Genomic DNA, 44,710 nt, shown 5'->3' on the forward strand with positions numbered 1-44,710 from the left:
GCGTTGCCGAGTAATTGGGGTGGCAAATACCGTCGACCGCCCAGCCAGTAACCGATGACGCTACCGCTTATGTAACTGGTTTTTGCTGCCTTTGAGGTCGTGATCGGAAGCATTGCCACGACTATGAACACCGAGGCGAGCCCACGATTTCTTCAACACCGTCTAGTACCCGAGTTGGATCGCAACGACGAGACCATCGGTGCAACGACAGCGGTGGAAAACGTGGCGGACTGGGTTGGGTGAAAGCCGCTGAGCAGATGATGGCACCGAATGCGTAAAGAACATTCGAAAGAGCAAATCAAAAAAACTCGGAAACCCCCATCGGGCTGTGCCGCTTCCCCGTCGTCATGATCGTGTCCAGCTTCTTGCGAAAACGTGGACCGCTAGACCCCCCTCACACAGACCGGATCAGCCAGTTGGTGGCCGACAGGGTTGCTGGGGGAAAAAGGGTGCGCACACCGGTTCGAAGTATGGCGGGGGATCAGGTCCGTCCCAGAAATTGCTCACCGGGCCATCACTCATCGCAACATTGCCTCGCCCGTAGGGGGTCCGCCAATAGGTGTGGCAGACGCTGTTGTCCCAAACCACATGAGTCGCCGGAATCGATACATTGACACCCGGGACCAAGGCAGCGGGCTCCCCCGGCAAACGGTTGCCCTCGGCACCACTGAAATGGGCCTAAGGACTGAGGGTCTGCCTGGGCGGTGCCGCCATGCGTGACACTTTTTCGGGGCGGACCCATGTGGCTCCAGCACCTGGGGGTCGGTGATCAGGTCGCTGCGATACACGATCGATCGTCTGAAACATCCGGTAATCGATATCTCCGGCCGCAAAGACCTCGCCCACCCGCGGGAGGCGTTCGCGCATCGCGCGGGCACAGCGCAACCGGCTACCCGCCAGTGCTTGGCTGACCGCAACGCCGCGGCCACCTCGGCGCCCACCGCGGCCTCGGTGTCAATCGCCCAATCTTCGGTCTACGAGCACAAAGACAGCCGGTGGGCGAACAACTGCCCGATCGCGACCAACTGCTCAGCGGCCGCCCGGTTCTCGGCCCGCGCACCCGCACAGATCCGATCCACCCACCCCGCCACCTGCTGAGTCGGCCGCGACGCCCAACATGAATCGAACATGCGACGATCATGCCATCGCCCTCCGACATAAATTCCTGACAGCCGCGCGCCGCTCACGAAGAGCAGTGTCGCCCCGGCTGGCTAGGCTCAATGGGCTGGTCCGACCTTGCCGGCCGGTTGCGTCGCCGAGCTACGCTGGCGCCCACCGGGGGGTCCGGCGCGGAGGAGGTGGGTCACAGTGGGCACGCAGAATCTGGGAAAGGATCGTCTGCTGGACGCCGCGGCCCTGCGCGACTGGGCGCACACCGCCGTCAGCGACCTGATCACTCACATCGACGAGATCAACCGCCTCAACGTCTTTCCGGTCGCCGATTCCGACACGGGCGCCAACATGCTGTTCACCATGCGTTCGGCCCTGGCCGAGGCGAATGCGGGGGCCGGAGCGGAGGGCGGCCCCCGCGCCGGGTGTGCCGCCCGGGCCGCGGCCGCCCTGTCGGCCGGTTCGCTCAACGGCGCCCGCGGCAATTCCGGCGTGATCCTGTCCCAGATCCTGCGCGGCATCGCCGACGTTACCGCGACCGCGGCCGCCGACCGCGGTGGTGAACTGTCCGATATCGACGTCTCCCTCCTCGGGGCCGCGCTGCGGCGCGGCGTCGAGCTGGTCATCACCTCGATGGGCGGCGAGGAGATCCCGGGGACGATCATCTCGGTTCTGCGAGCCGCCGCCGGTGCCGTCGAGGAGTGCGCCAACGGCGAGGAGGGGCTGGTCCAGGCGACCATCGCCGCCGGCGACGCCGCCGTCGTCGCGCTGGAAAAGACCACAGAGCAGCTGGACGTCCTCGCCGACGCCGGCGCGGTGGACGCCGGCGGACGGGGCCTGCTGGTCCTGCTGGACGCGCTGCGCTCGACGGTCACCGGTCAGGCGCCCGCCCGCACCGTGTACGAGCTGTCGCCGCGCGCGGAGACGGCCGACCAGAAAGACGGAGCCGCCGAACGCCGGGCACCGCAGTTCGAGGTGATGTACCTGCTGCACGGCTGCGATGCCCAAGCGGCGGACACACTGCGCGAGCGGCTCGGCGAGTTGGGCGAATCGGTGGCAATCGCCGCGGCGCCGCAGGCGACCCGGGGCTACTCGGTACATGTACACACCGACGACGCGGGTGCCGCCGTCGAAGCGGGACTGGCGGCCGGGCGCCTCAGCCGGATCGTGATCTCCGCCCTGAGCTCCGGCGCCACCGGGCTGCCGGCGGGCGGCTGGACGCGGGAACGGGCGGTGCTGGCCGTCGTCGACGGCGCCGGTGCCGCCGAGCTGTTCGCCGCTGAGGGCGCCTGCGTGCTGCAACCCGATGCGGACGCCGGCGATCCGGCCACCGACATCAGCGCCCACCAGCTGGTGCGGGCCGTGGTGGATACCGGCGCCGCGCAGGTCATGGTGCTGCCCAACGGCTACGTGCCCGCCGAGGAGCTGGTGGCCGGGTGCACCGCGGCCAATGGCTGGGGTATCGACGTGGTACCGATACCGACGGGATCGATGGTGCAGGGGCTGGCCGCGCTGGCCGTGCACGAGCCGGACCGGCAGGCCGTCGACGACGGCTACACCATGGCCCGCGCCGCCGGCGCCGCGCGGCACGGATCGGTGCGCATCGCGACCGAGAGCGCGTTGACCTGGGCCGGCCGCTGTCAGCCCGGTGACGGCCTGGGCATCGCGGGCGACGAGGTCCTGATCGTGGCCGCCGACGCGGCCGCTGCGGCGATCGGCCTGCTCGATTTGCTGCTGGCCTCGGGCGGCGATCTGGTCACGGTGCTGATAGGCGCCGGCCTGGAAGAAGATGAGGCGGACGCTAATGCCACCGCGGTGGGCGACATCCTGGAAGACCACGTGCACGACAACCATCCGGGAACCGAGCTGATGATCTACCGCACCGGCCATCGCGGTGACGCGCTGCTGATCGGGGTCGAGTAGCCATGGCCGCACTCACCGATCGGCTGGACTACGTCCTGGGCGCGAACTCCGCCGATCAGCTCGACGAGGTGTTCGGCATGCGGACGGTCGACGACCTGCTGCGCCACTATCCCCGCAGCTACACCGAAGGCGCTTCGGTACGCAGTGCCGAAGAAGGCGGGGCCGAGAAGCCGGAAGCCGGTCAACACATCACCATCGTCGACACCATCACTTCTGCGGCGACGATCCCGACGAGGAGAGATCCGAAGAAGAAGATCTTCCGCATCACCGTCGGCTCCGGGCGCAGCGCAGTGACCGCCACGTTCTTCAACGCGCGCTACATCAGCAAGGACCTCACCAAGGGCACGCGGGTGATGCTGTCCGGAGAGGTCGGGTTCTATAAGAACGCCATGCAGCTGACGCACCCGGCGTTTCTCATCCTCGACTCGCCGGATGGAAAGCAGCGCGGCACCAGATCGCTGAAAAACATCGCGGTCGCCTCGCAGGCGACCAGGGGCGAGCTTGCAATCGAGGATTTCGAGCGCCGCTTCTTTCCGATCTATCCGGCCAGTACCAAAGTGCAGAGCTGGGACATCTTCGCCTGCGTGCGCCAGGTGCTCGATGTCCTCGATCCGGTGGAAGATCCGTTGCCGGCGGAACTGCGCGCCGCGCATGACCTGATCTCCGAAGACGAAGCGCTGCGCGCCATCCATCTCGCCGAGGACGAGCAGCTGCGCCGGCGTGCCCGCGAGCGGTTGACGTTCGACGAAGCCGTCGGCCTGCAGTGGGCGCTGTCGATGCGACGGCACGGCGAGCTGTCCGAGTCGGGGCCCCCGGCACCGCCGCGGCCGGACGGCCTGGCGGCAGAGCTGTTGCGGCGCTTGCCGTTCGAGCTGACCGCGGGCCAGCGCGAGGTGCTCGACGTACTGAGCGACGGACTCGCGGCGACCCGCCCCTTGAACCGGCTGTTGCAGGGTGAGGTCGGGTCGGGCAAGACGATCGTCGCGGTGCTGGCGATGCTGCAGATGGTCGATGCGGGCTACCAATGCGCGCTGCTGGCGCCCACGGAAGTGCTTGCCGCGCAACATGTGCGGTCGATCTCCGATGTTCTGGGCCCGATGGCCCTGGGAGGCCAGCTGGGCGGGACCGACAACGCCGCACGAGTGGCGCTGCTCAGCGGCTCGATGACGACTGGGCAGAAGAAATACCTGCGGGCCGAGATCGCCGCCGGCCAGGTTGACATCGTCATCGGCACCCACGCGCTGTTGCAGGATGCGGTGGAATTCCACAATCTGGGCATGGTGGTCGTCGACGAGCAACACCGGTTCGGTGTGGAGCAGCGAGATCGATTGCGCGCCAAGGCCCCTGCGGGCATCACCCCGCACCTGCTGGTGATGACGGCCACACCGATACCGCGCACGGTGGCGCTCACGGTCTACGGCGACCTGGAAACCTTTACGCTGCGCGAACTTCCGCGCGGACGCCAGCCGATAACCAGCAGGACGATTTTCATCAGGGACAAGCCCGCGTGGCTCGACCGGGCCTGGCAGCGCATCATCGAGGAGGCCGCCGCCGGACGGCAGGCGTATGTGGTTGCGCCCCGGATCGACGAGAGCGAAGAACCCGAGAAAGACGGCTCGAAACCTTCTGAAACCGCCGAAGGGCTCTACGCCCGACTGCGTTCCGGCGAGCTGGCCAACCTGCGGCTGGGCCTCATGCACGGGCGGTTGTCTGCCGATGAGAAGGACGCTGTCATGGCGGGTTTTCGCGCGGGCGAGATCGATGTGCTGGTGTGCACCACCGTCATTGAGGTCGGCGTCGACGTCCCCAACGCCACGGTGATGCTGGTGATGGATGCCGACCGGTTCGGCATCAGCCAGCTGCATCAGCTGCGCGGCCGCATCGGTCGCGGCGAGCATCCGAGCCTGTGCCTGCTGGCCAGCTGGGTGGGGCCGGACTCAGCGGCCGGCCGCAGACTGTCCGCGGTCGCCGAGACGATGGACGGGTTCGCGCTAGCCGACCTGGACCTCAAGGAGCGTCGCGAAGGAGATGTGTTGGGCCGCAACCAGTCCGGCAAGGCGATCACGTTGCGGCTGCTGTCGCTGGCCGACCATCTGGTGTACATCGAAGCCGCCCGGGATTTCTGCACGCGTGCCTACCAGGACGCCCGCCCGCACCCCGGATTGGCCGCGCTGGCAGGACGATTCACCAACTCTGACCGCATCGAATACTTGGACAAATCATGAACCGGAAAGTACTGCTGTGGTTGTCGGCGGTCGCGGTGATCGCGTTGCTGGTCGCTTATCAGACGTTGGGATCGTCGGCGGCCAGGCACGCCGGCGAGGTCGCCGCGCGCGCCGACGTCCCGACGGTTGCACCCGGTACCGATATGCTCGCCGGAATCGCTGTGGTGCCGATGCGGACGCACCGTTACGACTACCACAGGTCGGCGTTCGGCGAAGCCTGGACCGACGACAACGACGCCCCGCTCGGGCACAACGGGTGTGATACCCGCGACGACATCCTCAACCGCGATCTCGTCGACAAGACGTATGTGTCGATCAAGCGGTGCCCGGATGCCGTGGCCACCGGTACCCTGCACGACCCGTACACCAACGCCACCATCGCTTTCCAGCGCGGCGCCAAGGTCGGCGAAGCGGTACAGATCGACCATCTCGTCCCGCTTGCCTACGCCTGGGACATGGGGGCCTCCGGTTGGCCGGACCCCGAGCGGGTGCGCTTCGCCAACGATCCGGCCAACCTGCTGGCCGTCGACGGCCAGGCCAATCAGGACAAGGGCGATCTGCCGCCGGGGCAGTGGATGCCACCGAACAAGGCGTTCGCGTGCCAGTACGCGATGCAGTTCATCACGGTGTTGCGCGGCTACGCGTTGCCGGTGGACCAGGATTCGTCGAACGTACTGCGCCAGGCCGCAGGCACCTGCCCGACGGGGTAAACGATCAGCGGCCTATGAGCCCTATGAGCCTGAGTAGGTCAGCGGGTCCGGCCGCACCCGGGTGCCGTCGTTGAGCGCGTTGATCGCATCCATGTGCTCGGCGGCCAACTCGAAATCGAAGACGTCCAAGTTGCTGGCAATGTGCTCGGCTTTGGCCGAACGGAAGACGACGGCATTACCCAGTTGCAGGTTCCACCGCAGCAGTATCTGCGCGGGCGTCTTGCCGTATTCGCCGGCGACGGAGGTCACCGTCGGGTTGTCCATGAGCCTGCCTAGGGCCAGCGGGGTGTAGGACTGCGTGACGACGTTGTGCTGGGCGTTCGCTTTGCGCATCGCGTCCTGGTTGAGCAGCGGGTGCAGTTCGATCTGGTTGACCGCCGGCGTGACGAAGGTGAGGTCGATGCACATCTCGAGATGCTCGTCGGTGAAGTTGGCCACGCCGATCGAACGGGCATGCTCGTCGCCGCGCGATTGGATCAGGCCGCCCCAGGCATCCACGTACTTGCCCACCGATGGAGCCGGCCAGTGCACCAGATACAGGTCGACGTAGTCGAGGCCGAGTCGTTCCAGGCTGGCCGTGCACGCCCCCGGGGCAGTGGCGAAACCCTGGTCCGCGGTGGCCAGCTTGGTGGTGACGAACAGCTCGGCGCGGGGGATGCCGGAGGCCGCGATCGCCCGTCCCACGGCGGCTTCGTTGCCGTAGGCCGCGGCGGTGTCGATCAGCCGGCAGCCGATTTCCAGTGCGGCCGACACCGCGCGTTCGGCCTCGTCGTCGGACAATTCCCCGACACCGACGCCAAGCACCGGCATGGTGTTCTCGTCATTGAGAGCTATTGATGGAATGTTGGCGCCCGACTCGCCGGTCACTATGGTTCACCTGCCTGGAAAGGTTCGTGGAACTTGGGAATCACGATAGTACCGAGTTGAACATGCCAGGTGACGAACACCCGGGCGGGTGTTGGCCGCATTTTTCGCGCGCAGCCGGCGGGCACTGGTCGGTATTCCGCAACCTGGTCACCACGTAGAGTTGGTCGCGGGCGGCCGGAAGCGGCGCGCGGGGGAGTTTTTTCGAGGGAGCAGCGCATGACCAAGAGTCCGCCAGGCGGGCCGGCTCTCGCTCTTGGCGCCAAGGGCGCGCCCACCAGGTTGACGAGTCGCTTACAGGGCGTGGTCACCGCCGTCGGCGTCAAGGTCATTCCGTGGGTACCGCCCGGCGCCGCGCGGGTGCTGTCGGGCGGACGTTCGGTGATCATCGACGGCAATACGCTCGATCCCGCGCTGCAGCTGATGCTGTCGGGTCTGCATGTCGTCGGCATCGACGGTCTGGTCATCGACGACGACGTGGCCCTGTCGCGTGCCCAGCTGCGCGAGATGCTCGTGGGCATGCCGGGGCCGCAGGTTCACGTCACCGTCAACGACATCGCGCTGCCCGGGTCGGCCGGTCAAATCCCGGCGCGCCACTACCGTCCGGCCAGCGGCGAGGCGGCGGACCTGCTGGTCTTCTACCACGGCGGCGGCTGGACGCTCGGCGACCTGGACACCTATGACGCGCTATGCCGGTTGACGTGCCGCGACGCCGGCATCCACGTGTTGTCGATCGACTACCGGCTGGCTCCCGAGCATCCGGCCCCCGCCGCGATCGAGGATGCCTATGCGGCCTTCGCGTGGGCGTACGAACACGGCGCCGAACTCGGCGCGACCCCCGGACGGGTCGCGGTCGGCGGGGACAGCGCGGGCGGCAACCTGGCGGCAGTGGTGTGCCAGATGGCCCGCGACGCGGGTGGCCCTGCCCCGATCCTGCAGTGGCTGCTCTACCCGCGGACCGACTTCAGTGCGCAGACCCGGTCCCTGGGCCTGTTCGCCCGCGGGTTTTTGCTGACCAAACGGGACATGGACTTTTTCGAGTCGCAATACCTGAGGGCGTCCGGTCTGGACAAGACGGATCCTCGGCTGTCGCCGGCGCTGGCCGAATCGCTATCCGGGCTGGCTCCGGCGCTCATCGCGGTCGCGGGTTTCGACCCGTTACGCGACGAAGGCGAGAGCTACGCCGCGGCGCTGCGGGACGCCGGGACTGCGGTGGACCTGCGTGCCATGGGTTCGCTGACACATGGCTTCGCCAATCTGTTTCCGCTCGGGGGCGGCAGTGCCACCGCGACCACCGAGCTGATTTCGGCTTTGCGGGCTCACCTCAGCCGGGCCTGAGCTCGCGCTGAATTGCCCGGCTCTCCCCCGCAAGCGGGAGGTGCCCCCACCTCGGGCCGCTCGCGGCCCGCATCGTCGCCGGGCGCCGCCGGTACTCTAGAGGCGCCTTGCCCAGATAAATCCCGATCGCGGTCGGGATCAGCCGAGATACGTGAGGATCAGCGAACCTGTGGCCGACAAACCCAAACGCCCCCCGCGAATCGACCTTAAGTCCGCCGGCCGCAATTCCAGCCGACTCGTCCCGATCGCCGCCACCGCGGTGGTCGTGATTTTCGCGGTCGCCCTCGTCTTCTACATCGTGACCTCGAATCACAAGAAACCGGCTGCCGTCAGCACTGGCGCGGGCGACGCGGTGCGGGTGACGTCGGGCCAACTGATTACCCAGCCCGGCACCAGCAACCCCAAGGCCGTGGTGTCCTTCTACGAGGACTTTCTGTGTCCGGCATGCGGCAGCTTCGAGCGGACGTACGGGCCGACGGTGTCCAAGCTCATCGACACCGGTGCCATCGCGGCCGATTACTCCATGGTGTCCATTCTCGACAGCCCGCAGAACCAGAACTATTCCTCGCGGGCGGGGGCGGCGTCGCTGTGCGTCGCCGACGAATCCATCGATGCGTACCGCCGCTTCCATACGGCGTTGTACAGCAAGGGCATTCAGCCCGACGAGCGCGGCTCCAGCTTCCCCGGCAACGCGAAGTTGATCGAACTCGCGCGCGAAGCCGGCGTGGTGGGCAAGGTCCCCGACTGCATCAACAGCGGGAAGTACCTCGCGAAGGTCACCGGTGCGGCCGCGGCCGACAAAATCAACGCGACCCCGACGATCAAGATCAACGGCAACGACTACGAGCCGACGACACCGGACGCCCTGGTCGCGGCCGTCAAACAGATCGTGGGCGACATCCCGGGCATTGATAACCCTGTCACTCCCGCGGCCTCATGAGCTTGACACCGGCCCCCGACTCCGAAGTGCGGGTACCGGTGCTCAGCGCATGGTGGGTGTTGATCGCGGGCGTGGTCGGCTTGGTCGCCTCGGCGACTCTGACGGTGGAAAAGATCGAACTGCTGCTCAACCCCCACTACGTGCCGACGTGCAATATCAACCCGATCGTTTCGTGCGGTTCGGTGATGGTCACGCCGCAGGCATCGGTGCTGGGCTTTCCCAACCCGCTGCTCGGCCTGGTGGGCTTCACCGTGGTCGTGGTCACCGGTGTGCTGGTGGTAGCGAAAGTGTCATTGCCCCAATGGTATTGGATCGGTTTGACCTGCGGCACCCTGACCGGTGCGGGGTTCGTGCACTGGCTGATCTTCCAGAGTCTGTACCGCATCGGGGCGCTGTGCCCCTACTGCATGGTGGTCTGGGCGGTCACCATCCCGCTGCTCGTGGTGTCGGTGTCCATCGTGTTCCGCCCGGTGTTGGACCGTGGGGACAGCGCGCTGGCACGGATGCTCTACCAATGGCGGTGGTCGATCGTCACACTATGGTTCACCGCGGTGCTTCTGATGATCTTGGTGAGATTCTGGGATTATTGGTCGACGCTCTTGTGAGCCATTGGTGTTAGGAGGCTGCCCGTGATCTCCAAAGTGCTGGTTGCCAATCGCGGTGAGATTGCGATACGCGCCTTCCGCGCCGCCTATGAACTCGGCATCGGAACCGTCGCCATCTACGCCTACGAGGACCGCAATTCGCAGCATCGGCTCAAGGCCGACGAGTCCTATCAGATCGGCGAGGTCGGTCACCCGGTGCGGGCCTACCTGTCCGTGGACGACATTGTGGACACCGCCAGCCGGGCGGGCGCCGACGCCGTCTACCCCGGCTACGGGTTCTTGTCGGAGAACCCGGACCTGGCCGCCGCGTGCGCGGCCGCGGGCATCACGTTCGTCGGCCCCGGCGCCGAAGTGCTTGAGCTGACCGGAAATAAGGCCCGCGCGATCGCCGCCGCCCGCGAAGCCGGGCTGCCGGTGTTGACGTCGTCGGTGCCGTCGGCCTCGGTCGACGAGTTGGTATCGGCCGCCGAGAGTATGCGGTTTCCGTTGTTCGTCAAGGCCGTTGCCGGTGGCGGGGGCCGTGGCATGCGCCGCGTCAACGACGCCGCCGCCCTGCCCGAAGCGATCGAAGCCGCCAGCCGCGAAGCCGAGTCGGCGTTCGGCGACCCCACGGTCTACCTCGAACAGGCGGTGCTGCGGCCACGCCACATCGAGGTGCAGATCCTGGCCGACGCGAAAGGCAACGTGGTCCACCTCTACGAGCGCGACTGCAGCGTGCAACGCCGCCACCAGAAGGTCATCGAACTGGCACCCGCGCCTGCGCTGGCCCCCGAGCTGCGCGACCAGATCTGCGCCGACGCGGTCGCTTTCGCCCGGCACATCGGCTACAGCTGCGCGGGCACCGTCGAATTCCTGCTCGACGAGAACGGCCAGTACGTCTTCATCGAGATGAACCCGCGGATTCAGGTGGAGCACACCGTAACCGAGGAAATCACCGATGTCGATCTGGTCTCCAGCCAGCTGCGTATCGCCTCGGGGCGGACGCTGGACGAGCTGGGCCTGCGGCAAGCGGCGATCCGGCCGCACGGCGCAGCCCTGCAATGTCGAATCACCACCGAGGATCCGGCCAACAACTTCCGGCCCGACACCGGGCGGATCAGCGCCTACCGCACCCCGGGCGGCGCCGGCATCCGGCTGGACGGCAGCACCAACCTCGGCGCGGAGATCGGCGCGCACTTCGACTCGATGCTCGTCAAGCTGACCTGCCGGGGCCGTGACTTCCCGACGGCGGTGGCCAGGGCGCGCCGCGGCATCGCGGAGTTCCGAATCCGTGGGGTGTCGACGAATATCCCGTTCCTGCAAGCTGTTCTGGACGATCCGGACTTCCAGGCCGGCCGCATCACCACGTCGTTCATCGACGAGCGCCCGCAGCTGCTGACCGCGCGCGCCTCGGCCGACCGCGGCACCAAGATCCTCAACTATCTGGCCGATGTCACGGTCAACAACCCGCACGGCACGCACCCGTCAACGGTGTACCCCCACGACAAGCTGCCCGAGATCGATCTGGACGTCGCGCCGGTGGCCGGGTCCAAGCAACGGCTGGTCGAGTTGGGGCCGGAGGGTTTCGCGCGCTGGCTTCGGCAGTCGCCGGCGGTGGGCGTCACCGATACCACGTTTCGCGACGCCCATCAGTCGCTGCTGGCCACCCGGGTGCGCACCAGCGGATTGGCTGGCGTGGCACCATATCTGGCCCGCACGGTGCCACAGCTGCTGTCCGTGGAGTGCTGGGGCGGCGCGACGTACGACGTGGCGTTGCGTTTCCTCAAGGAGGATCCCTGGGAGCGGCTGGCCACGCTGCGTGAGGCGATGCCCAACATCTGCCTGCAGATGCTGTTGCGGGGCCGCAACACTGTCGGCTATACGCCGTATCCGGAGCTGGTCACATCCGCATTCATCGACGAGGCCACCGCGACCGGCATCGACATCTTCCGAATCTTCGACGCACTCAACAACCTCGAGTCGATGCGCCCGGCCATCGACGCCGTACGCGAAACGGGTGCAGCGATAGCCGAAGTCGCGATGTGCTACACCGGCGACCTGTCCGACCCGGGTGAGCACCTGTACACGCTGGACTACTACCTGAAGCTGGCCGAGCAGATCGTGGATGCCGGCGCACACGTGCTGGCCATCAAGGATATGGCCGGTCTGCTGCGGCCCCAGGCCGCGACGCGACTGGTCGGCGCGCTGCGCAGCCGCTTCGATTTGCCCGTGCACGTCCACACCCACGACACACCGGGCGGCCAGTTGGCCAGCTACGTGGCCGCCTGGCAGGCCGGGGCCGACGCCGTCGACGGTGCCGCCGCGCCGATGGCGGGAACCACCAGCCAGCCCGCGCTGAGCTCGATCGTCGCCGCCGCCGCCCACACTGAGTACGACACCGGGCTTTCGCTGTCGGCGGTGTGCGAACTCGAACCCTATTGGGAGGCAATGCGAAAAGTGTATCGGCCCTTCGAATCTGGGCTACCCGGGCCGACGGGTCGGGTCTATCACCACGAGATTCCGGGTGGGCAATTGTCCAATCTGCGCCAGCAGGCGATCGCGCTGGGGCTGGGCGATAGATTCGAGGAGGTCGAAGAGGCCTACGCCGGCGCCGACCGGGTGCTGGGCAGGCTGATCAAAGTCACCCCGTCGTCGAAGGTGGTCGGCGATCTGGCGCTCGCGCTGGTCGGCGCGGGGGTGAGCGCAGACGAATTCGCTTCCGATCCAGCGCGATTCGACATCCCGGAATCGGTGCTGGGGTTCCTGCTTGGTGAGCTGGGCGACCCGGCCGGCGGATGGCCCGAACCCCTGCGCACCGCGGCGCTGGCCGGTCGCGGACCGGCCAGGCCCACCCAGCAACTGACGCCCGACGACGAGGCCCTGCTGTCGCTGGCCGGGCCCAAGCGCCAGGCCACCCTGAATCGGCTGCTATTCCCAGCTCCGACAAAGGAATTCGAAGAGCATCGGGAAACCTACGGCGACACCTCGCAATTGTCGGCCAATCAGTTCTTCTACGGACTGCGGCAGGGCGAAGAACACCGGGTGCAACTCGAGCGCGGGGTCGAGCTGCTGATCGGGCTGGAGGCCATCTCCGAACCCGACGAGCGTGGCATGCGAACGGTGATGTGCATTATGAACGGCCAGCTGCGGCCGGTGCTGTTGCGTGACCGCAGCATCGCCAGCGAGGTCCCGGCGGCGGAGAAGGCCGACCGCGGCAACCCCGGACACATCGCCGCGCCGTTCGCCGGAGTCGTCACCGTGGGAGTCTCCGTCGGCGACCAGGTGAGCGCGGGCGAGACCATCGCCACCATCGAGGCAATGAAGATGGAAGCGCCGATCACCGCCCCCAAAGACGGTGCGGTGGAGCGGGTCGCGGTGTCGGACACCGTACAGGTCGAGGGCGGAGACCTGCTGGTGGTACTCAGCTGACCGCGCCGGCGACGATGCAGAGCGAAGCGATGAGGAGGAGCGGCGCAGGTGACCAGGATCATCGGCGGCGTCGCCGGCGGCCGGCGCATCGCGGTCCCGGCGCGGGGGACCAGACCCACCACCGATCGGGTGCGCGAGTCGCTCTTCAACATCGTGACCGCGCGACGCGACCTGACCGGCTTGGCGGTGCTAGACCTCTACGCGGGCTCGGGCGCTCTGGGACTGGAGGCGCTGTCCCGAGGGGCCGCATCTGTGCTGTTCGTCGAGTCCGACCAGCGCAGCGCGGCCATCATCGCCCGCAACATCGAATCGCTGGGTCTGGCCGGGGCAACGCTGCGCCGGGGCGCGGTGGCGGCCGTCCTGGCCGCCCGGTCGCCGTCTGCGGTGGATCTGGTGTTGGCGGACCCGCCCTACGACATCGAGAACGGTGAGATCGAGTCCATGCTGGCCGCTTTGACGGGTTGCGGGTGGACGCACGAAGGAACCGTCGCGGTGGTGGAGCGTGCGGCAGCCGGCGCGGCGCTGACCTGGCCGGTTGGCTGGGAGCCGTGGCAGCTGCGCGTGTACGGCGACACCCGTCTGGAGCTTGCCGAACGGGCCTGAACTGCCGGTGTAGCCTCGTCACCCATGAGCGGCGCGGTATGCCCGGGATCATTTGACCCGGTGACATTGGGCCACGTCGACGTCTTCGAACGCGCCGCGGCGCAGTTCGACGAGGTGGTGGTCGCGATCCTGGTCAACCCCGCCAAGAAGGGCATGTTCGACCTCGACGAGCGGATCGCGATGATCGAGGAGTCGACGGCACACCTGCCTAACCTGCGGGTCGAGGCCGGACAAGGCCTGGTGGTCGACTTCGTCAGAGCCCGCGGCATGACCGCCATCGTGAAGGGCCTGCGCACCGGCACCGACTTCGAATACGAACTGCAGATGGCGCAGATGAACAAGCACATCGCCGGCGTCGACACCTTCTTTGTCGCGACGACGTCGAAGTATTCGTTCGTGTCGTCGTCGCTGGCCAAAGAGGTCGCGATGCTGGGCGGTGACGTGTCGGAGCTACTGCCCGAGCCGGTGAATCGCCGTTTGCGCGAGAAGCTTTCCGGCGGCGGCGTTTGAGACGGAACAATGGCGGCGACGATTGAATACCCGCTAGCCACGGTCGGCAGGTTCACGCAAGCGATCGTGGCGGAACGGTTCGACGACGCCCGCGCTCTACTGGATCACGACTTCGTGGTGTACGAAGCGGGCGGCCTACCGTACAGCGGCGAATACCGTGGCTCTGAGGGCTTTTTCGAGCTTTTCGGGAAGATGAACCAAGTCATGGAGCTTACGCCGGGCGAGGCAGTCCAGTATCTGCTGGCGGAAGACACCGTTGCGATACGGGGCCGGCTGAAATTCACCTCGCGAGCTTCCGGTAGGAGCGTCGAGATGAGTTTGGTCGAGATTTATACGGTTCGCGAAGGATTGATCGTGGAACTCGACGTGTACTACAAGGATCCGTCGGCCGTCGCGGCGCTACTGGCCGCTGAGCGCTAAGGCTCGTCTTCGTCCTCGCACAAAAGCTCCTCTGGGTGGTGGTAGCTGTTGGTGCGGGGTTGTCCGTGGTCCGGGGGCGGGGGTGGTATCCATTCGGTGTAGCCGTCGTTGCGTTTTCGGGTGGTCCAGCCGCCGGGTTGCACTAGTGAGTGGTCTTGGCCGCAGGCGAAGGTCAGCTTGATGACGTCGGTGGTCCCGCAGTTGGCCCACTCGTCGATGTGGTGGACTTCGCATTTGTACCCGGGAAGGTCGCAGCCGGGGCGGGTGCAGCCATGGTCCTTGACGTAAAGACTATCCGTTGTCCCGGTGAGGCCAGCCGCCTGGTGTGGTAGAGCCCGATGGCCTTGCCCTTGTCGAAGATCGCCAGGTAATGGTGGGCGTGGTGGGTCACGCGGATCACATCCGACATGGGCAGCAGCGTGCCGCCGCCGGTCAAGGCTTTACCGGCAGCCGATTCCAGGTCCTTGAGAGTGGTGGCCACGATGATGGTGGCCGGTAACCCGTTGTGCTGACCGCGTTCTCCGCTGGCCAGCGCCGAGCGCAGGGCGGTGTTGAGCCCGTCATGGTTGCGTTGGGCGTTGCTGCGGGCATCACGGCGAACCGCGTCCTGGCCGGCCGCGGTGTCGATGACAGGGGTTTGGTCGTCGGGGTTGTGCACATGCCCGGGGCGACCAGCTTAACCCAGATGGCTTCCAGAGTGGCTCGCAGCTCCGGGGTGATCCAGCCGCAAAGCCGGGACATCCCGTCGAGATCCTGCTTGGTCATGGTCAGCCCACGCCGGCGTGCCCGATCCTCATCAGCGAATTCTCCGTCGGGGTTGAGGCAGTCGGTCAATCTATCGGCCAGCTTGGCCAGCTGGTCGGGCCGAAACCCGGTGGCCAGCCCGGCCACGTGGGCTTCGGCTTTCTCGCGGGTCTCAATGTCCACGCAGCCGGGCAGCCGGTGCAGAAAAGTGCGGATCACCTGCACGTGGGAGGCGCCGACGCAGCCCGCCCGTTGGGCTTTGGCCGTGGCAGTCATCAGCGGCGCCAGCGGCTCCCCGGTCAGCGCCCGCCGCTCACCAAGGTGCGGCGGCTTCGGCCACCCGCCGAGTTGCCTCCCGCGGGTGATGTGCAGTAGGTCGGCCAATGCCCTGGCCAGCCTGCCACCGAACTCGGTTCGTCGGACTGCTCGGCGAGCTGATTGATCAAGGCATGGCTGGGCACGGTCAGCCGCCGCGCCACCTGTTCCAGGCGTTGCAGGAGCCGCAACCGCTCCGGAGTCGTCAAGGCATCGAACGACAGCTCACACGCGCCGTCCACGGCAGCGTCCAGCGCGTCGAGGACCTCGACGATCTCCTCACGACTACTCAAACGCATGTTCGAATACGATGACCCCTGAACTGAAACTAAAGTGGCGCAAGTGGTTTCGTCAGGCGCGACCCTGGAACCGCGTCAGAACACGATGGTCTGGTTGTCGTGCACGATAACTCGGTCCTGGCAGTGCCAGAGCACCGCGCGGGAGAGCACCGCCCGTTCGACGTCCGCGCCGACGCGAATCAAGTCGTCGACGGTGTGCGTGTGATCGACACGGACGACGTCCTGTTCGATGATCGGCCCCTCGTCGAGCACTTCGGTTGCGTAGTGGGCGGTTGCGCCGACCAGCTTGACGCCGCGTTCCCGTGCGCGCTTGTAGGGGGATGCGCCGACGAATGCCGGCAGAAACGAATGATGGATGTTGATCACCGGGCAGCCGACTCCGTCGAGAAACGTCGGAGTGAGTATCTGCATGTAACGGGCCAGCACGACCAAATCGACATTGCCCGTGAGCAACTGGAGCTGACGCTGTTCGGCCTCGGCGCGGGTGTCGCGGGTGGCGGGGATGTGGATGAACGGCACGCCGAAGGGCCGAACCCGCTCGGCCAGATCGGGGTGGTTGCCGATCACCATGGCAACCGACATTTGCAGTTCGCCGCGACGGTTGCGCCACAACAGATCTAGCAAGCAGTGGTCTTCCTTGGACGCCATGATGGCGACCCGCTTGGGCTTGTCGGCCTCGGCGAAGCGGTAGTCGATGGCGAACTTGCCGGCCAGGGTGCTGGCGAACTCGCGCTCCAGCCCGTCGATGGCGGCGGTCAGCCCGGGCAGGTGAAAGATCGCGCGCTGCAGAAATGTCCCATCCTCCGGCGCGGTGGAGTGCTGGTCCAGGGAAATGATGTTGGCGCCGGCCTGAGTCAAGAACGTGCTCACCGCGGCGATCAGCCCCGGGCGATCGTGGCAGCGAAGCAGCAGCCGGCCGATATCGGCAGGCAGCGGCGGACCGGCAGGCGGCTGCGGGTAGTTTTCACGCTCAGTCGGTGTTGGCACCATTGATCATGGCTTTCTTTGCCGGTAGGTCCCACGACGAGGATCGCGGAATTTCAAATTTCCGCGCGCCACGATACCGCCCATCGCGTGAACCATCGGCGTCTCCCCGGTAGTGACGAGCCGCAGAGCGCCTGGTATCAGCCGCATGTGCCTACGGGGACAACTCGTAGGCTATTGGCTCGACACAGAAAATGGGCGGTGTTGACGGGTAGGAGATGAAGCGGTGAGCCCAGCGGAGCGCGACTTCGACATCGTCCTCTACGGCGTCACGGGTTTCTCCGGCAAGTTGACGGCCAGTTACCTCGCATGCGTGGCGGGAAAGGCCCGCATCGGGTTGGCCGGTCGCTCACGCGAACGGCTACGGGCGGTGCGGGGCACCCTCGGCCCGGTCGGACAGGATTGGCCGCTGATCGTGGCCGACGTGTCGGAGCCGTCGACGCTGGACGCGATGGCGGCCCGCACCCAGGTGGTCGTGACGACTGTCGGTCCCTACACCAGGTACGGGTTGCCGGTGGTGGCGGCCTGCGCCAAGGCCGGAACGGACTACGCTGATCTGACCGGTGAGGTGATGTTCGTCCGAGCCAGCATCGACCTCTACCACCAGCAGGCCGTCGACACCGGTGCCCGGATCGTATTCTCGTGCGGATTCGCTTCGATCCCTTCGGATTTGAATGTGCATCAGCTGTACCGCCAAACGACCCGCGACGGCGCCGGTGAACTTTGCGACACAACCTTTGTGTTTCGCTCCTTCTTCCAGGGTGGGGGCTCGGGGGGCACCGTTGCCTCGGAATTCGAAACGATGCGCGCTGCATCCAGTGACCCGGAAGCACGTCGCCTCATGAACGACCCGTACACGCTGACCACCGACCGAAATGCCGAACCCGATCTCGGTCCGCAGCCGGAGTTCGCGTGGCGTCGAGGCAGTCGGATCGCGCCCGAACTTGCTGGCTTCTGGACGGGCGGTTTGTTGTGGGGGCCCATAACACCCGAATTGTGCGGCGCAGCAACGCATTACAGGGCTGGCCCTATGGCAGGCGGTTCCGCTACTCAGAGACAATGAGTCTGGGAAGGTCCTTCGCAGCACCGGTCGCGTCCGCGGCTGTCACCGGCGCGATGGCGAGTTACTGGGCTTTGGGCACTCGGCACTTCAGGCGATTGCCGCAGCGATGGTTAAACCCCATCGCAAAGCCAGGCACCGGTCCGAGTGAGGCGATGCGGGAGCGCGGCCACTATACGGTCGAGACGTACACCACCACGACGTCCGGTGTCCGTTACATGGCGACTTTCGCGCAGCAGCGTGACGCCTACAACGCGTCCGGGATCCTGCTCGGTGAGAGTGGTCTCGCGCTGGCGCTCGATCGCGATCGGCTCACCGACCTGCGGGGAGTACTCACCCCCGCGGCGGCGATGGGCGATGCGTTGCTGGCACGTCTGCCGGCACCCGGGGTGTCGATGAGCACGATCCGGCTGAACTGAGTCACGATGCCGTCACAGCGGCGAAGTACCGGTTGCGGTATTCGCCCGATCGCAGGTAGCTGATCATCGAGAGCCCGGAAGCAATCTGCCCGCCAAGATATTCGAAGTGGACTCCGCCCACGTACTGACCGCTTGCGGGGGTCGGCCGGTCATTGCGCGCCGCTTCGCCGTGTAACTAGTGATGCTCGCTGTGATCGTGTTGGCCGTGCTCAGCGTCGGGGGAGCCACCCATCATGCGGACCATCGGGAGTCCCCCCGAAGTGATGAACCGGATTACCAGTACTGCCGCGATGACGAGGAAGACGATGTTGAGCCAGGTGGTGTAGTTCCACGAGATGCTCGCCTGCATGACCGTCGCATTTCGCTGGGTAGGGACGAGATTCGCTGTGCCAAAAATGAGTTCGACGAGGTATCCGGCGGCGACCATCGCGACGTAGAAGGTGCCGAGCAGGGTCAGCATCATTCGAGTGCCGTAGTACTTCCGGTAGATGTTCAGGATCGGAATGATCAACAGGTCGGCGTAGATGAACGCGATGACGCCGCCGAAGCTGATGCCCCCGTTCCACAGCACTGCGGCCATTGGCACATTGCCGATTGAGCAGACGAAGGACACGATCGCCACGATAGGTCCCAAGATCGGCCCCCACACTACCGCCCAGCCCGGACGATCAGCCAAAAAGAAGCTCTGCCAAAATGTTTGGGGCACCCATGCCGCGAGCGCACCAGCGATCAACAAGCCCAGAACGAGGTCGCGCAGGATCGCCAACCACTCCATGACGAACACATGCGAGACCGAAGTAAAGCCCTGCGGGGAAAAGAGCCGCCGCCAAAACGAGCCTTCCCCTTTGATGGACATGTCCATGGCGGCGTGGCCTTCCATCGAGCCCGCGATTCCCCGCTCGGCCTGCTCACGGGCGGCGTCGACGAGCCGGGAACGCACGAACAGCCGGAACAAGACGGCCAGTGCCACGATCATCAGTGGGCCGCCGACGAATTCCGCGGCGGTGAACTGCCAGCCCATCAGCAGAGCCAGGATGATGCCCAACTCGACTACCAGATTGGTAGAACCGATCTCGAATGCCATGGCGGCGGTGAAGTTGGCGCCCTTGCGGAACAGGGCTCGGGCCAAGGCCACCGCGGCATATGAGCATGACGACGATGCCGCTCCCAGGCCGGCGGCAACGGCCAGGGTTCGCGGCCGGTCGTCGCCCATCAGGGCAACGATGGTGGAGCGACGCACCACGGCCTGCACCACCGCCGAAAGCGCGAAACCCAGAATCAACGCCCATAGGATTTCCCATGTCATTGACCCCGCCAGCGCCAAAGCATGGCCGACCGCCGCCAGCATCCTGTCCAACGCCGTCCTCCACTTCTGTGGCGCATTCTGTCGCGCGCATTTCTCGGCGATTATCACGCCTGGTCGCCATCGGTGCGCCCGCTCCGCCAAATTATACCCCTATGGGGTATAAGTCAACAATTTGGTTCGCAGGCCAGTCGGCGCGCAAAACACCTGCTCAATGCCGCCAAACTGACAATAGGTGACCTAAATTATTCCTTTCTCACGTCCCGCTTAAGTGGGGCCGTTAAGCTTGACGGGTCATACGATGGGTCCTGCGTCGACACCCGGGCTAGCCCGGGCTGGGGGTTGCGAGGGCGACGCTGTGGGATTCCCACACCAATTTCAAATAATTAGGTGCTGTCCCGGAGCGGCACAGGTTGAGCTGAGACGAGGTTTGAGCGGCGATGGAATCACGTGTTACTCCCATTGCGGTTATCGGAATGGGATGCCGCCTTCCCGGGGGGATCGACTCGCCCGACGATTTTTGGCAGGCGTTGCTACAGGGCGACGACCTGGTTACCGAGATTCCCGCCGACCGGTGGGACGTAGAGGACCACTACGACCCTGAGCGGGGGGTACAGGGCCGGTCGGTGTCGCGGTGGGGCGGCTTCATCGACAACATCGGCGGATTCGACGCTGCGTTCTTCGGCTTCGGGGAACGCGAGGCGACCGCCATCGACCCCCAGCACCGGTTGTTGCTGGAGACCTCCTGGGAAGCGATCGAGCATGCTGGCATCGCGCCGCCGAGTTTGACCGGCTCCCGCACCGGCGTGTTCGTGGGGCTGTGCCACCACGACTACACCGTGCTGACCACCGACGCCGGCGCGCTGGACGACGCCTACGGCTTCACCGGGACGCCGTTCAGCATGGCCTCCGGACGGATCGCCTACGGGCTGGGACTGCTGGGTCCGGCGATCACCGTCGACACCTCATGTTCTTCCGGCCTGGTGGCCCTGCACATGGCGTGCCAGAGCTTGGACAGGGGCGAGAGCGACCTCGCCCTGGCCGGAGCCGCCATGGCGTTGCTGGAATCGCGTGTTTCCGCCGCCGCCTCTGCGCAGGGCATGCTGTCGCCCACCGGTCGCTGCCATACCTTCGACGTCGCCGCCGACGGATTTGTGCGGTCGGAGGGTTGCGGTGTGGTCTTGCACAAGCGACTCCCCGATGCTGTGCGCGACGGCGACCGGATTCTCGCCGTGGTGCGCGGCACGGCGGCCAACCAGGACGGCCGTTCCGAGACCATCACGACGCCGTCGTCGGACGCGCAGGCCGCGGTGTACAGGGCGGCGTTGGAGGTGGCAGGCGTAGACCCGGCCAGCGTCGGCATGGTGGAGGCGCACGGCACCGGAACCCCGGTCGGCGACCCGCTCGAGTTCACCAGCCTGACCGAGGTTTACGGCGCCAACGGGAATCGCGTCGCGCTGGGATCGGCAAAGAGCAACTTGGGGCACACCGAGGGGGCGGCTGGCGCCATCGGGCTGATCAAAGCCGTCCTCGGGCTGCAGCACGGGCTGGTGCCGCCGATGGTGCACTTTACCCGGCTGCCCGACGAGCTGCAGCAAATGGAAACCGGGCTGTTCGTGCCGCAGGAGGTCACCCGGTGGCCCGACAAGGGCGACGGGCCGCGACGGGCCGGGGTCACGTCGTTCGGGATGTCCGGGACCAACGTGCACGCCGTCCTTGAACAAGCTCCCGAGACGGGGGCCGCCACCGCTGAGGTGGCCGGGCCGCTGCTGTTCCCGCTGTCGTCGACTTCTGCTGACGAGCTCCGCAGGACCGCCCAGCGGTTGGCCGAATGGCTGGAAAAGAACAAAGGCGACGTGCCCGCACCGGACCTGGCCTACACCTTGGCGCGCCGCCGTGGGCGCCGAACGGTCCGCACCGCGCTGATTGCGGAAAACCTCGAAGAGCTGACCGCCGGGCTGCGCGAACTCACCGACGGCGAGACCCCATATGCCCCGGCGGCGGGTCATGACGACCGAGGACCGGTGTGGATTTTCTCGGGTCAGGGTTCGCAGTGGGCGGCCATGGGAGCCGAGCTGCTGGCCACCGAGCCGGTGTTCGCCGCAACCGTCGCCGAGGCGGAGCCGCTGATCGCCCGGGAATCCGGCTTTTCGGTCACCGACGCGATGTCGGCGCCGGAAACCGTGACCGGTATCGACCGGGTGCAACCGACACTGTTCACCTTCCAGGTCGCGCTGGCCACCGCCATGCGGGCCTACGGTGTGCAGCCCGGCGCGGTCATCGGGCATTCGCTCGGCGAGGCCTCTGCGGCCGTCGTCGCCGGGGCGTTGTCGCTGGAGGACGGGGCCAAGGTGATCTGCCGGCGCTCCAAGTTGATGTCTCGCATCGCGGGCGCGGGCGCGATGGCCTCGGTGGAACTGCCCGCCCAGCAGGTGCGCGATGAACTGGCCGCCCGAGGCGTCAGCGACGTGGTGGTCTCGGTGATCGCCTCACCGAATTCCACCGTCATCGGTGGCGCCACCCAAACGGTGCGCGAATTGGTCGCGGAGTGGGAGGCACGTGAGGTGATGGCCCGCGAGGTGGCCGTGGACGTCGCGTCGCACTCCTCTCAGGTCGATCCGATCCTCGCCGACCTGGCCCAGCAACTCGCGGACCTGCGGCCGACGCCGCCGAAGGTGACGTATTACTCTGCGACGCTTGACGATCCGCGCACCCGGCCGACCTTCGACGCCGGCTACTGGGTGGACAACCTGCGCCAGTCGGTGAAGTTCGCGGCCGCGGTGCAGGCTGCCCTGGACGACGGCCACCGCGTGTTCGGCGAGCCCTCGCCGCACCCGCTGCTGACCCGCGCGGTGGAGCAAACCGCCACCGCGGCCGACATCACCGTCGCGGCCCTGGCCGGCATGCGGCGCGAGCAGCCGGTGCCCTACGGATTGCTCGGCTTCCTGGCGGACCTTTACGGCGCGGGCGCCGCGATCGACTTCTCGGTGTTGTATCCCGGCGGGTGTCTTATCGATGCCCCGCTGCCGACGTGGACCCACCAGCGCCTCCTGGTCGAGGCCGACGGCTCACGGGCGCACGGAGAATCCACGGTGCCGGTGCACCCGCTGCTGGGTGCGCACGTCCGGTTGCCCGAGGAGCCCGAGCGCCACGCCTGGCAGGGCGACATCGGCACCGCGGCCCTGCCCTGGCTGGCCGACCACCAGGTGAACGGGGTGCCGGTCTTTCCGGGGGCCGGCTTCTGCGAGATGGCGCTGGCGTCTGCGGCGGTGGTGCTGGGGCCGGACTCCGAGGTGCGTGACGTTCGCTTCGAGCAGATGCTGATGCTGGACGACGAGACATCGGTGAGCGCGGTGGCATCGGTGGAGGACGCCGGGGTCGTCGACTTCGTCGTGGAGACCGATCGCGAAGGGGAGCGCACCCGGCGAGCGGCCGCAGTGTTGCGCGCGGCCGATGACGAGGCGCCGCAGCGGCGGGACGTTGCCGCCCTGCTGGCCACCCACCCGCAGCAGACGGAAGGCGCCGCATTGCGGCAATCGTTCGGGGAGCGCGGGATTCAGTATGGCCCCACCTTCACCGGTCTCGTGTCGGCGCGCACTGCCGACGGTAAGGGCCCCAGCGTCGTCGCCGAGGTCGGGTTGCCCAGCGGGGTGCGGTCGCAGCAGGCCGGCTACGGGGTGCATCCCGCCTTGTTGGATGCCTGCTTCCAGTCGGTGATGGCGCACCCGACGGTGGCTGCCGCCGATGGTGGGGTGCTGCTGCCCCTGAGCATCAAGAGGCTGCGCCGTTACGCCCCGACGCGCGCTACAAGGTACTGCCACCTGCGGCTCACCGCGGCGAGCGGGTCGACGTTCGAGGCTGACCTGGACCTGCTGGACGAGAACGGCGCGGTTCTGCTGGCCGTCGAGGGCCTGCGGATGGGCAGCAGCGGCGGGGGGACCGACCAGCTGATGGCCGAGCGGCTGCTGACCGTCGACTGGCAGCAGCAGACGCTGCCGCCGGTGCCGGAGCGGGCCTTCGGAGGTTGGTTGCTGATCAACACCGCCGAGACCGACCTGCTGGAGTCCAGGCTGACGGATGCGCTGAAATCTCTTGGTGCACAATGCACAGCCCTCAACTGGCCGGAGCAGGCCGACCATCTGGCCAACGCCGAACAGCTGGGTGCCGCGGTGCGCGGCGGTCTGGAAGGCGTGGTGATCGTCTGCCCGCCGCCCGTTGGCGACCCGGACGAACAGGGTCTTTTGCAGGGCCGTGAACAGGTGCGTCATGTAGTGCGCATGATTCGCGATCTGCCCGAAATGTCGGCCAACCCGCCGCGGCTGTATGTCGTGAGCAGGCGGGCCCAGGTCGTTGTCCCAGATGACCGGCCCAATCTGGTACAGGCCGGACTTCGTGGGCTGCTGCGGGTGGTCGGCGCGGAGAACCCCCAGCTGGGCACCACCCAGATCGACATCGAGGAAGACGCTGATATCGATCAGGTGGCCCAGGAGCTGCTGTCCGGTTCGCCAGAAGACGAAACCGCCTGGCGCGGCGGGCACTGGTACACCGCACGGCTGCGCTGCACGCCGCTGGGTCCCGACGAACGCCGGGTCACCACGGTCAAACACGAATCCGATCGGATGCGCGTTACGGTCCGCCATCCCGGCGACCTGCGGACACTGGAATTCATTGCCCTGCAACGCAAGGCGCCGGGACCGGGCGAGGTGGAGATCGCGATCGACGCCTCCACCCTCAACTTCCTGGACGTCCTTGCCGCCCTGGGCCGTTACCCCGACCTGGAAGGCCGGCCACACCAGCTGGGATTCGATTTGGGCGGCGTGGTCAGCCGGGTCGGCGCCGACGTCGGCCACCTTACGGTCGGCGACCGGGTGGGCGGCTTCTCCGGCTACGCCAACGGCTGCTGGGGCACCTTCGTCACCTGTGACGCCAGGCTGGTCGCCCCGTTGCCGGACGGCCTGACCGCAGTCCAGGCGGCCTCTGCGGCAACGGGTTACGGCACCGCCTGGTATGGGCTGTGCGACCTGGCCGGGATGACGGCCGAGGACAAGGTGTTGATCCACTCGGGTACCGGCGGCGTCGGCCAGGCCGCGATAGCGATCGCCCGCCTGGTGGGTGCCGAGATCTTCGCCACGGCCGGCAGCCCGGAGCGCCGAGCTGTATTGCGCGACATGGGTATTGAGCACGTCTACGACTCGCGCAGCACCGAGTTCGCCGAGCAGATTCGGCGCGACACCGACGGGTATGGCGTTGACGTCGTGCTCAACTCGCTGACCGGTGCGGCGCAGCGCGCCGGGCTGAACCTACTGGCCTACGGCGGGCGCTTCGTCGAGATCGGCAAGCGCGACATCTACGGCGACACCCGGCTTGGCCTGTTCCCGTTCCGCCGCAACCTCACCTTCTATGCCGTCGACCTGGCCCTGCTATCGGAGACGCACCCGCGGCGCCTGCAGGAGCTGCTGCGCACGGTGTATCAGCGGGTCGCGGATGGTGACCTACCCCTGCCGACCATCACCGAATACCCGCTGTCCGAGGCCGCTACCGCGATCCGGGTGATGAGCGGCGCCGAGCACACCGGCAAGCTGGTGCTCACGGTGCCTCACACCGGGGAGAGCCGCGCGGTGGTGCCGCCCGAGCAGGCTCCGGTCTTCCACGACGACGGCGCGTACATCGTGACCGGCGGTCTGGGCGGGTTGGGACTGTTTCTGGCGACCGAGATGGCCAAGGCGGGCTGCGGACGGATCGTGCTGACCGCCCGCTCCACCCCAACTCCGAAGGCGCGGCAGGCCATTGAGCGTATCCGCGCCACCGGGGCCGACATTGTCGTGGAGAGCGGCAACATCGCCGAGGCCGAAACCGCGGCCCGGGTGGTGGCCGCGGCCACCGCAACCGGGCTTCCGCTGCGCGGCGTGCTGCATGCCGCCGCGGTGGTCGAGGACGCGGTCCTTGCCAACATCACCGACGAGCTGATCGACCGGGACTGGGCGCCCAAGGTCTACGGCGTGTGGCACCTGCACCAGGCGACTGCCGGACAGCCACTGGACTGGTTCTGTTCGTTCTCCTCGGTGGCGGCGCTGTTCGGCTCGCCCGGTCAGGGGGCGTACGCCGCTGCCTGCAGCTGGCTGGACGCCTTCACCCAATGGCGCCGCGGCCAGGGCCTACCGGCCAGCGCGATCGCGTGGGGGGCGTGGGGCGAAATCGGCCGGGCCACCTTCCTGGCGGAAGGCGGCCGGACCACGATGATCACTCCGGAAGAGGGCGCGCACGCGTTCGAGGAAGTGTTGCGTTACGACCGTGGCTACACCGGCTACGTTCCGACGACGGGGGCACCGTGGCTGGCCGCGCTGGTTGCGCGCAGCCCGTTCGCCGAAGCGTTCCAAGCCGCCGGAGACCACCACGCGGCCGAAAGCTCCACGCTGCGTGCCGAACTGCGGACGCTGTCGCAGGACGAATGGCCCGCCCGGCTGCGGCGTCTGGTGGCCGAGCAGATCGGCCTGATCCTGCGTCGCGCGGTCGACCCTGACCGCCCGTTCGCCGACCACGGACTGGACTCGCTGGGCAACCTCGAACTGCGGACCCGCATCGAAGCCGAGACCGGTATCCGCATCACGCCCAAGGCCATTGCGACCTATAACACCGCGCGTGCTTTGGGCCTGCACCTTTCGGAGATGCTGGCGGCCGAAGAAGGCTAGCCAATGGCACCGTGAGAGGCGCCGGTTTCAGTTCAGCCGGATCGTCCCCATGGACACCCCCGCGGCCGGAAGCCGCGCCAAAAGCGCATCGCCCATCGCCGCGGCGGGAGTGAGCACCCCGCGCAACTCGGAGAGCCGATCGCGATCGAGCGCCAGCGCCAGACCACTCTCCCCGAGCAGCACCGCCGTCGCGTTGTAAGCGTCGCCCGGCGAAAGTCGCGCGGTAGCGGGCACCGGTCGTCGTCGCGGTGGTGTACGTCTCGATCGTGTAGTGCCCGCGCTCCCGTGTCGCCCCGCTCGGACCGGTGCCCGGCGTCGGCGTGATGCGCTCCACCAATCGTCGGGGCAATCGCCTGAAGTACCTGTTGCCCAAACCAAAGACGCCCTTCACAGCGGCGGTGACAGCCACGGAGGCGATTGGCCGCGAACGACGTTCCCACACTCATCATTTCGGAGTAGCGGAACCGCTGGCCATAGGCCAGTCCTGTAATGCATTGCTAGGCCGGACAATCCGGGAGTTATAGGGACCCGGTACAAATCCGCCGATCCAGAGGCCCGACAGTTGGATAATGTCGAACTCCCGCTTGGCCGGGCTCATGCGACCGGCACTACTCGAGCAGTTGGACGAGTGGCCCCCGGCCTCGGCGTCTGGTCGCTTCGCTCTCAATCCTTGGTAAAGCAGTACATCCGGTATGACACGTCCCCGTTTTGCAGTCCTTGGTATAACGACGAGCCATTCACGCCTGCGAATTCACGGCCGACGATGCGTAGGAAGGCCGGCATATGGCGATCGACCAGGTTCTGTGACCGCTCCGAATTTTTCTCCAGGCCGCGCAGAACCTCCGCGTTGATGACCCGCTGCGAAAGCTGCCGCATTGGGGCGTTGGCCAAGTCCGCCTCCCACTCGGCGACACGGACGCTAGGGCGGAGATCGCAGTATAAGAAATACCCCCCCGGGCGCAGCACGCGCGCCACCTCGGCCAGAAAGCGCGAAAACCGAGGGTAGCAGTGCGAGGCTTCGACATTGAGCAACACGTCGAAGGATTGGTCGTCGAAGGGCAGGTTCTCAGCGTCGCCCTGCACGAAATCCAAACCGGGCAGATTATGTGTTTTTTGGCAAAACGCGATGCCGGCCGGGTTCAGGTCCAGCCCCGTGTAGGAGGCCGGGCGCAAGGTGCGCACGAGGTATGAGGCTCCGCCGCCGTGACCGCAACTGACCTCAAGCACCCGTTTACCGCTGAGATCCGCCTGGGTCGCCGTGCGGTGGTAGAGCTGGATGGAGGTTCGGTTGGGCTCGTCAGACGCCTCCAGCGGCAAGGCCATCGGCGGATCCTCCTCATAGGCCCAGTTGATGAACAAAACTTGGTTTTCAGAGAGCCCGCGTGTCAGGAGTGGGTACCAGTACCTCCAGAGTTTTTTGTAGGCCGGGGTCGATCCCAGGCGGTAGAGGAGGCGCATATGGGGACTGCTGGCCATCGGGCCAGTATGGCAGGCACGAAACATGAACGGTCCGGTCGGGGGCAGCCAGATGAGGTTCCACAAGGGTGAACACAGTCTTACATCAGGTCATCGAAAACGAACCGATTGCCAGTCCCAGCAGTCAGCTGTCCACCATCAGGGGCGAAGTGATGGGGTGCTAGCGTCCCATCAATGACGTTGATCATGAGCGTGGTATTCGGGCGGTAAGTATTAACGGATTTCGTTTCGGCATCGTCGATGCGATCGTGAACTCGCGCTTTTCGCCTAGCCTGCTGCCTCGGCTTAGTTCCCTGGCTGCCGCAGCGACGGGCGCCGAATCGTATTGGGTGGGCGACCACCTGAACTCGCTGGTGCCGCGCTCGATCGCGACACCGGAACATCTCGGCGTTGGGGCGAAACTGGTGCCCAAGATTGACGCCAACCTGGAAGCGTGGACGATGCTTGGATATCTCGCCGCGCGGAACCGGCTCCGCCGCCTGCGACTTGGCGTGTGCGTGACCGACGCCGGTCGCCGCAATCCAGCGGTCACGGCGCAGGCCGCCGCGACTCTGCATCTGCTTACCCGAGGCCGAGCCATCCTTGGTATCGGAGTCGGGGAACGTGAAGGCAACGAGCCCTATGGCGTGGAATGGTCCAAGCCAGTGGCACGGTTCGAAGAAGCCCTGGCCACAATTCGCACGTTGTGGGATTCGGACGGGGAGCTTGTCTCGCGTGAATCGCCATACTTTCCCCTACATAACGCCGTTTTCGACCTGCCGCCATACCGGGGCAAATGGCCCGAAATCTGGGTCGCGGCCCACGGTCCGCGGATGCTGCGGGTCACTGGACGCTATGCGGACGCCTGGGTTCCCTTTGTTGTGTCTCGTCCCAGCGATTACGCCCGCGCACTCGAAGCCGCACGCGTTGCGGCGTCCGACGCCGGTCGTGACCCGATGTCGATCACCCCTGCCGTGCTGCGTACCGTGGTCAGCGGCCGGAATCGCGACGACGTGGATGAGGCGTTGGACTCTGTCATCATGAAAGCGTCGGCGCTTGCTCTTCCGGCAGAAGCCTGGGCACGCCACGGCGTTCAGCATCCACTGGGAGCCGACTTCTCCGGCGTACAGGATTTGAGCCCACAAATCATCGACAAACAGACGGCCTTGTCATACGCAGCGAAAGTCCCAGCTTCACTTATGAAGGAATACTTTTTCCACGGGACACCCGGCGAAGTCATCGACCAAGTAGCGGAATGGCGCGATCAAGGCGTCCGATACCTACTGGTTATCAACGGCAGCCTGCTTAGGCCGCGCCTAGGCAAGAGTTTGGCGTCAAGCCTGCCACACGTAAGGGTCCTGCGCGGACTCAAAAAGCTGTGAATGGCCACTCACGCAGTCGCCCTCTCGGTAGCGTAGCGCTAGCACCCGGTGCACAAAACTTCACCAGCCTGCTCGCCGACCCCGCCTAACCCCGGTCGTCGATCCAGAAGCTCTGAAGGGTCGATGATCCGGCCGATCACTCAGATTCCCAGCCGTCGTCCGTGGGCAAAGAGCACAGTATCGAACGGATCGCCTCCAGGGACCGTTCCCGCCCCGCCACGTGCGCGTGGTGCTCGATGAACAGTCGTTGGGCAAAGGTTCCGCAGCTGTAGACGTCGACGGGGGCGCGGTAGAGGGCGTGCAATTCGCTCTGAAAGTCCACCAGCTCCAAACCCGCAGGTACGCGTACCACGGGGATCTCACCGGCGTCCGTGCACAGGACCATCGGGGGCAGCCCGGCAGGAGTTCCTTCGTATTGAAGGCTGAAGTGCAGTAGCGCCTGCTGGATCACACCGTCGGACAAGTCGGTTCGAAAAGTGGCGATGATGTCGCGGGCGAGGTCGACGATGTCGGTATCGGGCCCGATGTCGGCGAGATAGGTTGCGACCCCCTGCGGGTTGGTGCTGCCGGTCATACTCACCGGGGGCGAGAGGAAGTAACGCAAATCGACGGGATAAAGGTAGGGAATCGGGATGTGCGGAGTATTGCGGAGTTCCCACTCGGCCAGCAGGATGGCCGCGGCTACCAGCGAGTTGAGGCTGAGATGATGGGTACGGCCGAACTCGACGAGCTCTGCTGTCTCCTGCGCGGTGAACCGGCACCTGGCAGCCGGAATAATCTGAGGCTTATCAGATTTGGCGACAACGATTGACCCGTTGGCTGGAGGTAGCTCGTAGGCGAACATCGCCCGGAACAAACGCTCGAGACCCGACCGCTGCTTTTTCTCGACGCCACGCTGCTCCAGCACCACCTCCAGCGGTTCAGGCGCGGGCTGTGGGGTTACCGGACCGACACTGCCAGTGGTCACCACGTCCGTGTAGTGCGAAAAGAACTCTTCGAGAAGTCCGAACACATGGTGAGCGTCGGCCAGGCTGTGGTGGACATAAAGGGTCAGCTCGGCCCGTTGCCCGCTGAGAGTCAACCGCAGATTCATCAGGGACAGGCTCTGATCGAGTTGCATTCCGGCGGTTCCCGAGGAAGCCTCGTTGTCCTCGTCGACTATCCATATCCCAGGGTGGAGCAGGTCTTCGGCAACGATCTGGTGGCGCCCATCGGGTCCTTGCTCGAGATGACCGACAAAGATCGGGTGGGCCTGCAAGAGCGCGTCGAAGGCGTCTGACATCGCGTTGACGTCCACTCTGCCACTCATCTGCACCGTCAACGCGAAATACGTCTCGTTATGCGCGAACACTTCCTCGCTGTGCGCCAGCTTGCGGATCACCGATCCGGGAAACATCGTCAGACTCCCTCTTTCAATACTTGGTCAACGCATGCTGGCCCGGCGATAGCCGAACACCATCGGCATTGCGCAGGCAGCGGCGATGCCGATGGCCCACAGCAGCGTTGCGATCATCGGCGATTGCACCGGACCACCCACCGATAATCCGCGCATCGTCTCAATGGCGTAGCTCATCGGCTGATGCGCGACCACCGGCTGAATCCAGCGAGGATATTGGTCCACCGGCAGGAAACCGGTGGAGAAGACAACCGCGAGTACGTGCACGAGCGTAACCGCCTCGAGCAGGAATGTTTTCGCCGAGTGCAACGCGACTGTTGTGATGAGGGATGCCCACGCCACTCCGAATATCACCGGAACCACCAACCATGCCAGGCTCGCGAGCACTCCCTGCTCGAACCGGAAACCCAGCATCACGCCCACACCCAATATCACCAGGGTCGTGACCACGATCCGAACCACCTCGGCGATGATCCGCGAGAGCACACCCGAGGCACGGTGCACGGGCAGTACCCATAGCCGGGAAAGCAAACCGTCGGTGCGCTCCCCGATGAGGCCGATCGCCCCGGTCGCCGATCCATGGATGGCAGCGGCGAGCGCGTTCATCGGAACGGTACCGTACAGTGCGCTGTGTCCGGTGATTTGTGAAATCTGTTGGCCAAGAACAACGTTCAACGTCAACAGGAAACAAATGGGCAGCACCAGCGCCAAGAGGGCAGTAGTGGGATCGCGGGCCCACCGCACCAGTATCCGCTGCGTCTGCACCAGGGTCTGCGGAACCAGCACCCGCACCGAATTCTCGTGGCGCGGCTCGTCTGCACGCAGATGCGTGGCTTCCTCACACACGAGAGACATCATTGCCGCTTGGACAGCACGATAGCCGACACCGGCACCAGGACCACCGCCAACCCGGACAACCACGCCAGCGTCGGCATCATCACCGACCAGGTAACCGATCCCGCAGCCGGCGTGGTGTCGCCGCCCAGAACACGCATGGCGTCGACGAACTGGGAAATCGGCTGGTTGCGCACAATGGGCTGAATCCAATGGGGAAACTGCTGCACCGGTTGGACACCGACAGACAGGAGCCCGAAAATCAGCGGCGGCAGGATCAATAACGGCGTCATCGCCTCCGGGTTCCGGCTACCGGTGCCGGCCAGGTCCGCGCCGAATGACATCACCGCCCCGACGACGATCACCAACACGCAAAATCCGGTGATATATTCGGCGCCGCGATAAAACCGGAACCCGATCACGTGGCCGCAGATCAGTGCCACCGCCAAAGCAACCGAGCAGCGGTACACCGCAGCTGAGATACGGGCGGCCACCGGCGTCAGCGGGGCCATCGGCATGGACCTGAACCGGCGATTGAGGCCCTGCAACGAGTCGGTCGCCGCCCGAAACGCTGTCGACATGGCGGCGAACGTGACCGCCTGAAGCGCGATCAACGGCATGATGTACTGCGCGTAGCTGCTGCTGAAGCCCTTGGTGGCAGTACCCATCACGTGGCTCAGCGGGATGTACAAGCCGGCCGTGAAAACCACCGAAGACGCGATCGTGAGGGCAAGCTCACCGTTGCGCAGGGTCGGTATGATGAAGCGCACGGTGAGCACCCACCATTGCGCGAACGTCGACGGACGTGACCGCGCCGGCGTCGCGGCAGTCACTGCATCACCTCGGTAACCGGAGCGCGCGACGCGCTGGAATCCTCGGTCAACGCAAGGAATACGTCATCCAGGGACGGACGCCGCAGCCCAACATCGGCCACCTCGATATTGGCCGCCGCCAGCCGCCACACGGCCTCGACCAGTGTGTTGGCACCACGCGGCGCCGGCAGCGCGATCCGTTCCGATTCCGATGTCAGGGCAGCCCTGTTCTTCTCCGGCAACAGCGAGCCGAGCGCATCGGCGATCGCCGGCAGATCGTTGAGATGCCGTGGAACGATTTCGCAGAAACTGCCACCTGTGCGTGCCTTGAGCTCATCAGCCGTTCCCTCCGCGATGACCGATCCGTGATCGATCACGATGATCCGATCACTGAGCTCATCGGCTTCCTCGAGATACTGCGTGGTCAGCAACGTGGCTATGCCCGCGCTCTTGAAGCCGGCAACCAGATCCCAAATACCCTGCCTGCTCCGCGGATCCAGCCCGGTGGTGGGCTCGTCCAAGAACACCACCTGAGGCTGGACCACCAAACCGCACGCGATATCTATCCGTCGGCGCATCCCGCCCGAGTAGGTGCCCACTCGCCGATTTCCGGCATCCACCAGATCGAATTCACCGATGAGCTCGCTGGCCCGGGCGCGCGCCGCAGACTTACTCAACCCGAATAAACGACCGAACATCACCAGGTTTTCGTAACCGGTCAGCATGTCATCGATGGCCGCATGCTGGCCGGTGAGCATGATCGACCGGCGCACACCAGCCGGTTCGGAAACGACGTCATAGCCGGCCACGGTCGCACGACCGCGGTCCGGCCGGCTGAGCGTCGACAAGATGTCCACGATCGTCGTCTTGCCCGCCCCGTTCGGGCCGAGCAGACCGATCACCTCACCGCGACCGATGTCAAAACTAATGTCATCCAGGGCCACAACCTCACCGAACGTCTTGCGAATCCGGTCGACCACCACAGCCTTATCGGAATTGCTCATCTGGTTCTCCTCACCCGTCGAACGTCGACAAGTCCACCAGAGCCAAGTCGTCTGTGGCCGCGCCCGTTTCATCATGGCTTGCGGCGATAGCCTCTTTGATCAGCTCGCTGAGTGCGACCGGGAAGCCGGCCATCAACGCCTCCACCGTTGCGCGCTGGAGTCGGCGGGTGTCATACCACCAATCCAGGTGCAGCACGCCGGAGCAGCGATACACCCGCAATTCGACGGCATGGCCCAGGCCGGGAAGCGTCTCACGCACCGGCATCGTCGTGTCGGAGTCGAACTGCACAGGCGCGTCAACCGACGGCAGCTCAGGGATGACACCCTCGTACCGGAAGTGGATATCCGAGGGGGCTTCGGCGCCGAGCAGCCGTGCGGTGGGCGCGTAGACATGCCGTAACAATCCGTACCCGATCCCGTAGTGCGGAACGGACTTGAGGGTGTCGCGGACGGTCGCCAACAGCTGGATCGCACCTCCGGCGATCCCGCACGGCAACGGGACCGGGTAGATCGTGGCGAACCGGCCCATGGTTTTTCGCAAGTCGACGTCTGGCCGCAGCACCGAGCGGCCGGGCCCCTCCATGTCTACCGCGACCACGCCATCGCCGATTGTCCGGGCGATCGTCGCGCTCAGCGCTGCGAGCAGAATCTCCTCGATCGACGGCCCAAGCCTGCGCCGAGCGTCGTCGACCTCGGATGTCTGTTCGCTCGTCAGAATCGACGACAGCCGTGTCAGATTCTCGCATCGGGGTGGTTGCGTGATTTCGGGATCGGCCAGCCGCAGGGTGGCCTTTCTCGAGTTCTCCAGCCAGAAGTCGCGAGTGTCGAGGACCGCCGGATGCGTCGCAAGGCCCCCGCATCGCAGTGACCACTCGCGCCACGAGGTGGTTGCCGGTTGCAGCGCGATGTCCTCGCCCGCCAGTCGTTGGGCGAAGGCGGTCAGGATGTCGGTGACCAGGATTTCTCGCGATGCGTTGTCGAGGACCATCTCGTGCACACTAAGGGCCAGATAGCAGGTGCCGCCTTTGGCACCGGCGATGTAGCCGGCAGCCAGCGGGGTGGTCGAGAGATCTTGTCCGGCACTGAGCTCGGTCAGGATGTTCATAACCGCTGCCCGTCCGGATTCACTTGCCGGATCGACGTCGTCGGGAAGTGACCTGCAGGACAGCCGGTCGAATTCCTGGGGCGGTGCGATGTGCTGCTCCCATGTTCCGGCGTGGTCGACGACCCGCAGGCGCAACGCGTCGTGGTGGTTGGCCAGCGCGGTCAGCACGGCTCGGGCGTCCTCGGGGCCCACGCTGGGGTCGAGCCGCAGGATCAGCGGAAGCCGCCAGCGTCCCGCCTCGCGCACCCCCCGTTCGAGAAAGTAGGCGATATTCGGCGGAACCGCCGAGTGCATCGCGGCATCGGGTGGTTGGGCCAACCCGCCTTGTGCATATTCGGCGTCGGTCGCGGCCGCCAGGGCGGCCACGGTCGGATGGTCGTACAGATGCTGCGGCCTGATGTCCAGCCCTTCGTTGGCGGCGCGCGAAGCGATGCCGATGGCGATCAGGGAATCGCCGCCGAGCTCGAAGAAGTTGTCGTTGCGGTCGATCGAGTTGATGCCCAAGCATTGCACCCAGATGCGCTGCAATGTCGCCTCGGTGTGCGACTGCCCGTTCTGAGCCACCCGCGAATCGGCGGCCGCTCCATCCGAGGACGCGACCGGCACGCCGTTGGCGCCGTTGGGAGCGTCCGCCCAGACGGTGGGCTTCGGATCTACCCAATGCCGTTGGTGGGCAAACGGATAGCCGGGCAGGGAAACGATCCGCGGCCGTGCTGAGTGCAGGGGTGTCCAGTCGACCTCCACCCCGGCCGACCACAGTTGGCCGAGCGCGAGCAGGAAGGCGTCCCGGTCATTGATGCTCTGAACCGGGTGGCGCACGAGCCGAACGGCGCGGTGCCCGCTTGACCACTTCGGGTGCCGCATCGCCGAGCCAGTCAGGCTGCCGCCGGGACCAACCTCGACCAGGATGCGACGCGGATCGGTCAGCAGCACGTCGAGTTCGTCAGCGAACCTGACTGTGGCGCGTATCTGGCGCGCCCATGCCGCTGGGTCGGTTGCCTCCCGTGCCGACATCCACGTTCCGGTGACGTTGGCAAGCAAGGGTGTGTGCGGATCGTGCAGCTCGAACGCGGAAAGGAAGTCCTGGAATTCGGGCAGCACGGGATCCATCGAACTGGAATGGAACCCGTGCGACGTGCGCACCCGTCGAGCGGTTATCCCATGCTCGCGAAGGCGTCCGCTGAACGCCCGAATCTGCTCCTCCGACCCGGCGACCACACAGCTGCCGGGATCGTTCACCGCGGCGATGTCCACCCCGGGTGAAAGGTGGTCGGCGAGGTCGTCGGGGCTCAGTGCCACCGCCACCATTGCCCCCGGCGGTGAGGCATGCATCAGGCGCGCACGCATCGAGACCGCTTTGATCGCTGTCTCGAGGTCGAATACCCCCGCCAGAGTGGCCGCCACGTATTCGCCGATGCTGTGTCCGGCCAATGCCCCGGCGCGTACGCCGTAGGCGGCGATCAACTTCGCGAGCGCGTATTCCACCGCGAACAGCGCGGGTTGGGAGCGATCGGTGCGCTCCAGGTTCGCCGCGTCCCCGCCGAACACCTCGGCGCGCAGGTCGAAGCCCAGCTCGTCGCCGAATCCCACGGCGCAGGTATTGAACTGCTCGGCGAAAACGGGCTCGGTTTCGTAGAGCCCCTGTGCCATGCCGGCGTACTGAGCTCCCTGTCCGGGAAACAGGAAAACGATTCGGTCCGAGGATGATTCACCCTTTTCGGCACCCTCTACGGATTCGCCGACGAAAACATTGTCGTGCTCGGACGCCCGCAACACCGTGACCGCCTGCTGCCGGTCGTTGACGACGGCCGCCATCCGTACTTTGTGTTTGCGTCGGCCGGCGAGCGTGCCCGCGACGTCGGACATGTCCGGCTCGTCTGGACCGGCCAACGCGGCGGCCAGGGCAGACCGCGATTCCGCCAGCGCCGCAGCCGTTGCCGCCGACAGCAGCAGCACCTGGGGGCCGGGCTGCCTGGCGCGCGCCGCAACTGCCGGCGCCTCCTCGACGACGACGTGGGCGTTGGTGCCCCCCACCCCGAACGAGCTGACCCCGGCGCGACGGACTCCGTCCCACTCCCACGGGCCGTACTCGGCTCGCACGACGAACGGAGACTGATCGAGACGCAGCTCCGGGTTCGGACTCGTGAAGTGCAACGTAGCCGGAATGGCCTGATTCTTCAGGCACAGGATCGTTTTGATCAGACCCGCGATGCCCGACGCCACCTCGAGGTGGCCGATGTTGGACTTGACCGATCCGAGGACGCACGGGCCTGGCCTGGCTTGCCGGGACACGCCGAATGCCGTTCGTAGGCCGTCGACTTCGATAGGGTCACCGAGCGGCGTGCCGGTGCCGTGCGTCTCGACGTAGCTCACGGTCGACGAATCGATGCCCGACACCGCGTGTGCCTCGGCGATCACATCGGCCTGAGCGACTGGATTGGGGGCTGCGTACCCCATTTTCATGGATCCGTCGTTGTTGGTCGCCGACCCCCGTATGACGGCATGAATCCGGTCCCCGTCGTCGACGGCAGCTTGCAACGGTTTGAGGACGACAATGGCGACTCCGCTGCCGAAGACGGTGCCATCGGCTCGGACATCGAAGGGCCGACAATAGCCGAGCGGCGAAACAACCGATCCCGGTTCGTGAAAGTAACCGACGTGGTGCGGGATGCGCAGCGATACCCCACCCGCCAGGGCCATGTCGCATTCACCACTGAGCAGGCTCAGACAGGCCAGGTGCACCGCGACCAGCGACGACGAGCACGCGGTTTGCACCCCGATGCTCGGGCCGCGCAGATTGAACTGATGTGACACCCGCGTTGCCAGATAATCCTTGTCATTCTGCAGCGACAGTCCGATCAGCTCGAAGTTGGCGCCCTGCGAGAAGATGGAATTCGGATCATGGTGCGACAGCAGGTTGTGCAGGAGATAGCCGCTGCCGGAGCTGCTTCCGTAAACCCCGATCGAGCCGTCGAACCGCGCGGGGTCACAGCCGGCGTCCTGCAAGGCATGCCACGCGCACTGCATGAACAGCCGGTGTTGCGGATCCAGCGTCCGAGCGGCCTGCGGCGGTAACCCGAAGAAGTCGGCGTCGAACTCGTCGACGCCGCTGAGGATCGGCGCACGGCGGACATATGCCGGATTCGCCAGGGTCTTCTCGCCGATTCCGGCGGCCTGGAGCTCCTGCCCTGACAGGGTGACGATCGACTCCTCGCCACGCCGAAGGTTGTCCCAGAATGCCGACACGGAGTCGGCGCCGGGAAATCTGCCGGCCATCCCGACGACCGCGATCGCGTTGCTGGGCATCGTGTCCGTGCTCACTCCTGTTGTCCTCGCTTTCGCCGCATCGCGGCTTCGTGGCGCGCCGCCGCGCGCTGCTGGGCTCGGTCGCGAACCATCTCGCCTCGCTTGGGAGCTTGGTTCTGCTGTGTGTCGGCCGGCTGCGGATAGTCCAGTCGTTCACACAGTGCGGCCGCGAGATCGGTGATTGTCGGGTGCGCCCATACCAGAGCGACCGGCAACGTGATGTCCAGACTTGCTTCCAGCCGATTTCGCAATTCGAGGCCCATCAGCGAGTCCAGACCAAGCGACTCTATAGGCCAATTCTGGCCAATCGGCTCGGTGGAGCGCAGCACCGCCCGGATTTCGTTGGCGATCGCGGCTGCGAGGCGGCCTGGGCGCTCGCCTGCGTCGCTGGCATCCAATTCCGCACGCAGCGCGCCGCCGCCGCGCCGCTCTAGTCTTGTCGAGTCATGCAACTTCGCAAACAATGACGAACCCGCTGCGGCGGGAAAGGATTGGAACCACTGCCGGGCGTCGAGGCTGAACACACCGGTATGCGCCCGATCGGCTGACAGCACCAGCTGCATTGCCGCCAGCCCCTGCTCGACCGTGATCATCGAGACGCCGAGATCGGCGAAGAACTGGGCACGGCCCACCTCGGCCCATGGGCCCCAGTTGATCCCGACCGCGGGAAGTCCAAGGGAGCGCCTACAGGCGACAAGGCCATCGACCCACGAGTTCGCGGCGGCATACGCTCCCTGGCCGGGCGCGCCCAGCAGGGAGGCTGCCGACGAGAATGCCAACCACCAATCGACGTCTAAGTGGGCGGTGGCCTGATGAAGCCGCCAGCTGCCGGTGACTTTCGGAGTGAACACGCGCCGCGCGGCCGAATCCGACATATTCAGCACAATCTCATCATCCAGAACCATTGCGCTGTGCAGGACTCCGGCCAACCGGAAACCGGCGTTTTCGACCGCCGCCACCAGCCGATCGGCCGTGCCGGGTTCGGCGATGTCGCCGGTGACCACCTCGACCCGGCTACCCGCGGCGTTCATCTCTGCGATAGCCGCCCGAACGTCGTCGCTGGGAGCCGAACGCCCGTTCAGGACAATCAATCCCGCGCCTTGCTGCGCCAGCCACTGTGCGACGACGAAACCGAGACCGCCCATGCCGCCCACGATGAGGTATCCGCCGTCCCGGCTTACCAGTGGTTGCGGTGGCGGCGACGCCATAGCTTCGATGCTGCCGTCGACAGGTATCGAGACGACGATCTTGCCGGTGTGCCTACCGGAGGCCATCAGCCGAAAAGCGTCGGCCGCATCGTGGAGGCTGAACTCGGTGACGGGAAGTACCTGCAGTTTGCCGTCCGACACGTGCCCGAGGATGTGTTGCAGAAGATGGGCGTACCGCGCCGGTTGCAGTTTCAGATTCAAATCGAGGTCGACGACGGCGAAGGACGCGCTTTTCGCCAGTGCGGCCAATCCCAAGTTGACATCGGCATGGACGTCCTTCTTGCCTAGTTCGATGAACCGACCACCAGGAGCAAGTATCTTTACTCCGCGCTGAATCGCTTCGCCCGGTAGCGAATTGAGAATGACATCCACGCCGTAGCCGTCTGTGATGTCGAGTATTTCATCGGCGAATTCCACGCTTCGTGAGTTGCCGACGTACTCGATACCAAGCCCGGACAGCATTTCGCGTTTGGCATCCGAGCCGGCCGTGGTGTAGATGCGGGCGCCGATCATCTTGGCGATCGAAACTGCCGCCAGTCCGACACCGCCGGTGGCGGAATGGATGAGCACGCGTTCGCCGGGCGACAGCCGCCCGACCTCGCACAGCGAGTGCCAGGCGGTCAGATACGCGATGCCGAATGTGGCCGCCTCACGATCCGGCAGCGTGTCGGGAACGGCGACGACGAGGTCTGCAAGTGTTGTCAGGTGGGAGCCGAATGTGCCGGGGCCGAAGGCGATGACGCGCTGCCCGATCTCGACCGAGTCAACGCCTGCGCCGACAGCCGTCACAAAACCGACGCACTCGCCACCGATCACGGGCGCGGCACCGTCAAGTCCGGGATACACGCCCATCGCTTTGAGCACGTCGCTGAAGTTGAGGCCCGCGGCGACGACGCGAACCTCCACCTGATCGGCTCCGGGCGGAATCCGCTTCACCGCGTGCACTCTCAGCGCATCCAGTCGTCCGGGTTGATCGATCTGCAGCCGCACAGCGCCCGCGCCGTCCAGGTTCACGACGGTGGGGCGAGATTCGAGGACAAGATCACCGGTTGCCGCGGTGGGCGCGGGCACCAGCCGGTTGACATACCGTTGTCGATCGCGGAGGGCGATTTCATCGTGGTCCGAACCGGCGAGCAACTCCTCCGTCAGGGTGGCAAGTGAGCCGGCGCCGTCGGCCTCGACGTCGACGATTGTGGTCTTCAGTTCCGGATGCTCGAATGTCAGCACTCGCGCGATTCCACGAAGCTGCGTCTGTGTCAACGTGACTTGATCACCAGGATCGAGCTGTTGTGCGCCGCGGGTGACGATCCACAGCCGCGGGCTGTTCCGGGCACCCATTCGCGTCAGAGTCTTTGCTATGTCTGCGATCAGCAGCGTGCGTGCCTGCGCCAGGTCCAGTTGAGCGTGGTCCGGCAGCGACTCATCGACGGCTCGTGGCGGACAGAGCACGACGATGCCGTCCCACCCGATATCGCTTCGGGTGATCGCTGCGCGCAGCTTCGCTGCGTCGGTCGGGGACACCACCTCGACTTCGCCGATGCCGTCGCTCAGTGACGACTGCAGCGCAGGCAGCAGCGGGTCGCCCGCAGCGAGGTCACCAATCAACAACAAGCTGTCGAGAGCATCGGCCGCTTTGTCGAGGGGTGCAGGCTCCCACTCCACCGTGAACAGGCGGCTGGTGAGTTCCGTTGCGCCGCCGCCTGACCCAAGCACCGCCATCTCCACTTCATCGATGACGAGCAGCGGTTGGCCATGCGGATCAGTCAGTGTGACTTGGCCAATGAGCCGATCCGGACTACCGGTGGCGGCGAGTGAGCCAATCGAGCAGACACCGTCGGATACGTTGCCGTACACGTGGATGCCCGCGAAACGTACTGGCAGCACGAGGATCTGGCGGGCCGTCTGGCCTCCGGCCAGGTCGGTCGCCACCCGGGTGGCACCGAGTGCCTGCACTGCGATATCCATCATTACGGGGTGCAACACAAAGTTGCGGGAACCCGTCCTGGCCGAAGAGGGTAGCCGCACTTCTGCGCGGGCGGCACCACACTGCGCGACGGTGAGCCCGACGATTCCGCGAAACGCCGGTCCGTGTTGTTGCCCGGCGCCGCGCAGCCGCTGATACAGATCGTTGGGGTCGAGTTCGGCCGCCACGTCGTCGACCGCCGGTCGCAATACCTCGTAATTGGACGCTGTCTCGCGCGCAACCGTAGCGGTGGCGTGTTTGATCCAGCCCGAAGCAGCGTTGTGGGTGCGCATTTCGATGTGACACGTCTGCTCATCCCCGGTGAGCGTCGTGACAAGAACGGTGCCGTCGGTGACGGGCAGCAACTGATGAAGACTAAGCTCGCGGATCATCCAAGGCCGATCTTCTAGGCCTTCTGAGCCCCTGAATGCATCGGTCGCTGCCGCTAGCGCAACCTCGGCGTAGGCCGACCCCGGCAGCACGCAGACATCGTCGATCACATGATCCCCGAGCCACAGCAGATCCGGGCCGAGCTCGCATTCCCATATCCGGGTGCCGTTAGTGGGGTCGGTGACACCGATGCCAAGTAGCGGGTGGGTGTTTGCCCTATGGTGCGGGGCGGTTGTGGTGGAGATCCAGTGATGGATGTGCTGCCAGGGGGTGGTCGGCAGAACGGGGTGTGGTCCAGGGGGGTGGGGGGTTTGGGGTGGGTGGGTGGTGTGGGCGGTGTTGAGGTTGGTGTGGAAGGTCAGGGTGTCGTGAGCATCGCGTTGCAGGGTGCCGATGCTTAAGTAACCGGAACTGTAATCGGTAGTGCAATTGACCTCGTCTTGGGCGCTCTGCTGGCACGCGGCCAGAGTGTCGCTGATGGCGTGGGTCAACAATGGATGCGCGCTGATCTCGATGAAGGTGTGGTGATCCGTCCCGGCGGCGGCGATCGCCTGTTGAAACCGCACCGGGTTGCGCATGTTGGTGGCCCAATGCTCGGCGTCGAATGCCGGGCGGTTTTCGAGGTCTTCATAGGTGGTGGAGATGATCGGAATGGTCGGTGGCCGCGGGGTGAGATCGGCCAGTTCCGACCGCATCAAGGGTTGCAGGGCGTCCATGGCTGGATTGTGCGGGGCCACTTCGATGTTGACTCGGCTGGCGAAGTGGCTCTCTGCGCGCACCTTTTCGATGAGGTCTTCGATCATCGGGGTTGGGCCGGCGATCACCGTTTGACGTGGTGAGGCATAGATCGCCAATGTGACCTGTGGATGGTCGGCAATCAGCGCCTCGGTGGCGGTGGCGTCGAGCTCGAGCAATGCCATGGCGCCTTGTCCGGACAACGGTGCCATCAGCCGCGACCGGGTCGCGGTCACCCGCAACCCTTCGGCGGGTGTTAGCGCACCGGCCACCACCGCGGCGGCCACTTCTCCCACGGAATGGCCTATCACGAGATCGGGCGTCACCCCGTAGGAACGCCATAGCGCGGTTAGCGCCAGCTGCATCCCGATCACACCCAGCTGGATGTGCTCGATGCCTTCCAGCGGCTTTCCGGTGGCGATCACGTCGTGTAGCGAAAACCCTGCCTCGGCCACGAATACCGGCTCCAGTTCGGCGATCGCGGCGGCGAATGCGGGCTCGTCGGCGAGCAGCTGGCGGCCCATTCCCGCCCACTGCGACCCCCGACCCGAGTAGACGAATACCGTGCCCGGCCCGACCGCGCCCTCATGGCGGCCCACCGCGCCCGGGGCGGGCTCACCGGCGGCCAGCGCACGCAACCCCGCCACAGCCTGGCCTCGATCAACGGCGGCCACCGTGGCGAACTTGGCCTGCCGGGCCCGGTGATGGTTGAGCGTGTGCGCCACATCAGCCAGCGCCACGTCGGCGCCGGGGCCTTCCATCCAATCGGCCAGGACCGAGGCCGTCGCCGCCAACCGCTGCTTCGTCTTACCCGACACCACCAACGTTGACACCGCCGGATCAGACGCCGGCTGCGGCTCCCCGTCAGACACGGACACCGGATCTGGACCCTGCTCGATCACCACATGCGCATTCGTCCCGCTTAGGCCGAACGACGACACAGCTGCCCGGCGCGAACCCCCCGCGGCGGGCCACGTTGCGCACTGGGTCGGCACGAACAGCCGAGTCGATGATGCATCGATGGCCGGGTTCCAGCGCGAGAAATGCAAATTCGGTGGAATCCGTCCACGCTGCACCGCCAGCACCGCTTTGATGAACCCCGCGATCCCGGCCGCCGCCTCCAGATGACCGATGTTGGTCTTGACCGACCCCAGCGCGCATGCGCCCGCCCCACGGCCGTACGTGGCCGCCAACGCCTCGAACTCGATCGGATCGCCCAGCACCGTTCCGGTGCCGTGGGTCTCGACATAGTTCACGCTGTCGGCGGTGACATCTGCGCCCCGCAGTGCCGTGGTGATCACGTCACGCTGCGCCGACGCATTCGGGGCGGTCATCCCGTTGGAGCGACCGTCCTGGTTGACCGCCGAACCGCGGACCACCGCCAGCACCTGATCCTGGTCGCGCACCGCGTCGGCCAGCCGCTTGAGCACCACCACCCCGCACCCCTCGCCGCGCACAAACCCGTCGGCCATGGCATCGAATGTCTTGCACCGGCCCGTCGGCGACAGCGCCGACCACTTGGACAACGCAATGCCGGTGAACGGTGACAGCGTGAGCTGCACCCCGCCCGCCAGTACCATGTCGCTTTCCCGCAATCGCAGGCTTTGACAGGCCAGGTGAACCGCCACCAACGACGACGAACACGCGGTATCCACGGCCACCGCCGGGCCACGCAGCCCCAACAGATACGAGATCCGCCCCACCGCCGCGCAGTGCGGGTTTCCGGTGCTCAGGTACGCGTCGATCTCGGCATTACGCTCGACGTTGATGATCGTGTAGTCCCACGACGACAACCCCATCACCGCGGCGGTTCGGCTGCCGCTCAGGGAATCCGGTGGAATGCCGGCATGTTCGAGTGCTTCCCAGGCGACCTCGAGCAGCATCCTGTGCTGCGGATCCATCGCTACGGCTTCGCGAGGCGGGATACCGAAGAAGTCGGCGTCGAACCCGGCGGCGTCGGGAACGAAACCACCCCATTTCGTCGTCATCCGCCCCGGTGCCGACGGATCGGGGTCGTAGAACTCATCCGCGTCCCACCGGTCGCCCGGCACTTCGCCGACGGCGTCCTTACCGTCGACCAGCAGCTCCCAAAAGCCATCCGGCCCAGACACATTGCCCGGCAAGCGACAACCGATCCCGACTACCGCCACCGGCTCGGCGATATCGGTCGGAAACGCCGTCCCCGCACGAACAAGCTCACGAGCGAGGACCTCTCGCGCCTTCGGCGACAATTGCGCCGCGCGTTCGGCCAGGTTCGTCATGACTCACCGCCGCCCGTCGCGGCTTCCAGTTCGCTGGCTTCGACCAGATCGGACAGCAGTTCCATCTCCTCATCGGACAGCGAGGGTTGCGCATCGGAAGTCTTCGGCGCGCCAGACAACGGCTCGGAAGGCTCATAGCCTAGTCGTTCACACAACGCGGCCGCGAGATCGGTGATTGTCGGGTATGCCCACACCAGGGCGGCCGGCAATGTCGTGCCCAGGTTTGTTTCCAGTCTGTTCCGCAGTTCGAGGCCCATCAGTGAGTCCAGGCCGAGCGACTCCACGGGCCGATCATGGTCAATCGGATCGCTCGAGCGCAGCACCGCCCGGATCTCGTCGGCGATCATCGAGGTCAGCAGGCCGGGTCGATCGGTCGCGTCGCTGGCGTCC

At 65.9% G+C, this 44,710-nt stretch carries 23 protein-coding genes and 4 pseudogenes; 13 read left to right on the top strand and 14 right to left on the bottom strand.

What is annotated here, in order from left to right; all coding sequences use genetic code 11:
- Positions 1–749 precede the first annotated feature (749 nt).
- Positions 750–1,130 (bottom strand): annotated as a pseudogene (locus ACLP9N_RS28370) (DUF222 domain-containing protein); the annotation flags it as partial.
- A gap of 211 nt (positions 1,131–1,341) precedes the next feature.
- On the opposite strand from ACLP9N_RS28370, the gene ACLP9N_RS28375 reads away from it, so the two are divergent.
- From ACLP9N_RS28375 to ACLP9N_RS28385, 3 genes are read left to right on the top strand one after another with little or no spacing between them, the layout of a single operon-like run.
- A complete protein-coding gene (locus ACLP9N_RS28375) occupies positions 1,342–3,033 on the top strand; it encodes a DAK2 domain-containing protein (protein WP_442410501.1) in 1,692 nt (563 codons plus the stop codon).
- Between the two features lie 2 nt (positions 3,034–3,035).
- Positions 3,036–5,258: an ATP-dependent DNA helicase RecG gene (recG, locus tag ACLP9N_RS28380; protein ID WP_442410482.1), complete on the top strand. Its 2,223-nt coding sequence runs from the start codon at positions 3,036–3,038 to the stop codon at positions 5,256–5,258.
- Entirely contained in the window at positions 5,255–5,968 is a 714-nt protein-coding gene (locus ACLP9N_RS28385; protein WP_442410483.1) for an HNH endonuclease family protein, read from the top strand. The genes recG and ACLP9N_RS28385 overlap by 4 nt, the downstream gene beginning before the upstream one ends.
- A gap of 21 nt (positions 5,969–5,989) precedes the next feature.
- Here the strand turns inward: ACLP9N_RS28385 and ACLP9N_RS28390 are convergent, their stop codons facing one another.
- The gene (locus ACLP9N_RS28390; protein ID WP_442410484.1) at positions 5,990–6,835 is read right to left on the bottom strand and encodes an aldo/keto reductase; all 846 of its coding nucleotides are present in this window, start codon (positions 6,833–6,835) and stop codon (positions 5,990–5,992) included.
- A 216-nt stretch (positions 6,836–7,051) separates the two neighbouring features.
- Between ACLP9N_RS28390 and ACLP9N_RS28395 the strand changes: the two genes are divergently transcribed.
- The 7 genes from ACLP9N_RS28395 to ACLP9N_RS28425 all read left to right on the top strand — a co-directional run bounded on the left by ACLP9N_RS28395 (position 7,052) and on the right by ACLP9N_RS28425 (position 14,656).
- Entirely contained in the window at positions 7,052–8,170 is a 1,119-nt protein-coding gene (locus tag ACLP9N_RS28395; RefSeq protein ID WP_442410485.1) for an alpha/beta hydrolase, read from the top strand.
- A 169-nt stretch (positions 8,171–8,339) separates the two neighbouring features.
- Positions 8,340–9,110 (top strand): DsbA family protein, encoded by a 771-nt coding sequence (locus ACLP9N_RS28400; RefSeq protein WP_442410486.1) that lies wholly within the window; start codon positions 8,340–8,342, stop codon positions 9,108–9,110.
- The gene (locus ACLP9N_RS28405; RefSeq protein WP_442410487.1) at positions 9,107–9,715 is read left to right on the top strand and encodes a vitamin K epoxide reductase family protein; all 609 of its coding nucleotides are present in this window, start codon (positions 9,107–9,109) and stop codon (positions 9,713–9,715) included. The genes ACLP9N_RS28400 and ACLP9N_RS28405 overlap by 4 nt, the downstream gene beginning before the upstream one ends.
- Positions 9,716–9,739: 24 nt before the next feature.
- Positions 9,740–13,123 carry a pyruvate carboxylase gene (locus tag ACLP9N_RS28410; protein ID WP_442410488.1) on the top strand — a complete coding sequence of 1,128 codons (3,384 nt, stop codon included), beginning with the start codon at positions 9,740–9,742 and terminating at the stop codon, positions 13,121–13,123.
- A gap of 48 nt (positions 13,124–13,171) precedes the next feature.
- Positions 13,172–13,726 carry a 16S rRNA (guanine(966)-N(2))-methyltransferase RsmD gene (gene rsmD / locus ACLP9N_RS28415; protein ID WP_442410489.1) on the top strand — a complete coding sequence of 185 codons (555 nt, stop codon included), beginning with the start codon at positions 13,172–13,174 and terminating at the stop codon, positions 13,724–13,726.
- A 24-nt stretch (positions 13,727–13,750) separates the two neighbouring features.
- Entirely contained in the window at positions 13,751–14,236 is a 486-nt protein-coding gene (gene coaD, locus ACLP9N_RS28420) for a pantetheine-phosphate adenylyltransferase (protein WP_442410490.1), read from the top strand.
- A 9-nt stretch (positions 14,237–14,245) separates the two neighbouring features.
- Positions 14,246–14,656 carry a nuclear transport factor 2 family protein gene (locus ACLP9N_RS28425; RefSeq protein WP_442410491.1) on the top strand — a complete coding sequence of 137 codons (411 nt, stop codon included), beginning with the start codon at positions 14,246–14,248 and terminating at the stop codon, positions 14,654–14,656.
- On the opposite strand, the pseudogene ACLP9N_RS28430 reads toward ACLP9N_RS28425, so the two are convergent.
- Together ACLP9N_RS28430 and purU are read right to left on the bottom strand one after the other, a co-directional pair.
- Positions 14,653–16,014 (bottom strand): annotated as a pseudogene (locus tag ACLP9N_RS28430) (HNH endonuclease signature motif containing protein). The gene ACLP9N_RS28425 and the pseudogene ACLP9N_RS28430 sit on opposite strands and share 4 nt — an antisense overlap.
- Positions 16,015–16,089: 75 nt before the next feature.
- Positions 16,090–17,001 (bottom strand): formyltetrahydrofolate deformylase, encoded by a 912-nt coding sequence (purU, locus tag ACLP9N_RS28435; RefSeq protein ID WP_442410492.1) that lies wholly within the window; start codon positions 16,999–17,001, stop codon positions 16,090–16,092.
- 223 nt (positions 17,002–17,224) lie between these two features.
- Between purU and ACLP9N_RS28440 the strand changes: the two are divergent.
- Positions 17,225–18,477 (top strand): annotated as a pseudogene (locus tag ACLP9N_RS28440) (saccharopine dehydrogenase family protein).
- 175 nt (positions 18,478–18,652) lie between these two features.
- On the opposite strand, the gene ACLP9N_RS28445 reads toward ACLP9N_RS28440, so the two are convergent.
- Positions 18,653–19,825: a permease gene (locus ACLP9N_RS28445; RefSeq protein ID WP_442410502.1), complete on the bottom strand. Its 1,173-nt coding sequence runs from the start codon at positions 19,823–19,825 to the stop codon at positions 18,653–18,655.
- 395 nt (positions 19,826–20,220) lie between these two features.
- Between ACLP9N_RS28445 and pks2 the strand changes: the two genes are divergently transcribed.
- Complete coding sequence (pks2, locus tag ACLP9N_RS28450; RefSeq protein WP_442410493.1) at positions 20,221–26,469, top strand: sulfolipid-1 biosynthesis phthioceranic/hydroxyphthioceranic acid synthase; 6,249 nt, start codon at positions 20,221–20,223, stop codon at positions 26,467–26,469.
- 27 nt (positions 26,470–26,496) lie between these two features.
- Here the strand turns inward: pks2 and ACLP9N_RS28455 are convergent.
- Positions 26,497–27,034: pseudogene (locus tag ACLP9N_RS28455) on the bottom strand (enoyl-ACP reductase); the annotation flags it as partial.
- Between the two features lie 98 nt (positions 27,035–27,132).
- Positions 27,133–27,945, bottom strand: a complete 813-nt coding sequence (locus ACLP9N_RS28460) for a phthiotriol/phenolphthiotriol dimycocerosates methyltransferase (protein ID WP_442410494.1) — start codon at positions 27,943–27,945, stop codon at positions 27,133–27,135.
- Positions 27,946–28,157: 212 nt separating this feature from the next.
- Here ACLP9N_RS28460 and ACLP9N_RS28465 point away from each other — a divergent pair, with 212 nt between their 5' ends.
- The gene (locus tag ACLP9N_RS28465; protein ID WP_442410503.1) at positions 28,158–29,306 is read left to right on the top strand and encodes an LLM class flavin-dependent oxidoreductase; all 1,149 of its coding nucleotides are present in this window, start codon (positions 28,158–28,160) and stop codon (positions 29,304–29,306) included.
- 136 nt (positions 29,307–29,442) lie between these two features.
- Here the strand turns inward: ACLP9N_RS28465 and ACLP9N_RS28470 are convergent, their stop codons facing one another.
- The 7 genes from ACLP9N_RS28470 to ACLP9N_RS28500 form a co-directional block, all read right to left on the bottom strand.
- Positions 29,443–30,702, bottom strand: a complete 1,260-nt coding sequence (locus tag ACLP9N_RS28470; protein WP_442410495.1) for a phthiocerol/phthiodiolone dimycocerosyl transferase — start codon at positions 30,700–30,702, stop codon at positions 29,443–29,445.
- Positions 30,703–30,729: 27 nt separating this feature from the next.
- The gene (locus tag ACLP9N_RS28475; protein WP_442410496.1) at positions 30,730–31,560 is read right to left on the bottom strand and encodes an ABC transporter permease; all 831 of its coding nucleotides are present in this window, start codon (positions 31,558–31,560) and stop codon (positions 30,730–30,732) included.
- Positions 31,557–32,369 (bottom strand): ABC transporter permease, encoded by an 813-nt coding sequence (locus ACLP9N_RS28480; protein ID WP_442410497.1) that lies wholly within the window; start codon positions 32,367–32,369, stop codon positions 31,557–31,559. Before ACLP9N_RS28480 ends, ACLP9N_RS28475 begins: the two co-directional genes overlap by 4 nt.
- Positions 32,366–33,352: an ATP-binding cassette domain-containing protein gene (locus ACLP9N_RS28485; protein ID WP_442410498.1), complete on the bottom strand. Its 987-nt coding sequence runs from the start codon at positions 33,350–33,352 to the stop codon at positions 32,366–32,368. Before ACLP9N_RS28485 ends, ACLP9N_RS28480 begins: the two co-directional genes overlap by 4 nt.
- 10 nt (positions 33,353–33,362) lie before the next feature.
- Entirely contained in the window at positions 33,363–37,763 is a 4,401-nt protein-coding gene (locus ACLP9N_RS28490; protein WP_442410504.1) for a type I polyketide synthase, read from the bottom strand.
- Between the two features lie 11 nt (positions 37,764–37,774).
- Positions 37,775–44,320, bottom strand: coding sequence for a type I polyketide synthase (locus ACLP9N_RS28495; RefSeq protein WP_442410499.1), 6,546 nt, complete (start codon positions 44,318–44,320; stop codon positions 37,775–37,777).
- A partial coding sequence (locus ACLP9N_RS28500) for an acyl carrier protein (RefSeq protein WP_442410500.1) occupies positions 44,317–44,710 on the bottom strand: 394 nt, incomplete at its 5' end. The genes ACLP9N_RS28500 and ACLP9N_RS28495, both read right to left, overlap by 4 nt.

The sequence above is a fragment of the Mycobacterium sp. genome, assembly GCF_052144515.1.
Lineage (GTDB): Bacteria > Actinomycetota > Actinomycetes > Mycobacteriales > Mycobacteriaceae > Mycobacterium.

Bases quoted from the DNA above. Each gene is read 5' to 3' on its own strand.
- ACLP9N_RS28385 (WP_442410483.1), top strand. From the start codon at position 5,255: ATGAACCGGAAAGTACTGCTGTGGTTGTCGGCGGTCGCGGTGATCGCG.
- ACLP9N_RS28405 (WP_442410487.1), top strand. From the start codon at position 9,107: ATGAGCTTGACACCGGCCCCCGACTCCGAAGTGCGGGTACCGGTGCTC.
- ACLP9N_RS28395 (WP_442410485.1), top strand. From the start codon at position 7,052: ATGACCAAGAGTCCGCCAGGCGGGCCGGCTCTCGCTCTTGGCGCCAAG.
- ACLP9N_RS28445 (WP_442410502.1), bottom strand. From the start codon at position 19,825: ATGCTGGCGGCGGTCGGCCATGCTTTGGCGCTGGCGGGGTCAATGACA.
- ACLP9N_RS28460 (WP_442410494.1), bottom strand. From the start codon at position 27,945: ATGGCCAGCAGTCCCCATATGCGCCTCCTCTACCGCCTGGGATCGACC.
- pks2 (WP_442410493.1), top strand. From the start codon at position 20,221: ATGGAATCACGTGTTACTCCCATTGCGGTTATCGGAATGGGATGCCGC.
- recG (WP_442410482.1), top strand. From the start codon at position 3,036: ATGGCCGCACTCACCGATCGGCTGGACTACGTCCTGGGCGCGAACTCC.
- ACLP9N_RS28470 (WP_442410495.1), bottom strand. From the start codon at position 30,702: ATGTTTCCCGGATCGGTGATCCGCAAGCTGGCGCACAGCGAGGAAGTG.
- ACLP9N_RS28495 (WP_442410499.1), bottom strand. From the start codon at position 44,320: ATGACGAACCTGGCCGAACGCGCGGCGCAATTGTCGCCGAAGGCGCGA.
- ACLP9N_RS28490 (WP_442410504.1), bottom strand. From the start codon at position 37,763: ATGCCCAGCAACGCGATCGCGGTCGTCGGGATGGCCGGCAGATTTCCC.
- ACLP9N_RS28425 (WP_442410491.1), top strand. From the start codon at position 14,246: ATGGCGGCGACGATTGAATACCCGCTAGCCACGGTCGGCAGGTTCACG.
- coaD (WP_442410490.1), top strand. From the start codon at position 13,751: ATGAGCGGCGCGGTATGCCCGGGATCATTTGACCCGGTGACATTGGGC.
- ACLP9N_RS28485 (WP_442410498.1), bottom strand. From the start codon at position 33,352: ATGAGCAATTCCGATAAGGCTGTGGTGGTCGACCGGATTCGCAAGACG.
- ACLP9N_RS28475 (WP_442410496.1), bottom strand. From the start codon at position 31,560: ATGATGTCTCTCGTGTGTGAGGAAGCCACGCATCTGCGTGCAGACGAG.